This window comes from Burkholderia sp. S171, from assembly GCF_009766085.1.
Lineage (GTDB): Bacteria > Pseudomonadota > Gammaproteobacteria > Burkholderiales > Burkholderiaceae > Caballeronia.
On sequence record NZ_LMUF01000048.1, the window covers coordinates 1 to 56387 of the forward strand.

The 56387-nt window shown below is 60.3% G+C and carries 51 protein-coding genes and 1 pseudogene (1 of these 52 running past the window's edge); 23 read left to right on the plus strand and 29 right to left on the minus strand.

Going from position 1 to position 56387, the window contains the following annotated elements; all coding sequences use genetic code 11:
* Positions 1–234: 234 nt before the first annotated feature.
* Both proX (GSQ93_RS27410) and GSQ93_RS27415 read left to right on the plus strand, forming a co-directional pair.
* Positions 235–1281: a glycine betaine/L-proline ABC transporter substrate-binding protein ProX gene (proX, locus tag GSQ93_RS27410; protein ID WP_158938800.1), complete on the plus strand. Its 1047-nt coding sequence runs from the start codon at positions 235–237 to the stop codon at positions 1279–1281.
* 60 nt (positions 1282–1341) lie between these two features.
* Positions 1342–1491, plus strand: a pseudogene (locus GSQ93_RS27415) (rhodanese-like domain-containing protein); the annotation flags it as partial.
* Between the two features lie 51 nt (positions 1492–1542).
* Here GSQ93_RS27415 and GSQ93_RS27420 read toward each other — a convergent pair.
* Together GSQ93_RS27420 and GSQ93_RS27425 are read right to left on the minus strand one after the other, a co-directional pair.
* Positions 1543–2586, minus strand: a complete 1044-nt coding sequence (locus GSQ93_RS27420) for a rod shape-determining protein (protein WP_089164788.1) — start codon at positions 2584–2586, stop codon at positions 1543–1545.
* A gap of 179 nt (positions 2587–2765) precedes the next feature.
* A complete protein-coding gene (locus tag GSQ93_RS27425) occupies positions 2766–3578 on the minus strand; it encodes a hypothetical protein (protein WP_158938801.1) in 813 nt (270 codons plus the stop codon).
* A 350-nt stretch (positions 3579–3928) separates the two neighbouring features.
* On the opposite strand from GSQ93_RS27425, the gene proX (GSQ93_RS27430) reads away from it, so the two are divergent.
* The 3 genes from proX (GSQ93_RS27430) to GSQ93_RS27440 all read left to right on the plus strand — a co-directional run bounded on the left by proX (GSQ93_RS27430) (position 3929) and on the right by GSQ93_RS27440 (position 7772).
* Positions 3929–4966, plus strand: coding sequence for a glycine betaine/L-proline ABC transporter substrate-binding protein ProX (gene proX, locus GSQ93_RS27430; protein WP_158938802.1), 1038 nt, complete (start codon positions 3929–3931; stop codon positions 4964–4966).
* 109 nt (positions 4967–5075) lie between these two features.
* The gene (locus tag GSQ93_RS27435) at positions 5076–6260 is read left to right on the plus strand and encodes a M20 aminoacylase family protein (protein ID WP_158938803.1); all 1185 of its coding nucleotides are present in this window, start codon (positions 5076–5078) and stop codon (positions 6258–6260) included.
* A 387-nt stretch (positions 6261–6647) separates the two neighbouring features.
* On the plus strand, positions 6648–7772 hold the full coding sequence (locus GSQ93_RS27440) for a DUF3466 family protein (RefSeq protein WP_254074088.1): 1125 nt from the start codon (positions 6648–6650) through the stop codon (positions 7770–7772).
* Between the two features lie 160 nt (positions 7773–7932).
* Here the strand turns inward: GSQ93_RS27440 and GSQ93_RS27445 are convergent, their stop codons facing one another.
* Positions 7933–8832, minus strand: coding sequence for a DMT family transporter (locus tag GSQ93_RS27445; RefSeq protein WP_158938804.1), 900 nt, complete (start codon positions 8830–8832; stop codon positions 7933–7935).
* 166 nt (positions 8833–8998) lie between these two features.
* On the opposite strand from GSQ93_RS27445, the gene GSQ93_RS27450 reads away from it, so the two are divergent.
* Together GSQ93_RS27450 and GSQ93_RS27455 are read left to right on the plus strand one after the other, a co-directional pair.
* A complete protein-coding gene (locus tag GSQ93_RS27450; RefSeq protein ID WP_158938805.1) occupies positions 8999–9919 on the plus strand; it encodes a helix-turn-helix domain-containing protein in 921 nt (306 codons plus the stop codon).
* Between the two features lie 183 nt (positions 9920–10102).
* Positions 10103–10549 (plus strand): SRPBCC family protein, encoded by a 447-nt coding sequence (locus GSQ93_RS27455; RefSeq protein WP_158938806.1) that lies wholly within the window; start codon positions 10103–10105, stop codon positions 10547–10549.
* A 117-nt stretch (positions 10550–10666) separates the two neighbouring features.
* On the opposite strand, the gene GSQ93_RS27460 is transcribed toward GSQ93_RS27455, so the two are convergent.
* The 4 genes from GSQ93_RS27460 to GSQ93_RS27475 form a co-directional block, all read right to left on the minus strand.
* A complete protein-coding gene (locus GSQ93_RS27460; protein ID WP_158938807.1) occupies positions 10667–11170 on the minus strand; it encodes a cupin domain-containing protein in 504 nt (167 codons plus the stop codon).
* Positions 11171–11330: 160 nt separating this feature from the next.
* Positions 11331–11840 (minus strand): DUF1697 domain-containing protein, encoded by a 510-nt coding sequence (locus GSQ93_RS27465; RefSeq protein ID WP_158938808.1) that lies wholly within the window; start codon positions 11838–11840, stop codon positions 11331–11333.
* Between the two features lie 94 nt (positions 11841–11934).
* Positions 11935–13125 (minus strand): YbfB/YjiJ family MFS transporter, encoded by a 1191-nt coding sequence (locus tag GSQ93_RS27470; protein WP_158938809.1) that lies wholly within the window; start codon positions 13123–13125, stop codon positions 11935–11937.
* Positions 13122–14030, minus strand: a complete 909-nt coding sequence (locus tag GSQ93_RS27475) for a LysR family transcriptional regulator (RefSeq protein ID WP_158938810.1) — start codon at positions 14028–14030, stop codon at positions 13122–13124. Before GSQ93_RS27475 ends, GSQ93_RS27470 begins: the two co-directional genes overlap by 4 nt.
* Before the next feature lie 148 nt (positions 14031–14178).
* On the opposite strand from GSQ93_RS27475, the gene GSQ93_RS27480 reads away from it, so the two are divergent.
* Together GSQ93_RS27480 and GSQ93_RS27485 are read left to right on the plus strand one after the other, a co-directional pair.
* Entirely contained in the window at positions 14179–15438 is a 1260-nt protein-coding gene (locus GSQ93_RS27480; protein WP_158938811.1) for an MFS transporter, read from the plus strand.
* Positions 15417–15941 carry a PepSY domain-containing protein gene (locus GSQ93_RS27485; protein WP_254074089.1) on the plus strand — a complete coding sequence of 175 codons (525 nt, stop codon included), beginning with the start codon at positions 15417–15419 and terminating at the stop codon, positions 15939–15941. Before GSQ93_RS27480 ends, GSQ93_RS27485 begins: the two co-directional genes overlap by 22 nt.
* On the opposite strand, the gene GSQ93_RS27490 is transcribed toward GSQ93_RS27485, so the two are convergent.
* Positions 15836–16468: a LysE family translocator gene (locus tag GSQ93_RS27490; protein ID WP_158938812.1), complete on the minus strand. Its 633-nt coding sequence runs from the start codon at positions 16466–16468 to the stop codon at positions 15836–15838. The two genes, GSQ93_RS27485 and GSQ93_RS27490, sit on opposite strands and share 106 nt — an antisense overlap.
* Positions 16469–16619: 151 nt before the next feature.
* Entirely contained in the window at positions 16620–17552 is a 933-nt protein-coding gene (gene gcvA, locus GSQ93_RS27495; protein ID WP_158938813.1) for a transcriptional regulator GcvA, read from the minus strand.
* A gap of 175 nt (positions 17553–17727) precedes the next feature.
* Between gcvA and GSQ93_RS27500 the strand changes: the two genes are divergently transcribed.
* Entirely contained in the window at positions 17728–18501 is a 774-nt protein-coding gene (locus tag GSQ93_RS27500; RefSeq protein ID WP_158938814.1) for an SDR family NAD(P)-dependent oxidoreductase, read from the plus strand.
* Between the two features lie 109 nt (positions 18502–18610).
* On the opposite strand, the gene GSQ93_RS27505 is transcribed toward GSQ93_RS27500, so the two are convergent.
* The 9 genes from GSQ93_RS27505 to GSQ93_RS27545 all read right to left on the minus strand — a co-directional run bounded on the left by GSQ93_RS27505 (position 18611) and on the right by GSQ93_RS27545 (position 27236).
* Positions 18611–19450 carry a BtpA/SgcQ family protein gene (locus tag GSQ93_RS27505; protein WP_158938815.1) on the minus strand — a complete coding sequence of 280 codons (840 nt, stop codon included), beginning with the start codon at positions 19448–19450 and terminating at the stop codon, positions 18611–18613.
* Between the two features lie 11 nt (positions 19451–19461).
* Entirely contained in the window at positions 19462–20367 is a 906-nt protein-coding gene (locus tag GSQ93_RS27510; RefSeq protein WP_158938816.1) for a ribokinase, read from the minus strand.
* Positions 20360–21115: a glutamine amidotransferase gene (locus tag GSQ93_RS27515; protein ID WP_158938817.1), complete on the minus strand. Its 756-nt coding sequence runs from the start codon at positions 21113–21115 to the stop codon at positions 20360–20362. Before GSQ93_RS27515 ends, GSQ93_RS27510 begins: the two co-directional genes overlap by 8 nt.
* Positions 21116–21203: 88 nt before the next feature.
* Entirely contained in the window at positions 21204–22283 is a 1080-nt protein-coding gene (locus tag GSQ93_RS27520) for a phosphotriesterase (RefSeq protein ID WP_158938818.1), read from the minus strand.
* A gap of 3 nt (positions 22284–22286) precedes the next feature.
* Positions 22287–23291 carry an ABC transporter permease gene (locus tag GSQ93_RS27525; RefSeq protein WP_158938819.1) on the minus strand — a complete coding sequence of 335 codons (1005 nt, stop codon included), beginning with the start codon at positions 23289–23291 and terminating at the stop codon, positions 22287–22289.
* Between the two features lies 1 nt (position 23292).
* Positions 23293–24081 (minus strand): ATP-binding cassette domain-containing protein, encoded by a 789-nt coding sequence (locus GSQ93_RS27530; protein WP_158938820.1) that lies wholly within the window; start codon positions 24079–24081, stop codon positions 23293–23295.
* Positions 24082–24123: 42 nt separating this feature from the next.
* A complete protein-coding gene (locus GSQ93_RS27535) occupies positions 24124–25068 on the minus strand; it encodes a substrate-binding domain-containing protein (protein ID WP_158938821.1) in 945 nt (314 codons plus the stop codon).
* 213 nt (positions 25069–25281) lie between these two features.
* Positions 25282–26301, minus strand: coding sequence for a LacI family DNA-binding transcriptional regulator (locus GSQ93_RS27540; protein WP_158938822.1), 1020 nt, complete (start codon positions 26299–26301; stop codon positions 25282–25284).
* An 86-nt stretch (positions 26302–26387) separates the two neighbouring features.
* Positions 26388–27236: an IclR family transcriptional regulator gene (locus tag GSQ93_RS27545; RefSeq protein ID WP_158938823.1), complete on the minus strand. Its 849-nt coding sequence runs from the start codon at positions 27234–27236 to the stop codon at positions 26388–26390.
* 140 nt (positions 27237–27376) lie between these two features.
* Here GSQ93_RS27545 and GSQ93_RS27550 point away from each other — a divergent pair, with 140 nt between their 5' ends.
* The 3 genes from GSQ93_RS27550 (at position 27377) to GSQ93_RS27560 (ending at position 32303) form a co-directional block, all read left to right on the plus strand.
* Positions 27377–28606: an acyl-CoA dehydrogenase family protein gene (locus tag GSQ93_RS27550; protein WP_254074090.1), complete on the plus strand. Its 1230-nt coding sequence runs from the start codon at positions 27377–27379 to the stop codon at positions 28604–28606.
* Positions 28607–28614: 8 nt separating this feature from the next.
* The gene (locus GSQ93_RS27555; RefSeq protein WP_254074091.1) at positions 28615–30822 is read left to right on the plus strand and encodes an acetate--CoA ligase family protein; all 2208 of its coding nucleotides are present in this window, start codon (positions 28615–28617) and stop codon (positions 30820–30822) included.
* Positions 30823–30911: 89 nt separating this feature from the next.
* On the plus strand, positions 30912–32303 hold the full coding sequence (locus GSQ93_RS27560) for an MFS transporter (protein WP_158938825.1): 1392 nt from the start codon (positions 30912–30914) through the stop codon (positions 32301–32303).
* Between the two features lie 41 nt (positions 32304–32344).
* Here GSQ93_RS27560 and GSQ93_RS27565 read toward each other — a convergent pair whose 3' ends face one another.
* The 5 genes from GSQ93_RS27565 to GSQ93_RS27585 form a co-directional block, all read right to left on the minus strand.
* The gene (locus tag GSQ93_RS27565) at positions 32345–33838 is read right to left on the minus strand and encodes an efflux transporter outer membrane subunit (RefSeq protein WP_158939044.1); all 1494 of its coding nucleotides are present in this window, start codon (positions 33836–33838) and stop codon (positions 32345–32347) included.
* Between the two features lie 2 nt (positions 33839–33840).
* The gene (locus tag GSQ93_RS27570; RefSeq protein WP_158938826.1) at positions 33841–37188 is read right to left on the minus strand and encodes an efflux RND transporter permease subunit; all 3348 of its coding nucleotides are present in this window, start codon (positions 37186–37188) and stop codon (positions 33841–33843) included.
* Entirely contained in the window at positions 37185–40313 is a 3129-nt protein-coding gene (locus GSQ93_RS27575; protein WP_158938827.1) for an efflux RND transporter permease subunit, read from the minus strand. Before GSQ93_RS27575 ends, GSQ93_RS27570 begins: the two co-directional genes overlap by 4 nt.
* A 19-nt stretch (positions 40314–40332) precedes the next feature.
* Positions 40333–41610, minus strand: coding sequence for an efflux RND transporter periplasmic adaptor subunit (locus GSQ93_RS27580; RefSeq protein ID WP_158939045.1), 1278 nt, complete (start codon positions 41608–41610; stop codon positions 40333–40335).
* A gap of 698 nt (positions 41611–42308) precedes the next feature.
* The gene (locus GSQ93_RS27585; protein WP_158938828.1) at positions 42309–43331 is read right to left on the minus strand and encodes a LacI family DNA-binding transcriptional regulator; all 1023 of its coding nucleotides are present in this window, start codon (positions 43329–43331) and stop codon (positions 42309–42311) included.
* 202 nt (positions 43332–43533) lie between these two features.
* On the opposite strand from GSQ93_RS27585, the gene GSQ93_RS27590 reads away from it, so the two are divergent.
* From GSQ93_RS27590 to GSQ93_RS27610, 5 genes are all read left to right on the plus strand, one after another.
* Positions 43534–44673 (plus strand): ABC transporter ATP-binding protein, encoded by a 1140-nt coding sequence (locus tag GSQ93_RS27590; RefSeq protein ID WP_158938829.1) that lies wholly within the window; start codon positions 43534–43536, stop codon positions 44671–44673.
* A 119-nt stretch (positions 44674–44792) separates the two neighbouring features.
* Entirely contained in the window at positions 44793–46046 is a 1254-nt protein-coding gene (locus tag GSQ93_RS27595; RefSeq protein WP_158938830.1) for an ABC transporter substrate-binding protein, read from the plus strand.
* A gap of 73 nt (positions 46047–46119) precedes the next feature.
* Complete coding sequence (locus GSQ93_RS27600; protein ID WP_158938831.1) at positions 46120–47025, plus strand: carbohydrate ABC transporter permease; 906 nt, start codon at positions 46120–46122, stop codon at positions 47023–47025.
* Positions 47026–47044: 19 nt separating this feature from the next.
* On the plus strand, positions 47045–47896 hold the full coding sequence (locus GSQ93_RS27605; protein ID WP_158938832.1) for a carbohydrate ABC transporter permease: 852 nt from the start codon (positions 47045–47047) through the stop codon (positions 47894–47896).
* Between the two features lie 37 nt (positions 47897–47933).
* The gene (locus tag GSQ93_RS27610; protein ID WP_158938833.1) at positions 47934–49907 is read left to right on the plus strand and encodes a beta-galactosidase; all 1974 of its coding nucleotides are present in this window, start codon (positions 47934–47936) and stop codon (positions 49905–49907) included.
* A gap of 110 nt (positions 49908–50017) precedes the next feature.
* Here GSQ93_RS27610 and GSQ93_RS27615 read toward each other — a convergent pair whose 3' ends face one another.
* The 4 genes from GSQ93_RS27615 to GSQ93_RS27630 all read right to left on the minus strand — a co-directional run bounded on the left by GSQ93_RS27615 (position 50018) and on the right by GSQ93_RS27630 (position 52681).
* Positions 50018–50530 (minus strand): nuclear transport factor 2 family protein, encoded by a 513-nt coding sequence (locus tag GSQ93_RS27615; protein WP_158938834.1) that lies wholly within the window; start codon positions 50528–50530, stop codon positions 50018–50020.
* A 107-nt stretch (positions 50531–50637) separates the two neighbouring features.
* Positions 50638–51099, minus strand: a complete 462-nt coding sequence (locus GSQ93_RS27620) for a MarR family winged helix-turn-helix transcriptional regulator (RefSeq protein ID WP_158938835.1) — start codon at positions 51097–51099, stop codon at positions 50638–50640.
* A gap of 183 nt (positions 51100–51282) precedes the next feature.
* Positions 51283–52287: an aldo/keto reductase gene (locus tag GSQ93_RS27625; protein ID WP_158938836.1), complete on the minus strand. Its 1005-nt coding sequence runs from the start codon at positions 52285–52287 to the stop codon at positions 51283–51285.
* A 67-nt stretch (positions 52288–52354) separates the two neighbouring features.
* The gene (locus GSQ93_RS27630; RefSeq protein ID WP_158938837.1) at positions 52355–52681 is read right to left on the minus strand and encodes a carboxymuconolactone decarboxylase family protein; all 327 of its coding nucleotides are present in this window, start codon (positions 52679–52681) and stop codon (positions 52355–52357) included.
* Positions 52682–52970: 289 nt separating this feature from the next.
* Here GSQ93_RS27630 and GSQ93_RS27635 point away from each other — a divergent pair, with 289 nt between their 5' ends.
* From GSQ93_RS27635 to GSQ93_RS38340, 3 genes are read left to right on the plus strand one after another with little or no spacing between them, the layout of a single operon-like run.
* The gene (locus GSQ93_RS27635; protein WP_158938838.1) at positions 52971–53393 is read left to right on the plus strand and encodes a helix-turn-helix transcriptional regulator; all 423 of its coding nucleotides are present in this window, start codon (positions 52971–52973) and stop codon (positions 53391–53393) included.
* 5 nt (positions 53394–53398) lie between these two features.
* Positions 53399–53614, plus strand: coding sequence for an SRPBCC domain-containing protein (locus tag GSQ93_RS38335; protein WP_254074092.1), 216 nt, complete (start codon positions 53399–53401; stop codon positions 53612–53614).
* A gap of 22 nt (positions 53615–53636) precedes the next feature.
* Complete coding sequence (locus GSQ93_RS38340) at positions 53637–53732, plus strand: hypothetical protein (protein WP_254074106.1); 96 nt, start codon at positions 53637–53639, stop codon at positions 53730–53732.
* An 80-nt stretch (positions 53733–53812) separates the two neighbouring features.
* Here the strand turns inward: GSQ93_RS38340 and GSQ93_RS27645 are convergent, their stop codons facing one another.
* The gene (locus tag GSQ93_RS27645) at positions 53813–54151 is read right to left on the minus strand and encodes a hypothetical protein (RefSeq protein ID WP_254074093.1); all 339 of its coding nucleotides are present in this window, start codon (positions 54149–54151) and stop codon (positions 53813–53815) included.
* Positions 54152–54653: 502 nt separating this feature from the next.
* Between GSQ93_RS27645 and GSQ93_RS27650 the strand changes: the two genes are divergently transcribed.
* Complete coding sequence (locus GSQ93_RS27650; protein ID WP_254074107.1) at positions 54654–55055, plus strand: GFA family protein; 402 nt, start codon at positions 54654–54656, stop codon at positions 55053–55055.
* A gap of 286 nt (positions 55056–55341) precedes the next feature.
* Here GSQ93_RS27650 and GSQ93_RS27655 read toward each other — a convergent pair whose 3' ends face one another.
* On the minus strand, positions 55342–56010 hold the full coding sequence (locus GSQ93_RS27655; RefSeq protein WP_158938840.1) for a glutathione S-transferase family protein: 669 nt from the start codon (positions 56008–56010) through the stop codon (positions 55342–55344).
* A gap of 190 nt (positions 56011–56200) precedes the next feature.
* Here GSQ93_RS27655 and GSQ93_RS27660 point away from each other — a divergent pair, with 190 nt between their 5' ends.
* Positions 56201–56387, plus strand: the 5' end (the start) of a protein-coding gene (locus GSQ93_RS27660) for a TetR/AcrR family transcriptional regulator (RefSeq protein ID WP_158938841.1). It continues 380 nt past the right edge of the window; only the first 187 of its 567 coding nucleotides appear in the window; its start codon is at positions 56201–56203; the stop codon falls past the right edge of the window.

Sequence of the window (56387 nt, forward strand, 5' to 3'; positions counted from 1 at the left end):
CTCAGTCGAAAGGCGGAACTCGCAGCGCGCTGCTGCCGGTGCTGGCGAGGTTTATCAGGGGCGGGCGCATTCCCAGGGGTACGGCGGCAACGGCAGACTCGGCCCACGATGCTGAAAAAGCCTTGTGATGACGTGCCGGAAAATCAGTTGACTTGAGCTGACACAAATAAGCAAACCCAAAGCGCGTCAGGTTCGACAACCAGACGATAGATCGATCACGAAAGAGGAGCATTGATGAGAGCATTTGTCCGGGCAGTAAGCGCACTTGCTGCCGTCGCAGTTGTCGGCCTGACGTCGGCGAGCGTGGTTGCAGCCACGCAGGTTGCGTCAACACTACCCGGTGACGGCAAGACGATCCGCTACGCGCAGGGTGACAGCCTCGGCGGCAACTATGTCGCGGCGCAGATCGCGATGAAAGCGATGAAGGCGCTTGGCTACGACGTGAAATTGAGCACGATGAACACCACGTTGTTCTTCCAGGCTGCGGCCCAGGGCGACGAGGATATCGCAACCGATGTGAATTTCCCCCAGCGCGAACCAGGTTTTCGAACCGTTGAGAAACAGGCGGAAATAGTCGGCAGCGGCATGATTGTAGGCGGTGGCATCAACGGCTATGTCATCGACAAGAAGACTGCGCTTGCGTACAACATCACCAGTCTGGAGCAACTGAAGGATCCCAAGATAGCGGGGCTTTTCGGCAGCGACGGGCGTGCGGAACTGATCAGTTGCGACCCAGGTTGGAGTTGCGGCGACGTGGTGGATTACCAGCTGGATAAATTCGGCCTCAAGCAAACGGTCCATGCCGTGCGCGGCAAATACGAGGCATTGATGGTAGATGCGGTGACGCGCGTGAAGACTGGCAAACCGGCGTTGTTCTACGCATGGAGTCCGTCGTGGTCCATGAACGCGCTGGTTCCGGGAAAGGACGTGGTGTGGCTGCCTACGCCCGCGGATGCTCTGCCGCGCAACGTGCCTAACAAGGGCACGGCTCTCGTGAAAGGCGTGGAAGGCTGTGCTGGCGGCGCTGACCCGTGCCGCATGGCGATGTCGTCGTGGAATTTCAACTCCGTGGCGAACAAGGAGTTCATCGCCGCGAATCCCGCAATCAAGTTGCTGATCGAACAGATCAAATTTTCTGTCGCAACGTGGTCGCAGTGGGAATATGCGATTAGCAAGAACGGTGGTTCGTCCACGCAGATCACCAAGCTCGCCGACGATTGGCTTGCAAGCAACAAGCCGCAGTTTGAACAATGGGTGGCAACGGCAAGCAAGGCGCATTAGCGCGGTAGTTTCGATGCTATCGGGCGCGTCGTTCAGGCTACCCCGCGCAGATGGCGGAGCCCGATCGCGACTGTCTGCCGAGCCGGCGAACAGTCGGCAGGAGCCACGATCATGCTGCGACAGGGTGGATTCGAGCGGATTGCCAACCTTGCCGGCGGTATGCCCCGCTGGCGTGCAGACGGCCGTGTAGTCGAAAACGGCCGCATGTAATCGCTCGAAGGTCCACATGCGGCAACCGTACGAGCGACTGCGTCGTAGCCTTTAATCGTACGAAAAGACGCTGCCGAATTTGTCCATGCGTTCGAGCGCCATGCCCGAGCCGCGCACGACGCACGTCAGCGGGGCTTCAGCCACGAGCACCGGCAGGCCGGTTTCCTCGGCAAGCAGGCGGTCGAGATCTCGCAGTAATGCACCGCCGCCCGCGAGCATGATGCCGCGCTCGGCGATGTCGGCACCCAATTCAGGAGGCGTGTTTTCGAGTGCGATTTTCACCGCCGAAATGATCTGGTTCAGTGGATCGGAGAGCGCTTCGAGGATCTCATTGCTGGATACCGTGAAGCTACGCGGTATGCCTTCGGACATGTTGCGGCCCCTCACGTCCATTTCCCTGACTTCGGAGCCGGGGAAAGCGGAGCCTATCTCTTTCTTGATGGCTTCAGCGGTCTGCTCACCGATCAACATGCCGTAGTTACGACGAATATAGTTGACGATTGCATCGTCGAACTTGTCGCCGCCGACGCGCACGGAACCCTTGTACACGATGCCGCCGAGTGAAATGACACCTACCTCGGTCGTGCCGCCGCCGATGTCGACCACCATCGAGCCGGTTGCTTCAGACACGGGCAGACCGGCGCCGGTTGCGGCTGCCATGGGTTCTTCGATCAGGTAGACCTGCGACGCGCCGGCGCTATGCGCGGCTTCCTTGATCGCACGTCGTTCGACCTGAGTAGACCCGCAAGGCACGCAGACAACAATCCGCGGCGATGGCGCCAGCATGCGCGGTTCGTGCGCCATGCGGATAAAGTGCTTGATCATTTGCTCGGTAATGCTGAAGTCGGCAATTACACCGTCCTTCATCGGGCGGATGGCTTCAATGTTGCCCGGCACTTTGCCGAGCATCTGCTTGGCTTCCTTGCCCACCGCCAGAATCGTTTTTTTGCCATTCGGGCCGCCTTCCTGACGAATCGACACGACCGAGGGTTCGTCGAGGACGATACCCTTGCCACGCATATAGATCAGCGTATTTGAGGTGCCGAGATCAATCGCCAGGTCGTTGGAAAAATAACTGCGCAGAAAACCGAACATTCAAAATCCTGTGTTGCTTGACGGCAAGCGCTTGGCCCCGTCACGTGCGACCAAGCTGCGGTCGAGAATGGGGAAGAGTAACAGCTTCGGGGAAACGGAGCCGTAGCGCCGCCACGCGCAGTGCTCTCAGCGAGGACCTGCATGCCTGGAGATGACGGGCCGGACCCCGCCGACTCCGGTCAGGGCTTCGCGTTCTCCTGTTTGGATCCCGTCGTTCCCGTGACCGCGGCAAGGCGGCTTTGCGCCGCGATGAGCTGGTCATCCGTAGTCGCCACCAGCCACAGACGCGCGTGCTCCGCGATTCGGCGGTTGTGGTCTTTCAATGGGCCCATCGCCGAAGCCGCCTTCCATACAACCGGCCCGATTTTGCTTTTCCTGCCCGACACCGCGCCGACCAGCAGGCAGTAGGGTCCCAGTGGAAGCGACACAAACGGAAGTCCCGGACTGACCGCCACGCGCCAGTCGATGAAGGGCGCCTCGCTGATCAGCAGCGGCGTGGGCAAGCCGTAAAGCACACTGAAATCGTATAGCGCCAGTTGCTCGCGCATGCCGGTATAAATACGCCGGATGTCTTCTACAACGGCTGCGCGGATCTCGTCGTCGAACATGGCCTCCTGCGCATAGCGGGCCAATGCCTCGCGGGCCTCCCGTTGATAAGCACTGAACAGGCCGAGTTCCACGCAATCCTGCACGGCGCGCTGAACCTCCGCGACAGAGCCGGCTTCCTCGGGCGTGCCTAATTGCGCAGCCCGCAGAAACCGGGCAAGTCCCGCGTCCTGGATTGCAGGACCTTCTGCAGAACCATCGTCTTGAGCGTCCTTGTCGAGCGGCACGTAGATATACTTCTCGGCCGCGAAATGCGATTTTTTACCTTCATCAAACTTGATTTCGCCATCGACGTAGTCCAGATAGCGAGTCCCAATTCGACCATGCTCCCAAACCCAATTCTTAAGGAGCGGACGCAGGGGATGTAGTCGGTCGTGTTCGGCCATTGAAACCTCCAGGTGCCCCAGTATAGTTCCAAGTTGTCGATCATCCTGCGGAGGGTATTGCGGTCGATGCAACCGATGGGGCGGTCGTTTCCAATCGCGTCGGCTGCAGTACTGCCGGTTCGGAGGTGAACCGCGGCATGGGCCACCATCAATCCGTTTTGCCCCTTTGCCCCTTTGCCCCTTTGCCCCTGTTGGCCCCCGTGCTTCACTTGAACCGAAGAGGCGAGGGCGCCGTCTTTCCCTCTGTCCGTAGGAAGATCCAATATCGCGCGTGAACTAGCATGTGACCTGATCTGATTGCATCCGGATGCTGAAAAATTGCAACCCTACGCTAACGAGCAGGAACGCTAATGAAGACTTTCAAGTGGGCCGTCCGCGCGTCGGTTGTTACAGCGACATTTATTTTCTCCATAGCAAACATCTCGGCATTCGCCGATACGCTCCCAGGCTCCGGAAAGACGGTGCGCTACGTGCAGGCCGACAGTCTCGGCGCGAACTATGTCGCGGACCAGATCGTCGCGCGGGCAATGAAGGCGCTCGGTTATGACATCAAGCTCAGCACGATGAACATCACGCTGTTTTTTTCGGCGGTCGCACAGGGAGACGTCGATCTGTCGACCGACGTCAATTTGCCGCAACGTGAGCCGGAGTTCCGGTCCGTCGAAAAACAGGCGGAAATCATCGGCACCGGGTTCATTGCCGGGGGCGGTGTGAACGGCTACATGATCGACAGGAAAACGGCGCTTGCCCACAACATCACGAGCATTGAACAGATGAAGGACCCGAATATCGCCAGTCTGTTCGGCGAGGACGGAAAAGCGGAACTCATTAGTTGCGACCCCGGCTGGAGTTGCGCAGACGTCGTGAACTACCAGCTGAAAAAATTCGGACTCGCGCAAAATGTTCACGTGGTGAGCGGCAAGTACGAAGCGTTAATGATGGATGCCGTAGCGCGTATCAAGTCCGGCTCGCCAGCATTTTTCTACGCCTGGAGCCCGTCGTGGGTCACGAGCGGCCTGGTTCCGGGCAGGGACGTCGTATGGCTTCCTGTGCCCGCAGATGCATTGCCGCCCAAGATGCCCAACACCGGCTCGGCCCTTGTAAAGGGAGTTGTTGGTTGTGCCGGTGGCGCTGATCCGTGCCATATGGCCATGGCATCGTGGAATGCCGGATCGGTAGCGAACAGGGTGTTCATTTCCGAAAATCCGGGCATCAAGGCGTTGATCCAGCAGATCAAGTTTTCGCCTGCGGTCTGGGCGGACTGGGAGTTGGCGATCAGCAAGGAGCACAGTTCGACCGGGTTGTTTGGCCGGCTTGCCGATCAGTGGCTGGCAGCAAATGGATCGCAGTTCACCCAGTGGGTTGCCACGGCTCGCGCCGCACATTGAGCGGCCAATTCCGTGCTGTGGGTTTTATCCGCTTGCGTGACCCTGTGAACTACGGTGAACCAACGCCTTTTCGATCAACCCCAACCAACACAATACCGAGGAAGAATCCATGACAGACGTGCTAGCTCGCATTCTCGATACAAGCGATGAAATTGTCGCCCTGCGCCATCGTATTCATGCTCATCCGGAACTTTCGCTCGAGGAGCATGAGACCAGCAATCTTGTCGCGGAACGTCTGCATGCATGGGGTTACGAGGTGCATCGAGGCCTCGCGAAAACGGGCGTGGTCGGCACGTTGAAAGTGGGGACCGGCACCGGTCGCCTCGGCTTGCGTGCAGACATGGACGCGTTGCCGATCCAGGAGTCGACAGGCCTGTCCTATGCCAGCCAGCGCAAGGGCGTGATGCACGCTTGCGGCCACGACGGTCATACCGCCATTTTGCTCGCCGCTGCGCGTTATCTGTCGGAAACACGGCATTTTTCCGGTACGTTGAACCTGATCTTTCAACCCGCCGAAGAACGGTATTGCGGCGCGAAAATCATGGTCGACGAGGGCCTGTTCGATAAATTCCCTTGCGACATGGTCTTTGGTTTGCATAACCGGCCCGGTGAGGCAGTCGGGAAGTTTGGCTTCCTGCCGGGATGCTTCATGGCGTCGTCCGATACCGTATACATCAGCATCTACGGCAAGGGAGGTCATGGCGCACGACCGCATTTGGCCGCGGATCCGATTGTCGCTGCGGCTCACGTCGTGATCGCGCTGCAAACGATCGTCTCGCGCAATACCGACCCGCTCGATACCGCGGTGATCACCGTTGGCGAGATTCACGGTGGAACCGTCTCCAATGTCATTCCGGAGGTCGTGACACTGACGCTTTCAGTTCGCGCGTTGCGGCCCGACATGCAGCGATTTTTGCACGACCGCATTATAGAAGTCGCAGAGTCGCAGGCGGCCACGTTGGGCTGTACGGCAAAGGTTGATTATCAGTGGGGATGTCCGGCGGTCGTCAACGACCCGGCTGCCACCGAGTTCGCCCGCCAGGTCGCGCACGACTGGTTAGGGGAGGAGGGGCTGATAGCCGACATGCGTCCCACGGCCGGGGCGGAGGATTTCTCGTTCATGCTGCAGGCTGTTCCCGGCAGCTACTTCATTGTGGGCAATGGAACCGGCCCCGCGCATAACAGCGGCGATTGCATGCTGCACAATCCGGGCTACGACTTCAACGATGAATGTTTGCCGATCGCCGCGACGTATTGGGTGAAACTCGCCGAGCGATTCTTGGCGGCGCGGTGATGGCTCTACGGTTCTCGACGTTAAAGGTCCAGTGAGCCGAGCGCTCGAACCCGGGTTATGGATTAATCCACCATCAAGCAAATTCGAGTCATCACGATTTTGCGATGTCATTAATCCGCGCCATCATTTAATAAGTTGAAAAAAACATTCCTTAGACTAAACTGATCGATAACTTCTATCTGCACACAATTCCCAATCCCAGAAGGGGAGCGGCTTATGGGCGATTTTGTTATCGATCACGGTGGTCCATGGTGCGCGCTATATGCGCTGTCCGACGTAGGCGAGTGCAAACACCGGGCTTGTCGCTACGCCGCCTGTTGGATAGTCATATAGCAATTCCCTCGGCTGGATTGACGTCCCGCCCTGTCCACGATTTTCACGTAGTTCTTGTCAAAGCGCATTCGGCACGCCTGTGGTCAGGTCTCCGATTGCGGTCCAGGTCGTGTCTCAGGAAAAGGGATCATCATGAAATCTACCTATAAGCTAATTAGCAATACGAATTATGTTCAACGCGTCCTGCTTGTTTTCACGCTACTCGCGGTTGCCGCATTGCAGCCCGCCGCAGCGGAAAGTCTCGTCATCAAGAATCTTGGTACGCTGCCCGGGGGAAACAGCAGTCAGGCTGTCGGGATTAATGAGCGCGGCCAAGTGGTCGGCTACTCGTTCGACGCGCGCGGGGATCAGCACGCTACGCTGTTTGAAAACGGAGTGCTGACCGACCTGCACACGCTCCCCGGTGGCGATACCGTTTCCGCCGCTTACTCGATCAACAATCGCGGCCAGGCAGCCGGTTACTCGTTCAACTCGAGCGGGTACCCACGCGCTACCCTGTTTGAAAAGGGGCAAGTGGTCGACCTGGGGACGCTTCCCGGAGGCGACAACAGTGCCGCCAACGCAATCAATGAGCGCGGCCAGGTGGTGGGCTGGTCGTTCAACGCCAGCCGGGCATCGCAAGCCTTTCTATATGAAAACGGGGTGATGACCAGCCTCGGCACGCTTCCCGGTGGCGCTTACAGCTTCGCTCTCGCTATCAATGAGCGCGGACAGGTGGTCGGCTGGTCCACTGAAAGCGACAACAATGAATACGCTTTTCTATTTGAAAAAGGGGTGATGACCAGCTTGGGTACGCTTCCCGGCGGCAACACCAGTATTGCTTACGCGATCAACAATCGCGGCCAGATAGTCGGCTCGTCGACTGTCGCAAACGGGGATCAGCACGCCTTTCTGTTTGAAAAAGGGGTAATGATCGACCTGGGTACACTCCCCGGTGGCAATAAGAGTGCGGCCTACGGGATCAACGAGCGCGGCCAGGTGGTCGGCTCGTCGAACACCGCAAGCGGGTGGCAGCAGCATGCCTTTTTGTTTGAAAAAGGGGTGATGACCGACTTGGGCACGCTCCCCGGTGACGACCAGAGTATCGCTCAGGGGATCAACAATCGCGGCCAGGTCGCGGGCTACTCCGCGCCGGATTCCTCCGTGTGGCACGCCGTCCTGTGGACACGCGAAAGATGACCGCCGATCTCTAGCTCTAGCGGTCGCCAAAAATGGTTGGATTGCGGGACCCGCCATAGCGCGTGGTTTCGCAGCGCTTTTGCGCCCTGCACCCATCGTGTCGTGCGCTAAACGCGGGCCGATGCTTCTGGCTGCGGCTTTGTACCATCGGTCGAGAAGATCATGAATGCTGCACCCGGCGCGCAAAGATGCGCCGTGTCAAATCGAATGCCACCAGATTACCGGCCACCACCAGCACGAGCCCGACCACGGCCAATGGGGTCCATTGGTAGCCTTCGAACACGGTCGATGCCGCCAGCGCCACGATCGGAAACAGCACGGTGCTGTAGGCAGCCCGTTCCGGCCCTATGCGCCCGACCAGCATCAGATACGCCGTGAAGCCGATCACCGAGCCGAACACGGCCAGATAGGCGAGCGCGCCCAGATAACGCGCGTCCGGCTCGATAGCGAAGGAAAAGCCCGTCAGCGCGCTCCCTATTGTCAATACGCTGGCGCCGATCAGCATTGCCCAGCTATTGGTGGCGAACGGGTGCAGACCCATCGATTGCATCCGGCTCGACAGCAGATTGCCGACGGAGAAGCAGAAGGTGCCGAGAAACGCGATCGCGAGGCCGAACCACACAGCGTGGTCGCCGAGATGTCCGGGCATCTGCTGAACGAACAGGCAGACAATGCCGACCAGGCCCAGCGCCGCGCCGGCAATGGCCGTGGCTTGCAAGGGGCGGCCCATGAACAGCCGTCCGTTGATCGAGTTCAAAAGCGGTGCGGTCGAAAACACGACTGCGACCAGTCCGCTCGGCACGACCTGTTCGGCGTAGTAAAAGCATAGAAAATTGACGCAAAACAGCGCCAGTCCCTGTGCGGCCAGATAGCGCCATGCGGCGCGCGGCGGCCAGATCGGACGGCGCATCAGGCGCAGCAGCGCGAACAGCAGCAGCGCGGCGATCCAGAACCGCCACGCAATCGATACCGGCGGAGGCACCGATCCGAGCTGCCATTTGATCGCAATCCAGGTGGTGCCCCAGATCAGGACGGTGACGGCATAGAGCAACATATTCATGGCGCGGCCTGCAGCATAAGAAACGGGAATCCAACTATGCTGCAGCAGGGACTGCCGCACTTGTCCAGGATTGCGCACTTCTTGGTGGCGTCGGACCGTGGCTCATAACGCCGCATATACTGACGGCTGACGGTTACCCTGTGATCAGATACATCCCGCTCGTCCCATGAACGCCAAACCGCCTGCCACTGCGATGGATTCCACCGAAACGCCGTTCGGCCTTCATTCGGTCTGTCACACGCTGCGCAGCGCCAACGCGAATCTGGAACGGTTTGCGTGGCTGGGCGATCAACTGGCCATCGCGGTGTGGACACGCGACACGGAGGAAGCCGAGACCGTCTATGACCGGCCCGGTCACCACACGCTCTCGTGTTATCTGGACGGTGGCTATCGCACTGAACGTCAGAAAATGCCGGGTCGATATGGCGCGCCAGCGCGTCTATGCGCGCTGCCGGGCGACCATGAATCGCGCTGGTGGGTCCGTGGTCACATGCATTTCATGCATCTGTACTTCCTGCCCGAACACTTCACGCAACGTGCCGTGCAGGAGCTCGATCGCGAGCCACGCGAACTGACGCTCGCGGATCGCACCTATTTCGAAGACGCTCGTATTGCGAGCCTCTGTCAAACGCTCGCCAATGAAAACTGGCAGGACCCCGACGGCCTGCTGCGTACCAACGAAACCGCGCATCAGGTGTTGAGCCTGCTGCTGCGCGCACAAGGCGTGCGCCGGACGGATACATCGATGAAGGGCGGTTTATCGGTTGCGACCCGGCGGCGCCTGCGGGAGTACATCGACACCCATCTTGGGCAAACGCTCACACTCGGCGAACTGGCCGGCGTTGCCGCGCTATCGGAGTTTCACCTCGCACGGATGTTCCGCACGTCGTTCGGACTGCCGCCCGCTGCGTGGATCGCGCAACAGCGGCTCGACCGCGCACGCAGGCTGCTGCGCACCACGGCGCTGCCGCTCGCGCAGGTCGCCGAACAATGCGGCTATGCGAACGCCAGCCATTTCAGCCACCGTTTTCGCGAAAGCGCCGGTGTCGCACCGACTGCATTCCGGCAGGCTGTTGGCGCCTGGTAGCTGACAGCGGGAGCGCATCCGACGAAGACTCTAATGGCAGTCACCCGCACTTGAAGGAAGCTTCAGTAGCGGGTGAAACGGATCGGCGTCTACGGGTTTTTACTGATCTCAATTCATGTCGATACCAGCGTCGCCGAATCGTCGTGAGGTAGGTTCAACTTCTCAACTGAAAGGCGATCACACATGACTACCGGAACCGTCCGTCTTCATCGCGTCTTGCGCGCTCCCCCCGAACGGATCTATCGAGCCTTCCTCGAACCCGATGCAATGGCGAAGTGGCTCCCTCCCTACGGGTTCACGTGTCAGGTCCACCACATGGATGCCCGTGTTGGTGGCACACACAAGATGTCCTTCCGTAACTTCAGTACCGGCCACAGCCAATCGTTCGGTGGCGAGTACGTCGAACTGGTGCCGTTCGAGAAGATCCGCTACTCGGACCGATTCGATAACCCGAACCTGCCCGGCCAGATGGACGTCACCATTTCATTGCGGCAGGTGTCCTGTGGAACCGAGCTCACCGTCGTGCAGGAAGGCATACCCGAGGTCATTCCTGTCGAGATGTGCTACCTCGGCTGGCAGGAGTCGCTGGTTCAGTTGGGCAAGCTGGTCGAGATTGAAATTCCCGACTGACTACGCCGGCATGGACGTGCACGCTGTTGTTCGCGGCTGTCCGCCGTCCGCTTTGTGCTGAGGAGCAACTGAACAGCGAAGATTCCTCATGCAGTGAGGCGTGAGCGCACTGCGGGCCTAGGGTTCGTCCTCCCAGTAATCGAGGGAGTTAGCTTTTCGCTGAATAACGCGCAGGGGTACTTCCTTCTTGCCGCGAACGATCGCCTGGTACTTCCCTGAGTCCGGGTATTCGACGACCTCGGGGTCGTGCCGTGTGCCGATCGAAAGGTATTTGAGCGACGCTTCCGATGAGTTAATGATCTGATGCGGATACTCCGGGCCCGGCGGAATGAAAATGACATCGCCGGCTTTGATTGGAATCAGTTCATCCGCAACACGAAGCGTTCCATTCCCTTCGAGGATGACGAACATTTCCTCTTGCGCATGGTGAAAGTGATACGGACATGAGCGTTTTCCCGCAGCGACAATATCAATCGATGCACCGAGGTGTTTCGCGGCGGTATCCGTTGCAAGCCGCGCGCTGAGCGTCTCGTATAGAGGCAAACGAACTTCGGCGGTTTTCTCAACGTCGTTAAAATTTCGTACGAGCTTTTTAGCAAGTTCATCGGCCTTGGCGCTCATGCACTCTCCTTATCGACGATGATCGTATTAGTTCGGATACCAAATCAAGCGTTATTGTTGGGCTGGTGCTGTGTCAAGACGCTGCTGTGCTGTCCGGCAATGCATCTGGCGTGTCGTTCATGATTTTCGATCCTGTTTTTTTGCCTTCGCCTGACGCTGATTACGCTGCCGTCCACTCGGTGAGCTTGGCCACGGTATTCATGTTGCGAGCGGTCCCCGTTCCGGCGGCCGGGATTTTCAGTTTTGAACGCGCTATTCCGTCCTCGTAGTGCACGTAAATCTCACGCGTCCCGAGTGCTATTTCTTCGGTTTGCTGGCCGGTTACACTATCCAGCGCATCAGCGGGAGGCGGTGCATCGAGAAATATTGCGACGGTTTGATTCTGCGCCGCTGAACCGAAGGGATTGTTGGCAAGAACCGCCGCCAACTCAGCGCCTGTCCGGATCAGAGCCCCTACCGGTTTTCCCGCATAGGTCTCAAGGCAACGCTCCAGTTTCGCTTTCACGGCTGCTTCCGAAAGCTTGCTTTCGAACACAACATTGCCGCTGGCGATATACGTGCGCACGTTGGAAAAACCGACGGAGACGCACATCGCGCGAAGTTCGGACATGGGGAGCTTGCCGGTGCCGCCAACATTCACGGCCTGCAAGAGAGCGGCGTAAGTAGTCATCCGGGTATTCTATTGCGATTTTTGTCTGCATGGCTACTTGCCATCGGTCGATTAAACCGGATCTCGCGTAGCGGCGTTGGTCGACTTCTCCCGCTCACGATGCCGTTTGCCGTTCGCCAGACGTGCCCACACGGATGCAAAACAGGCCCGCAGCGGCCAGTGCTGCCGCAGCCGTCACCAACGACCCTGAGAACGAATGGTGCGGTGCGTACATCGCATTGGCGACAAGCGGTCCCACGATCTGTCCGATGCCAAAGCATGCGGTCATCACGGCGAGAATGCTGACGCGCATCGTGTGTGCGACCCGACGGGCTGCGAGCATCGCAATAGTCGTGGTGCCCATGAATGTACCGCCTACGATCAATGCGCTGCCGAGGTACCCGGCAGGGTTCGGCGCCACCACTGGCAAGATCACGCCGATCGCTTGCAGTGCGAGGTTCAGGAACAACGCGCGTCGTGTACCAAGGCGCATATGGAGTGCGTGCCAGATGAAGCACGACGGAGCCGCGCCCAGGCCAAAGAGCGCCCAGACCTGGATGGGATCGATTGAACCAATTGCGTTCCTGACGAAGAAGGGCAGATAGGTCGCGGTGATGATGTAGCCGAAGCCCGCCAGTCCGTAGAGCGCGATCAGCCGTCCTGCACCGAGCGCAGGGAAGGACTCGTGTCCGTGCAAGGTTGCACGCTGACCGGGGGAGTCAACCAGGCGTGCATCGAGAGCGAGACTCGGCAGCGCAATTGCACCGAGGATCAACGCGCCTGCTGCCAAGACCCACCAGAGCCCGGCACTATGCAAGTCGAACGCACGTCCCGCGATCAGCATCTCCGACGACAGCACAATGCCCAAGCCCACCCCCGCATACAGCATGGGCGCGCCGCTCGTGTGGCCACGATGTTGCAGCAGCCAGAGCGAAGCCGCCACCATGGTGACCGCGCTGACGGCGCCTGTGATGCCACGCATGGCAATAATCAGCCACGGCGCATTCAATGCGGCGGTCACCCCGAGACATACCACGATGCCCGCGAGCGCCAGCATGCACAGCCTGCGCGAGTGTCGCGGATGCACGGCGGCAGTCAGCAGAGCCCCAGCCAGATAACCCGCATAGTTGGCCGAAGCGGCGAGCGTGCCCTGGTGCACGGTCAGCACGGCATCACTGACCATGACCGGGTAGATGCCGGTGAACGCAAAGCGTCCGAACCCCATTCCCACCGCCATGACAAGAGCGGCGATCAGTGCCGCGGTGCCTTGACGTGCTGTCAACGAAGCGTGCCGAATCGTGCTCATGATGATCTCCTCTTTGCTGCGAGTTGCTTCGACACGAATGGCGTGAGCGCTTCGCGCAGCGCGTTGAATGCCGCCGTCTCGTATCCGTTTCGATGGATGAGCCACGTATCCACCTTTGCCACGACATGAATGCGGAACGCCGGTGGTTCGCGCAACAGATCAAGCACGCTGCGCGGCACGAGGGATACGCAGCCGCCCGCCGCAACACACGCAAGCATGCTGTGGTACGACCCGACCTCCTGGATGTCGAGTAGTGAGCTATCCTGACCGAACCATTCCTCGGCAAGCACGCGATAACTGCAGCCCTGTGCGAACGCGGCAAGCGAACGCACGGCGATATCCGCACCCTTGCGGACGGCGGCGTGTCCGGGCGGCAGCACGAGCAGGATTTCCTCGCGAAAGACCGGCTCGCCGTGGAGCCCGGCTGCTTCAAGATCCACCACCGACGCCATCTCGCCGCATGGCGGCAACGCCGCAAACGCGCAATCGAGCAGGCCGCTGCGAACCTGTTCGATCAATTGTCGCGAGGGGGCTGTCGAAATCCTGAGCTGGACGTCGGGGTACTGCACGTGAAGGGCTGAAAGCGGTCCCGGAAGACGAGCCGCGGCCGTGCTTTCCATGCTGCCAATTCTCAGCGTGCCCGAGGGCGCTTGCGGGCTCAGCGCTTGTCGCGCTTCGTCAGCCAGCGCGAGCATGCGGTTGGCGTAACCGAGAAAACGGTCGCCTTCCGTGCTTAACGTAAGACGATTACCGTCGCGCCGAAACAGTGCCACGCCCAGTTCCTCCTCGAGCTGCTGGATGCGCGTGGTCACGTTCGACTGCACGCGGCCGAGCCGCTTGGCCGCCCGGGTCACGCTGAGTTCGGCAGCGACGACGCGAAAAATCTCTAGACTGGTGTGGTCCATAAAAATCTCAATTAGAGAACGATGTAAACATCATATTCCCAAATTGAGATAATATGCAAGCAGTCTACTTCTTTGGCGATGGTGACCCGGATCGACGCCCATGCGCCCGGCCATCGCTCAACGCCTGATAGAACGATTCGAGGCTTTCATGACTCCGCAAGCAAGCAGTTCCCTGATGCCGCCGGACGGCCCTGTGCAAAGGCTGAGCTATGCCGAACGCAACGCGCCGTACTGGCGGCGCAACCTTTTTGTCTGCGTATTCGGGTCGTTTACAACGCTGCTCAGTCTCAGCATGTTGCTGCCGTTTCTGCCTCTGTATGTGCAGCAGTTGGGCGTGAGTTCTCCGGCGGCGGTCGTGCAGTGGTCGGGCGTCGCATTCGGTGCAACGTTCTTCGGCACCGCGATTACCGCGCCACTTTGGGGACGCCTCGCGGACCGTTATGGCCGCAAGCCCATGCTGATCCGTGCGGCGGTCGGCATGGCCATCGTGATGTCGTTGATCGGGCTCGCGCATAACCTGACCGAGCTGGTCGTACTGCGGCTGATCGCGGGGTTGATCGGCGGTTATGCGTCCGCGTCGATCGTCATGGTCGGCACGCAGGCGCCACGCGAGCGTGCAGGGTGGGCGTTAGGCGTGCTGTCGACGGGTGCGCTCGCGGGCAATCTCGTGGGACCGCTGGTCGGCGGTTTCCTGCCAACATACGTCGGTATCCGCGGCACATTCTTCGTAGGCGGCGCGATCATCGCCGTGGCTGCGCTGCTGACAATTCTGGTTGTGCGTGAAGACTTTGATCGCGCGACCGATGTGAAAAAGCGGAGTGATGCCGGCGCGGCTTTGCCTCCCACAATCAATCGCACGGTGATCGTCGCGCTGCTGGTGACGGCAATGATGGTGCTGCTCGCCAACATGTCGATCGAGCCGATCATCACCGTTTATATCGGGCAACTCGGCGTGCCGGGAGACCATGTCGCGCGCATGGCCGGGATCGTGATGGCGGCGTCGGCATTCGGCAGCATGTTGACAGCTGCACGTTTTGGCGCGCTAGCAGATCGCATCGGCAGCGCGAAGGTCATCATCGGGTGTCTGGTGGCGACAAGCGTGGTACTGGTGCCGCAGGCGTTTGTTCATCAATGGTGGCAGTTGGCCATTCTTCGCGGTTTGATGGGCATGACGCTCGCGGGGCTGCTTCCATCGATTGCGAAGGAGATCCGGCACGCGGTCTCAGACCACAATTCCGGCAAGACACTGGGCTATCTGCAGTCGGCGCAGTTCAGCGGGCAGGTGATAGGCCCGTTGATCGGCGGGCAAATCGGCGCGCACGTCGGCTTGCGTGCGGTGTTCTTCGTGACGGCGTCCTTGTTGCTCGTCTGTGCTGGATTGAATCGATGGGCGAGGACCAGGACGTGAGGTGTGACACGGGCAAGGCGCTGCTCGCGTTCGTCGCGCTGTTCTACCTGTTGCTGCTCGCGTCGGGCCTCGTGCTGTGGTGGCCGCGCTCCGGGCGTCCGCACTGGCGTGTTGAGCTGCGGAAGGGGACATCCCGCGCGCTGTACGATCTGCATCGCGTTGGTGGCGCGACGATCGGCCCGTTATTGCGATGTCGGTGGCGACCGGCGCCTATACAAGGCGGTTTTGTCATCCGCGAGTGGCCGCTTTCACCAAAAATTCGAGTAACGTCTCATGGCCGGTTGATCGAACGACTCGCACTCGACGCCACTATTTTCCCGCCTTCGTCATTTTGGACTGACGATGGAGAAGACCACTTCCGTGCTCCCAACGTTTTTGATTGCGTTGCATCGGATCGTCAAGCTTGCTTCGCGGTTAAAAGCTTGATACCCAAACCGACGAAGACCAGGCCACTGCAACGCTTGAGCGCTTCAATCCAGCGGTTTGTACCAAGCCCGCTATGAATCCTGCGAACGCCGAACGAGTAAATGGTGTGCACCATCGCCACGATGCAAGCAACAGTCAGGTACATCACGATGAACTGCGCCGGCAGCGGCTGATCATGCACGATAAATTGCGGCATGAAAGCAGAAAGAAATATCAACGTCTTGGGATTGCTTCCCGAAACCATTAACGCTTCCCGAAAAATTTTCCGCTTGTCGAGAGAGTGCGCGGGCAGGGCGTTGTCGGATGCTGCTGCCTTGGGCTTCCGGCTTCTCAATTGCTTCACACCCAGGAGCATAAGATAAGCCGCTCCCAAGACCTTCATGGCGAGAAACAACGGCGGCATGGCTGCGAGGACCGCGCCCACCCCCAATGCCACAAGCATCACCACGACTAACTGAGCCAACAGATTCCCGGCGATGGTCGCAGCCGTGCCACGGCTGCCGAATCGCACGGTATTGCGAATGACGAGCAGGACGTTGGGTCCGGGAGAAATCGTGGTGATCAGATACGCTGTCGCGAAGAGAAACCAAGTGTGAAAGGACATTCGCAAGCTCGCTGGATCGTGTCAGATTGGGGACAACCGTAGACGAATGATGCCATCGATTAAAAGGTGGCATCAAGGGCGAACGGGACTTGAAAGGGGCATTGAACCGATGTGCGAGAACGCCACGCTCGAGACGCCGAGCACACTGAGCTTATTTCTCAATGCTTTCCCGCGTGATCATCGATTCGGACTGCAGCCAATCGCGAAACGCTGACAGACGCGGCAGTACCGCGCACTCAGGCCGATAGACCACGTAATACGCAAGCTGCGACGGACACGATGTGCGGCTGAATAGCCGCACGAGGCGTCCGGCCGCCAGGTCGTCGTGCACCATGACACTCCGTCCAAGGGCAATGCCGTGTCCGTCAATTGCAGCTTGCACTACGGCCGCTGAGTTATTAATGCGAAGTCCGCGATTCGACGCGACGTCATTAATACCCGCCGTATCGAGCCAGGTGCGCCAGGTTGGGAAACCGGAGCTGCTTTCCATTGAAAGGTCGTGGATCAGCGTGCGTCCCTTGAGTCCGGACAGCGTCCGAAGTCCACCATTCTTTCGCCGGAACTCGGGTGAGCAGACGGGATAGATTTCTTCATCAAACAGTTTCTCGGCGGTGAGCCCCGGCCACGAACCCGCCCCATATCGAACGCCAACATCTATACCGTGAGCCGTGAAATCTAGCAACTTGAGGCTTGTGTCAAGGCGCAGGTCGGTCTCTGGATGAGCCTGCTGGAAGCGATCGATCCGCGGAAGTAGCCACTTTGCGGCGAACGCGGGGCTCGTTGTCACGGTCAGCACACCGTTCGTCGACGCTTCCTGCAGGCGTGCTAGCCCGAGGGTCAGCCGGTCAAAGCCGGCGCGGATATCCGGTAGTGCGCGTTGCGCGATATCGGTCGGGACGAGCCGGATAACGCCGCTGGCGCTGCGGTGAAAGAGGGGAACCCCCAGCCACTCTTCGAGACCACGGACCAGTTGCCCCACAGCGGCCGACGTGACGTGCAGCTCCGTTGCCGCAGCCGAGAAGCTCTGATGCCGCGCGCTCGCTTCGAATGCCCGAAGCGCGTTCAGGTGAACAGGATATTTCATAGGGAACAAAGATTTTCTTTAACGTACGGAAAGATTAACTGATTTGTCGGGACGACGCGACGTTCCTACACTGGCTCTATGTGTTGAAGGGGTTCTAATTGCTGCAAAGGAATGCCTGAAACGCCCGGCGCGAGCAAATTCGCGGAAAGAATCATTGAAAAAACAGGTGACGGTTATGAATAGTTTTTATTTAAAGGTCGCCATTGTGACCGGTGGTGGTTCGGGCATTGGTAAAGAAGTGGCGAAGCGGCTTGTTGCTGAGGGCGCATCGGTCGTCATTGGCGGGCGTGACACGTTAAAGCTTGAGCAGGCAGCGAAGGACATCGACCCGAGCGGCGCGAAGGTGCGTTACCACGCCGGAGACATCGCTCTGCCTGCAACGGCTGCCGCGTTGGTCGATCTGGCGACGCAGGCGTTCGGTGGTGTCGATATCCTGATCAATAACGCAGGCGTGTTTCGCCCCAAGGCGTTTCTGGAAGTCGATGAGAAGGAGTACGACTGGTTCATCGACACCATCCTGAAGGGCAAATTCTTCATGGCCCAGGCTGCGGCGCGTGCGATGAAGCTGCGGGGTGGCGGCGCGATTGTGCAGACAGGCTCGCTATGGGCACTTCAGGCGATTGGCGCGACGCCGTCAGCCGCATACTCCGCTGCGAACGCGGGCGTGCATGCGCTGACCCGCAATCTCGCGATCGAACTCGCCCCGTTGAATATCCGGATCAATACGGTTGCGCCTGCGGTGGTTGAAACGCCGGTCTACAACACGTTCATGACCGACGACCAAGTGAAGGAAACGCTGCCGTCGTTCAACGCTTTTCATCCGCTCGGCCGCAACGGTCAGCCTGCCGATGTTGCGTCGGCCATGCTCTTTCTTGCATCCGCCGAGGCCTCGTGGATTACCGGCACGGTGCTGCCAGTCGATGGCGGCGTGACGGCTGGCCGAATCTGAGGGGAGAGGCGAAGATCATGAAGGATTGGGATGGTTTGCCCATTTCCATTTTGTCCGCTTAATCGGTTATCGCTTGCGCCGGTGAACGGCACGAGCGAAAACCAATTCCCTACCGCGCTGCCAGCATGAAACTGCGGACCTTGTTTTCATCGACGGGATTCCACCACACGCCCCCGACCTTCAAAGAACTCGCCACAATCACACCGTCAACTACCGACAGGATCTCCGCGATGTTTCGCTCCGTGCAACCGCTGCCAACGAGCAGCGGCAATGTCGTCGCATTCCTGATTTGCCGCAGATAGTCGGTACTGGCAGCATCGCCGGTGCGTTGGCCCGTTGCGATGATCGCGTCGGCATCGAAGAACTCCACGTCGCGCACAAGCTCTTCGAGCGAACGATCCGACACGATCGCATGCGCACCGTGCTTGACGTGGGCATCGGCGAAAACGCGGATACCGTCGGCGCGCAGTTTTGCCCGATAGCGCAACGCGATCGCCGCTGCGCCTTCTATCAGTCCCTCATTCGCGACATACGCATTCGCCCACTGATTCACTCGCACGAACGCCGCGCCGCTTGCGGCCGCGATCGCAAGCGCGGGAAGCGCCGCGTTCGCAAGCACGTTAATACCGATTGGCAAACCGGTTTCCCTGGCAATTCGATCGGCGGCAACCGACATGAATGCTGAGGTCTCCGGACCAATATCGTCCGGCTTCGAAAACGGTACGTCGCCGTGATTCTCGACGATCAGTCCATCGACACCGCCTTTCGCGTAGGCCACTGCATCGGCGAGTGCGGCGCTGTAAATAGCCTCGCTCGAAGCCCCTTGATAACGCGGCGAACCCGGAAACGCCGGGCAGTGGATCACACCGATCACAACGCCACGCGGGCGTCCAAAAATCTGCTCGACGCAATCGGTGCGTCCGCGCCCCACGCCAGATGAAGTTTCCATATCGATTGAATTCAGGTTAGAGAGTTGAATAGCCCGCGCAACTCGGCGCGGCTCGGAAAGGCGGCCTGCGTACCGCTTCTTGCGACGGCAAACGCGGCGGCGGTTTGCGCCCGCTGCAAGGAAACCGTCATGGGGAGATGCTGCGCAAGCGCCGCGAGGAGAGACCCGCAGAACGCGTCGCCGGCACCCACGGTGTCAATGGCATTAGCTCGCGTTGCCGGTATCAGCGCTGTGCGACCCGGGCGGCACCAGAGGACGCCCTCGGAACCCAGCGTGACGATGACCTCGCCTGCGCCCGATTCCCCCAGCGAACGCGCGGCGTCTTCGGGGTTTTCGAGCTGGGTCAGCGCAGCGGCCTCCACGCGATTGACCACGAGAATGTCGACGTGGTTCAGCAACGGGCGGCAATCGAAACAAACTGGTCCGGGATTGAACAGGGTATGGCGCTCGCCGGCGTGCGCATGCCGTAAGAGCTCGGCTGTGATGGCTTCGCTCAGATTGCCTTGCAGGGCAATCCAGTCGCCGCTGCGGGTTGCATCGAGTACCGCGCCGGGCGACGGCACATAGCGAGCCGCTGCGTCGTTGCGCGTCACGATCGTATTCTCGCCTCGCTGGTCGACCGTAACAATTGACATATCCGTCATGCACGGCAAGCGGGCGATATGACGGGTATCGATACCTTCTTCCACGAGCCTGGCCAAAAACCGGTCACCTTCGGCGTCGTGGCCGAGCGCAGCAAACAACTGCACCTGGGCGCCCGCGCGTTGCGCCATCACCGCCTGATTCGCGCCCTTGCCGCCGAAGTCGTGCAGCGTATTGACAGCGAGCGAAGTCTCACCGGCAAGCGGCAAGTGATCGACCCGAAACACCAGGTCGATCGCTGCATTGCCGATAACGCAAACGCCCGCTTCATTCATCGGAGGTCAACCAGTCAAGACAGTTGGTCCATAACCGCGCGTTGCCTTCCCAGGCGGAGAACTCCGGCGGCAGCCAGTGACTCGACATATCGCTGGTCCACGCGAGCGTGCGTCCGCGGCCGTGCGTACCCGCGACTAATAGCGGATGGCCAGTCTCGGGAACCGTCGCGATCAGTGTTGCACCCGCTTTCAACTGCACTTCGTTATAGCCCAGCAAGTGAGGCCAGGGCGTTCCAAGCCCTTCGACAATTGGGTGCGAAGCGACCACGTTCGCGACGAACCCTTCCGGCACTTCAACACGATCGTCGTAAGGCAGACAGGTGACCGGCAACACGTCCTCGACCGGTGTATTGCGAAACCGCGCACTGCCGTTGATGCCCTGAAAGCTCAGGTAACCGCCGATCATCATCAGCCCACGTCCGGCCTCGACGTACTCCCGCAACAGCTTGAGACGGTTCGGCGTGCGCTGGCTCTTGACCCACGTGTCAGGATGCAGCAACAACGTATTCGCGCCGATGTCCGAGAGAATGATCGCGTCATAAGCGAGCAATCCGTCAAGCGTGGAGGGGAAGGCTTCCTGCGCTTCGTGGCTCGGCATATGCGTGATCGCATAGGTGCTGTCCTTGAAGATATCCAGGAAGATCGTCGCGCCGTTTTGATAGGTCACGGTTGGAAACTGGTCGAAGCCCTTGATGTGCGTCGACATGCTCGTCCAGCTCTCTCCGGCGAGCAAAACAGATTTGGTCATGCATGTGCTCCTTAAGCGCGCGGCGGGCCGTGTCGGCGGCACGCAGCGCAAGGTGGAACCGGTTCACATCGTCTGGTGCGAACACCCGTCATTTGCCCGAGAAAACTCGCGCCGGGTTCGCAATCATCATTGTTTCAATCTGCTCGTTCGTCACGCCATGACGCCGCAGACGAGGCACGAAATACTTGAGGATGTAGCCGTAACCGTGGCCGCCAAAACGCGTCAGCATGATCTTCATGAACACGTCCTGCGACATGAGGATCCTGTCAATAAATCCGGCGTCGATCAGCGCCTTGATCGCGCGGGCGTTCTCTTCATCAGACGGTGATTGTGCGTTTTCGTCGGCGTAGAAATACTCCATGCCGATCATGTCGTACTCGAGCCAGGCGCCGCGTCTGGCGAGCGAGTGCTGGTACTCCACATCCATGTGGCTCGGGTTCATGTGACACAGCACCGTGTGATTCAGGTCGGCGCCTTCTTCCGCCACAATGTCGAGCACGCGATGCCCGTGCCGTACCCAGCCGGGCAGATGCACTGAAAGTGGCACATGCGTCGCCGCACTTGCGCGCGCGGCCGCGCGCAGCGACTTTTCCTCGTTGGCCGTGAAAGCTGCCGAGACGCCTATCTCGCCGATCATTCCGGCGACCACGTCGGGTTTTTCAGCCGCGCCGCCAACGTCGGCAATCAGTTGAGCCGCCAGTTCGTCGATCGACTTGTGTTTCACGTAATCCGGATGCGACGGTTCGAGATAAAACCCCGTCGACATCACAATGTTCAAGCCGGTACGCCGTGAGATCCGTTGCAGCGCGGCAGGGTCTCGTCCAATGCCGAGATTGGTCGGATCGACCACCGTATTACCGCCCAGTTCGCGAAAGCGCATCAGTTCTTCAACGGCTACGTCGGCATCGAACAACTGGCAGTTATCGCGGTTCATCAGCGGATTCATCCGCAGCGCACCCAGAATGCCGATATGAACCTTTTGCTCGCCGATAAACCGGTCGCTGCAGCAACTGGGTGGCACCCATTTTCCGGATGCATCCAGCAGGACATGCTCGTGCATCAGCGTTACGCCCATCTGCGCGACGGGGAGCGGTCCGAGGACGGTCATCACGTGGCCGCTTCCTACGCCTATTGGCAGCGGTGAGTCGCGGCGAAAGATCGAACTCATCGCTTAGCCTTTCTTGCGCCGTTGCGGCGAGAAGATGCGCGTATTGAGCCATATCGCAAGCAGCATGATCGCGCCCTGGATGATCTGCGTATAAAACGGTGAAACGTTGATCAGGATCAGCCCGTTGCCGAGCACGGCGATAGTCAGCGCACCCAGCACGGTGCCGAGAATGGTTCCTCTGCCACCGAACAGATCAGTACTGCCGAGAACGACCGCAGCGATCACGGCGAGTTCAAACCCCACCCCTTGATTCGACGACCCGCTGCCGAGCCGCGCCGTCGTGATAAGTCCGGCGAGACCCGCTGCCGCGCCGCTGAGGATATAGACCTTCAGCGTGACGGCGCGAACGCTGACACCCGCGCGCCGCACGCCTTCCGAGTTGGTACCAATGCCCGTCACATAGCGCCCGAACCGCGTATGCCGGAGCGTGACCCATCCGGCGAGCAGCGTGAAGATCGCGATGACCGCGGGCGTTGGCACGCCGAGCAAACGGCCGCGACCCAGCTCGACGAACCATCCGTCATTTTCGATCGGCACAGAAAAACCCTGCGTGATCAGCAACGCGATACCGCGCACGACCGACAATGTCCCCAAGGTCACGATGAACGCCGGCATTCCTGCAAACGCGATGAAGTAGCCGTTGATCGCACCGATCAGGGCGCCAAGTGAGAGGCCGCCCAGCAGCACGACGATACCCGGTGCGCCGGCTCGCAACGCGATGGCCGAGACCGCACCCACGAGCGCGAGCGTAGAGCCGATCGACAGGTCGATACCGCCGGTTGTGATGACGAGCGTCATGGTCGTGGCGACGATCAGCAGCGGCGCGCTTTGACGGAGCACGTTGAGCAGATTACCGGCGGTGAGAAAAGTGTGCGTCGTGAGCGTAAAGGCGAGGGCGCAGACAATGAAGAATGCCGCGATGCTCGCTACCCCTGCATTGCGACCGAGCAAGTGTCTGAGCGGCAGGCGTGGCGCCTTGGACTTGTTGTCGTGCATGGCGAGTTCCATGTCAATTCTCCGCAAGTGCACGTGCTGAGCGCGCGCTGAACTTATGGCCCACGATCAGATCGACGATCTCCTCCAGATTCGTCTCGCCGATCTTCCGGTCCGCGACGTTCTGCCCTTCGTACATCACGCTGATACGGTCGCACACGAGAAACAGGTCCTGCAGGCGGTGGCTGATGAGGATCACGCTGACACCGCGCTCGCTGATCGTGCGCACGAGTTCCAGTACCGCTTCGACTTCGGCCACGGCCAGCGCGGCCGTGGGTTCATCCATGATCAGCACTTTCGGATCGAACGATACCGCCCGCGAAATCGCGATGGCCTGACGCTGACCGCCCGACAGGTTTTCCACGTCCAGCTTCGTGCTCGGAATACGGATGCCGAGGTTGTTCAGCATCTCGCGAGCGTCGTGATGCATCTTGCGATGATCGAGCACCGGCACACCGCAGATGCGGCGCATGGGCTCGCGGCCAAGGAACAGGTTACCGGCCACATCGACGGTATTGCACAGCGACAAATCCTGATAAACCATTTCGATGTGATGCGCGCGAGCATCGCCCGGGTCGGAGAAACTGACCCGCTGGCCGTCGATTTCAATGCTGCCGGTGTCCGGTATCACCGCACCCGACAGCACCTTCGAAACGGTCGACTTGCCCGCGCCGTTGTCGCCAACGAGCCCGAGCACTTCGCCTGGCATGACGTGCAGGTCGACGCCGCGCAGCGACTGCACGGCGCCATAACTCTTGGTGATGTTTTCCATGCGCACGCGCGGCGTTGCAGCATCGGTTTGCATAACGTTCTCCGAGGAAGGCCGAAGCGGGCTCAGTTAAAGGGCTTACTTGAAGATGGCCCGGTATTTACCAACGTTCGCCTTGGTCACGATCGTCACCGGCACCGAGATGTTTTTCGGGACCGGCTGCTTGCTGATGAGCTTCATCGCGGCATTCAGGGCGGCATGGCCTTCGCCTTCCGGGTCCTGTTGAACCACTGCTGTCACGAAGCCGGCATCAATGCCCTTGATGGCCTGCGCGCTCAAGTCCCAGCCGACAATCTTCACCCGGCCAGTGGCGTCCTGCGCCGAGGTTGCCGCAACCAGACCGATCAATGCAGGCTCACCGGTTGCATAGACGATCTGCAGATTCGGATTCGCGGAAATCAGGTTTTCAGCGGCAGTTTGCGCTTGATCCTGGACATTTTGTCCATCGACGGTAGAGACAATTTTCGCGCCCGGCACCGTCGCGATGCCCGCCTTGAACCCATCGAGGCGCACGTTCTGGATAAACGAATTCAGCGCACCCACCACGCCAATGTTCGCGTTGCCGCCAAGATTTGTCTTGATGTAATTCGCCGTGTATTTGCCGATGTCTTCGCCGACTTTCTTGTTGTCCACGCCGACTTGCACCGCGTTGTCACCGTCGACAATCGCGTCGATGGTCACTACCGGAATGCCGGCTTTCTTGGCTTCTGTAATGGCGGGCTTGATGCCGTTCACGTCGATGGCGACCACGAGAATGGCATCGACTTTTTGCTGGATATAGGTTTCGATCGCGTTGTTCTGCGCGCTCGGGTCGTTGTTCGAGTTGAAGATCTCCAACTCGACGCCGGCCGCTTTTGCGGCTGCCTGGGCGCCCTGGTCCATCTGCGTGAAGAACAGCGCCTCCTGGTTGATCTGCACCATGGCGATCTTCTTGCCTGCCGCCACTGCGCTGCCTGCAATGGAAAGCAAGGCAGCGCTCAACAAGACGGCCGTCATGCGGCGGAAATTCACTTCTGCGCTCATTGGAATCCCTTTCCTGGTTGATCCGGACGTGGTTCGCGCGCTTCATGAGCGCCCCCGCGGCCGATGATTAAAGAAGGACTTCGTGGGCGCAACCGACATTGCGCCGCCCGCTTGTAAACCGGTTTATAAAAATTAATCCGCGAGTATTGGGCTGTCAATCTTTTCAAAAAAGATAAGGGTAAATACGGAGGGAGAATGGCGGAGAAGCGGCTGCTAAACGGAGCGCGGCGGTCCGACTGACGCGCGTTCGATCAACTCGACCGGCAGGCGGCGCACGGTGGGCGAAGCGGTGGGGTGTCCGGTCAGCATCGCGACCAGCAGGGCGACGCTGGTCCGGCCAAGCTCGGCGGCTGACTGGCGCACGGTGGTGATGGGGGGCATCAGGAGGCTGGCGAATTCCATGTCGTCGAAGCCGACGATCGACATGTAGCCGGGCACGTCCAGCGCGCGCTCGCGCAGTGTATCGAGCAGGCCGACCGCGATGTAGTCGCTGGTCGCGAACAGGGCGGTGGGTGGTTGCGCGCACGCGATCAGGTCGGCGCCCACGGCACGTCCGAAGCGGCGGTCGTAGGAGCCGTATCGGACAAGGTCGGCATCGAAGGGGACTTGTGCTTCGGCCAGTGCTCGCCGGTAGCCTTCCAGCCGTTCCTGCACGGTGAACAGCGTTTCGGGGCCGGTCACGTGCGCGATCCGCCGATGCCCCGCGTCAAGCAGATGGCGCGTCGCCAGATAGCTCCCTTCCACGTTGTCGACGAACACCTTGGGCACGTCGGTACCCGGCACGTCCTCGTCGACCAGCACGATGTTGGCGCGCTCGCCGATCAGATTGCGCAGCGAGCCGTCGTCCGGGCGATTGGTCGCGAAGATCAGGCCGTCGAGATGGCGGGTATCGAGCCAGCGCAGATAAAGCGTTTCACGTTCAAGTTTGTTGCGCGTGATGCAGAGCGCGAGGCCATAGCCGCTTTCGGAGGCGGCTTCCTCCACGGCATCGGCGAGCTCCGCGAAGAACGGATTGGCGACTTCGGGCATGGCCAAGCCGATAGTCTCGCTGCTACCGAGACTCAGGCGCCGGGCCAGACTGTTCTGGCGGTAGTTGAGCGCGACAACCGCGTCGTCCACGCGCTTGGCCGTTTCCGGCGGCAGCGCGAGGCTGCCGTTCAGGTAACGCGAAACGGTTGCCTTCGATACATCCGCCAGTTCGGCGACATCGCGAATCGTGGGTACTTTTGCCACTTGTGGGGTCCCCGCTGGAGTGGAGCGTAGTGTAACGCGGGGGATTTTTTCGCAGATGGGGGCAGGCTTTGTGGGGGGCTTTGGGCCTAAAAAATCCCCATCGCTCCCTCGACGCTGCGAACCATCGACAACAATCGCGGCCCGACATCGCGTTCCAACTGTCCGTCCTTGAGCAGATAAGAAGGCACGCCGCAGTTGAACACGAGGATCTCGCCGTCGGCCGATGGTCTCATTGGCACCGCCACAGCGTGCACTTCACGTCTCAGATCACCATACGACACGCAAAAGCCGCGCTCATGAAAATAGTCGATGCTCTGCAGCACGCGTTTCCCAAAGGTGTTCCATTCGTCGGGCGTCTTGACCGAGATCTCATTCAATAGCGCCTCGCGCCGATCACCCGGCAGCGCCGCGAGAAGGGCGCGGCCCATGGCGGTGCGAACAATCGGATAGCTCAAGCCGATGTCCGCAGGCAAGCCGAGCGGCGTGCTGCTGCGGCTACTTTCCAGATACACCACGTTCAGCCGGTCGCGCATGCCAAGCGATACCGACCCCCGGATGTGGTCCGCCAGCTCCTTCATTGAAGGTCGCGCGATCTGCCGCACGGCGAGACTCGCGAGCAGCGGATAACCGAGTGACAGCACGGCCGACCCGAGCTGGAACTTGTTGTTCATCCGGTTCACGCGCAGGTAGCCGAGTCTCGTCAGCGTGTAGGTGAATCGGGAGATCGTGGCCTTGCTCATGCCGGTGCGTGCGGCAAGTTCAGCGTTGCCAAGCTGCGAATCGCGCGGCGTAAAGGTATGCAGTATGTCGAGGCCGCGCGCGAGCGTAGTAGCAAATTGCCGATCGCCGTCGAATTCATCGGGCGTGTAGCGGGCCTTCGAATCCAGATAGTCGCTCGCGATCGTTGTCGTCTCCGGCGTGTTATTGCGGTCCATGGCGTCTCCTCCAATTACGCCATTTTGCTCCCCGTGTTCCGCATATCCAAACTCTGTTCAGCATAGTCGAACACTTGGCGCCTTTTTGTTCGGAAAGTTCGATAGTGAAGTCATAAGCCGAACACATGACGGAGACAGCAATGAGCAGACAAATTCCTGAATTCGATGCTGAATTCGATGCCGATTTCGATTTACTCGCCGATGTAACGCGTTTCGTGCGCGAAGAGGCGATTCCACGCGAGAACGAGATTGAGCAGGCGGATCAGGTCCCGGCGGATCTCGTCGAGCGGATGCGCGGACTCGGCTACTTTGGCTGGAGCATCCCGCGCGATTTCGGCGGCGCGGGCCTTTCCACCGAACAACTTGTTCGCGGCGCGTTTGAGCTTTCACAAGCGTCGGTGGCGTTTCGAGCGCGTGTCGGAACGAACACGGGCATTGGCTCCGAGGCGCTCGTCGCGGACGGGACTGACGACCAGAAGCATCGCTACCTGCCGCTCCTCGCATCGGGCGTGATGACCGGCGCGTTCGCTCTGACCGAGCCGGATGCCGGGTCCGACGCGACCGCGCTACAGACCACCGCCCGGCGCGACGGCGACCACTATGTGCTCGACGGCAGCAAGTGCTTCATCACCAACGCGCCCATTGCCGACCTCTTCACGGTCATGGCCCGCACCGATCCGTCCATACCCGGGGCGGGCGGCATCTCCGCGTTCCTGGTCGAGCGCGGCACGCCCGGCCTCTCGACGAGCGAGCCGTATCAGAAGATGGGGCAGGCGGGTTCTCCCGTCGGCGATGTGCATTTCAACGCGTGCCGGGTGCCGGCGGCGAACCTGATCGGTGGAAAGGAAGGGCAGGGATTTCGCACGACGATGAAGGTGCTGAACAAGCAGCGCATCCACCTCGCCGCGCTATGCACGGGTCCCGCAATCCGCATGCTCGACGAAGCGGTGGCTTATACATCCACTCGTGAGCAGTTCGGCAAACCAGTCTCGGACTTCCAGCTTGTGCAGGCGCTGATCGCCGAGTGCCAGACGGAGATCTACGCCGCCCGCTCGATGATTCTCGACACCGCGCGCAAACGCGATGCCGGCGAGGACGTCGCGCTGGAGGCATCGATGTGCAAGATGTTCGCCTCCGAGATGTGCGGGCGCGTCGCGGACCGGGCCGTGCAGATGCTCGGCGGACGCGGCTATCTCGCAGGCAATGCAGTGGAACGGTTCTATCGCGATGTCCGCGCATTTCGCATCTACGAAGGCACCACGCAGATCCATCAGTTGAACATCGCGAAGATTACGTTGCGGCGCGCGGCAGAAGCGAGAGAGGCACGGGCTAAGGACAGCGTCGGCACGACCGCTGCGTGTGCCGCATGAGCGCCGCCATGAAGTCGTCACGCACGCTCGACATCGACCGGTTGGTCAGTCCGCGTTCGATCGCGATCATGGGTGCGTCGAACGATCCTAAATCGATCAGCGGCCAGCCGATGCGCTTTCTCATGCAGCACGGCTATCAAGGCGCGCTGTATCCGGTGAACCCAAAATACGCTGAAATTGCAGGGGTCGCATGCTACGCAAGCATTGAAAGCCTGCCCACGATTCCCGATCTCGCGCTGATCCTCGTCGCCGCGCGGCGCGTGCCGGATATGTTGCGCCAGTGCGGCGAGAAGGGCATCCGCTACGCGATTGTCTACAGCTCGGGTTTCGCCGAAGCGGGAGAAGCGGGAGCTGCGCTGCAACGTGAATGCACGGCGATTGCGAGTGCTTTTGGCCTTCGCATCATCGGACCGAATTGTCAGGGTCTCGTCAGCACGGACACGGGCGTCTACGCGGGCTTCGGTGCGCCGTTTGGCGTTAATTATCGGCCAGGCGGCCTCTCGCTGATCTCTCAGAGCGGCGGCTTTGGCTGCGCGCTGTTACTCATGGCCGACGAACTCGGCATCGGCTTGCGTCATTTCATTACGACTGGCAACGAAGCCGACGTGAGCTTGCTCGACCTCGTCGATGCCTGTATCGACGACCCGCAGACGTCGCTAATTGCTACGTACATCGAAGGATTGAAGGATGCGCGTCGGCTTGTCGAAGTCGCAACCCGCGCGCTCGATGCTGGTAAGCCACTTTTAGCGTGGAAGGTCGGCAATACCGCAGACGGCGCCAAGGCGGCCGCTTCGCACACCGCGAATCTTGGTGGCGCTTCTACGTTGTATCGGACGGCGTTCCGCCAGACCGGTGTGATCGAAGTGACCGATGTGGCTGATCTCGGCGACTACGCGAAGGCGTTCGAGGCGAAGCGCTTGCCGGACGGCAACCGGATCGCGGTCGTGACCCTCTCGGGCGGCGCCGGCATCCTGATCACCGATGCATGCAGCGAACGTGGCATGACGCTTCCGCCGTTGTCGCCGCAGACGCTGGCTGCGCTTGAACCCATCGTGCCGTCGTTCGCGTCGTTGAATAATCCCGTTGACCTGACCGCCGGCATCCTCGCCGAGCCTAAAATATTTGCCGATGCGTTGCAGATCATCGCCGACGATCCCGGCATCGACTCGATCGCGATCATGGCAGCGGCTGCGAGCGGCGAAGTCGCGCTTGCGATGGCCGAGGCGATCGCGCGAGTCTATCGCGCGACCGGCAAGCCGATGATGCTTGCCTGGAACGCGCGCCGCAACATGGCGAGCGAAGCGTACGACGTGATCGAGCAGAGTGGCGTGCCGCTCTATGCAACGCCCGTGCGCTGCGGGCGCGCGTTCGCGGTGCTGTCGAACTACGCGCAGGCACGTCGCGTGCGGGAGGCGACACGCCTCGCGCCGGCGCCTTTGCGTCGTCATGTCAGGGAAGCACACGCGTTGCTCGCTGAGAGCACGGGCGACCTGACGGAGCACGCGGCGCAGGCGCTGCTCGGGCACTACGGCATCGGTACACCCAAAGGCTCACTCGCGCGCAATCGCGATGAAGCACAGTCAATCGCGCGCTCTATCGGCTTTCCGCTCGTCATCAAGGTCCAGTCGCCGGACATCCCGCACAAGACCGAAGCGGGCGCGGTGCGCGTTGGCATCCGCGACGACGCGATGCTTGCAGACGCATTCGATGAAATCGTCGCGAACGCACGGCGCCACGTTCCCGGCGCGCGAATCGACGGCGTGCTCGTGCAGGAAGAGATTCGCGATGCGGTGGAGATGATCGTCGGCATCGACAATGATCCGTCGTTCGGGCCCGCCGTGATGTGCGGACTCGGCGGAATCTACGCCGAGGTGCTGAAGGACGTGGCGTGGCGCCTCGCGCCGGTTTCGCACGCCGACGCGCATGCAATGATCCGCGAACTCCGTGCCTACGCAATCCTTGCGGGCGCGCGCGGCAAGCCACCGGGCGATATCGACGCACTGGCGGACGCGATTGTTGCAATGTCCACGATGGCGCTCGACCTCGCTCAGGGGCTGAAGGAGTTCGACATCAATCCGTTATTCGTTCTGCCTGCGGGCAAGGGCGTGCGCGCAGGCGATGCGCTCGCGCGCCGCCTGCCGCAACGGCCGCGCGAGGCGGCTGTGGATCAGGCTCAGGAAAGCGCGCATTGCGCCCAGGCTGTCGTCGACGGATAGTGTCACTAAACTTGCCCGGCCGCTTTGAAACCCGGCGTCGAAGGCCCATTGCGACGCCCACGTCAGTTCGCATTCTTCGCGAGACCCTCATGCACAGCCATCCGCAATCCGGCGCGACCACCTCGGGCGACACCACGCCCGACGAAGCCGAGCGCACTTATCGCAAGGTGTTTTTCCGGCTGATTCCGCTGCTGTTTCTCTGCTACGTGATCAGCTATATCGACCGTGTGAACATCAGTTTCGCCAAGCTGCAGTTCATGCACGACCTCGGTTTTTCCGAGGCGACGTACGGCCTGGGCGCCGGCCTGTTCTTTATCGGCTACGTGCTTTTTGAAGTGCCGAGCAATCTGTGGATGCAACGCGTCGGCGCGCGCCGCACGCTCTTGCGCATCATGTTTGCGTGGGGACTTGCATCAAGCCTGATGATGTTCGTTCGCACACCGACGCAGTTCTACGCCATGCGGTTTCTGCTGGGTGTCACCGAAGCGGGCTTTTTCCCCGGGATTATCTATTATCTGAGCTGCTGGTTTCCAGGCGCCCGGCGCGCACGCGTGACCGCATTCCTGATGATGGCGACCGCTGTGGCGGGGATTGTCGGTGGCCCGATGTCAGGGTTCATCATGACGCGGCTAGCCGGCGTCGGTGGTTTGCCCGGCTGGCAGTGGCTCTTCCTGCTGGAAGGCGTGCCCGCTGTCACGCTCGGCATCTTCGCTTTCTTCTACCTCGGCGATTCGCCCGCGGAGGTTCGCTGGCTTAGCGACGGCGAGAAGGCGTTGATATCGCGTGAACTCCTTGCCGACGAACAGTCGAAGCACTCCGGCCATCTGGAAGGACTGCGTGGCGCGCTCGCGAATCCGCGCGTCTATCTTGCGGCGATCGTCTACTTCGCCGTGATGATGCCGTTCAATGCGATCGGCTTCTGGGCGCCGACCATTATTCGTGATCTGGGCGTGGCTAACGTGCTCGATGTGGGCTTGCTGTCGGCGCTCGTGTTCATCGCGGCGGCGATCGGGACATACGTTGTGGGGGCGAGTTCCGACCGGATGATGGAGCGCCGCTGGCATGTGGCGGGCAGCGCAGCGGTGACGGCGCTCGCCTTCGCGTTGCTGCCTGCAGCGGGCCATAGCGTCGCGATCGGTGTCGGTCTGCTTGCACTGGCGGCCGCGGCATCGTACGGCTGTTTCGTCGTGTTCTGGACGATACCCCAGACGTTCCTGCCGCGCTCGTCGGCGGCGGGCGGCATTGCGATGATCACGAGTCTCGGCGGTACGGGCGGCTTCGTGAGCCCGGCATTCGTGGGCTGGACCAAGATGCATACGGGAAGCGCGGAGGTCGGGCTGATCGGGCTTGCCGTTGTATTGATGGCGGGCGTCGTGTTGATGCTGATTGTCTTCCCCGCCTCGGGAAGCAAGCCCGCGACAGGGCAGGCCCCAAGCAGCAAAGCGCCGGCGCAACCGGGCCTTGGACATACGCATCGGTAGATGCCATTCCCGATGGACCCTGCGAGGCCCATCCCCAAACGTTACTGACTGACCTGAGCCGCACTCGCAGGACTCGCGGCAGTCGCCGCTTCCACCGGATGCCGCGGATCGTGCAGCGCGCTGTCCGACCAGCCGCCGCCCAGGTCGCCGATCAGCGACGCGGCGTCGAGCAGCCGGGACTCTTGCACGTTCAACGCGGTTTGCTGGGTGTTCAACTGGCTCGCCTGGGCCGTCGCTACGGTGGTGTAGTCGACGGTGCCGGCTTGATATTCGTTGAGGGCAATCTCGGCGCCGCGCGTTGCATCGCGCACCGCGGAATCCAGCGTGTCCGACTGCTCAGCCAAAATACGCAAGCCGGACAGGTCATTCTCGACATCTTCGAACGCCGTCAGCACCGTGCCGCGATAATTGGCGACGGCTCCCTGGTAGGCCGCCTTGGCGGCCGCGACTTCGCCGCTGCGTTCGCCGCCGTCGAAGATCGTTTCGGTGGCGCTGCCGCCCAGCGACCAGACATAGTTGGCCACATGCAGCAAGCCGCCCAACGGCGATTGCGTGAAGCCGTCCAGCGCGGACAGCGACACCGTTGGGTAGTAGGCCGCGACCGCGACTCCGATCGCAGCATTCTCGGACGCCATCTGGCGTTCGGCCGTCGAGATATCGGGCCGGCGTTGCAGCAGGGTTGAAGGAACGCCAACCGGAATCGCCGGCAAAGTCGGCATTGTGGTGCTGTGCGGGATGACCAGGTCCTCGGGGTTCTTGCCGACCAGCACCGCAATCGCATGCTCGTATTGAGCGCGTGCGACGCCGAGCGCAATCAGGCTCGACTGCGTATTAGCGAGCTGGGTGCGCGCGGAGATCACGTCGGAAGGAGCGATGGTGCCGTACTTGTCCTGGTCGGCCACTACGCTCAGAAAGTGCTGGTACGCCTTGACCGTTTGCTGCAGCAAGTCGATATCGGCGTCGCTGGTACGCAGCTGGATCACGGCGGTGGCGAGCGCAATCTGTTCGGAAAGCGTAGCATTCGCGAGCGTTGCTTCGCTGGCCTGCGCGGTGGCGGCATTCTGTTCGATCGTGCGGCGCACCGAGCCCCACAGGTCAGGTGCCCAACTGACATTGCCTTCGAGCGAGCCGGAGTTATTTACCCTCTGGATGTTGCCGAAGCTGCTGCTGGTGCTCGTCGAGCCGGTGGCGCTGCGTTGCCGGGTGCCCGAGCCTGTTACGCCTATCGTTGGAAACAGGCCGGAGCGTGCAACCTTCACCTCGGCGAGCGCCTCCTGGTAGTTGGCATAATCCTGCGCCACGGTCTGGTTGGAGACCACTACTTGTGGTTCGAGCTCGTCAAGCAGCGGATCGTTGAAGCCGGTCCACCACGCGCCCTTGGGTCCGCTGGCGTTTGGCTCGGCCTGGGTCCAGCCGGGTAGTTCGCGGAAGGTTGCGGGGACGCTGACCTGCGGCCGGTGATAGTCCGGCCCGACCATGCAGCCGCCGAGCAGGAGGGCCGCTGCGGCGGCCAGGGGTTTGGAGGAAATCTTCATCTTCATGCCTTTGTATCCGTTTGCCCCGATTGCTCCGGCGGCCCCATTTGATCCGCTTGCCGGTTCCATGGCAGTCCGGAAGACCACTTGACGAGCTTGAAGCGCAACCGGTCCAGGTACAGGTAGATCACCGGTGTGGTGTACAGCGTAAAGACCTGGCTCAGGATCAGGCCGCCCATCACGGTAATACCGAGCGGCTGGCGCAACGACGCACCCTGGCCGATACCAATCGCGAGCGGCACCGCGCCGAGCACGGCGGCGAACGTGGTCATCATGATCGGCCGCAGACGCACGACGGCGGCGGCATGAATCGCCTCCTTGGCCGGCATGCCTTCCTTGCGTTGCAACTGGATCGCCACGTCCACCATCATGATCCCGTTCTTCTTGACAATACCGATCAGCAAGATGATGCCGATCAGCGCGATCACCGAGAACGGCGTGCCGAAAATCAGCAGCGCGAGGGTAGCGCCGATACCGGCCGAGGGCAGCGTCGACAGGATCGTGAGCGGGTGAATCGAGCTTTCATAGAGTACGCCGAGCACGATGTAGACCACGCCGAGCGCCGCGAGGATCAGCAACGGGATAGTGCCCGTCGACTGCGCGTAGGCTTGCGCCGCCCCCGCGAACGCACCATGGATGCTGGCCGGCATGCCGATCTCGCGCTCCGCGTTCTCGATCGCCACCTGGGCCGTGCTCAGGGACCCGTTCGGCGGCAGGTTGAACGAGATCGTCGCGGCGACCAGTCCGTTCTGATGGTTCACCTGGGTCGACGTATGGTTGCTGGTGTAGCTGACGAGCGCCGGCAGCGGCACCATTGTCTCGGCCGAGGTGCTGTCCGCGCTGCCGCTTGAACTGCCGCCCTTGCTGTTGGAGATGCTGTTGTTGGTTGCGTTGGCTTGCGCGTTCGAGTTCAATGAGTTGGTACTCGATGAGGCACTCGACGCCGCGCTGACTGCGGCCGCAGCGGTTATGCCCTTGACTGTCGCGCCCGGCATTTGCGTCTGCTGCGAACCGGTCGGATTGCCCGCCGCCGTGCTCATGAAAATCTGGTTGAGCGTCTGCGGATATTGCCAGTACTCCGGCGCCACTTCCATCACCACGAAGTACTGGTTAAGCGGGTTGTAGATGGTCGATACCGTTCTCTGGCCGAACGCGTCATACAGCACGTTGTCAATCTGGTTCGGCGCAAAGCCGTACCTAGCCGCCGTCGCGCGGTTGAAATTGACGTAGGTCTGCAGACCGTTTTGCTGCAGGTCCGAGTTCACGTCGAGCACCTCGCCGCGCTGCTTGCTGAGCGCGGTCACGAGCTTGGGCGTCCACGCGAACAGCGCGGCGGAATCTTCGCTTGTCAGCGTGTACTGGTATTCAGCGGCCGATTGCCGTCCGCCGATCCGAAGATCCTGCTGCGCCTGCACGAACAGCCGCGCGCCCGAGACCTGGTTCAGCTTGGGCCGCAAGCGGTTGACCACTTCGGTCGCCGTTGCATGTCGCTGGGCCAGCGGCTTGAGTTCAATGAAGACGTTCGCGGTGTTCAACGCGCGGCCGCCCGTAAAACCCGCCACTGACTGAACCGCCGGGTCCTTCTGAACGATCGACTGCAACTGGGCGAGTTTCTTTTCCATCGCCGGGAAGGAAATGCTCTGGTCGGCAATGATCTGCCCGATCAGAATGCCGGTGTCCTGCTCCGGGAAAAAAGTGGCCGGCAGCAGTTTGAGCAGGAAGAAGTTCGCGACCAGCAGGCCGATCAACAACAGGATCACCAGCAGCGAATGGTCCAGCACGGCGGTGAGCGAACGCGAGTAGCCGTTCTTGAAACGCTCGAATTGCGCTTCGACCCAGGTCGCCCAGCGGGCTCTCGAATGTCCGGCGTGCTCGCGGCTCAGCACGTAAGCGCACATGGCCGGCGTGACCGTCAGCGAGATCACGAGCGAGATCAGGATCGCAATGGAAAGCGTCACTGCGAACTCGTGGAACAGCAGGCCGACGATGCCCGGCATCAGGAGAATGGGCAGGAACACTGCGATCAGCGAGAGGCTCATCGAGATCACCGTGAAGCCCACTTCGCCGCTGCCCTTTAGCGCAGCTTCTTTCGGACTCAGACCCAATTCCAGGTGGCGCGTGATGTTTTCCAGCACCACCACTGCATCGTCCACTACGAAGCCGGTGCCGATAGTAAGCGCCATCAGCGAGAGGTTGTCGATGCTGTAGCCGAGCAGGTACATCGGCCCGAAGGTGCCCACGATTGATAGCGGCAACGCCACCGCCGGGACCAGCGTGGCACGCGGCGACTGCAGAAAGACAAATACCACGCCGACCACCAGCAGCACGGCAATAAACAGCGTGCGCTCGGTATCGGCCACCGACGCCCGCACCGATTCCGAGCGGTCGATCGCGACGTTGACATGGACGCTGTGCGGCAGCGTTGCCTCGATCGCGGGCAGGACGTTCCTGATCTGTCTGACCGTACTGACAATGTTACTGCCGGGCATTGGGTAGACGATCACCAGCACGGCCGACTTGCCGTTATAGAGCCCGGCATTACGGATGTTTTCGTTGGAGTCCCTGACCTGCGCGACATCGCGCAGCAGCACGGGCGCACCATTGCGATAGGCGACGACCAGGTCGCGGTAAGGCGCCGCCTTGTTGATCTGGTCGTTGGACAAGACTACATAGCGCTGGTCCCCCTGGTCGAGGTGGCCCTTCGCACTGTTGGCATTGGCCGCGCTGATGGCCGCGCGCACGTCCTCAAGGCCTAGCCCGTAGCTGTTCAGTTTGCCCGGCTGCAACTCCACACGCACCGAGGGCAACGCGCCACCGCCCAGCGTGATCTGGCCCACGCCGTTGACCTGCGACAGTTGCTGCTGGATCACGGAATCCGCGGAGTCGTAAAGCTGCGCCTTGGTGAGCGTGTCCGAGGTCAGCGAGAGCACCATGATCGGCGAATCCGCCGGGTTGTACTGGCGATAGCTCGGATTGCTGCGCAAGGTGGTCGGCAAGTCTGCACGCGCTGCCTGGATGGCCGCCTCGACGTCGCGGGCCGCGCCATTGATGTCGCGGTTCAACCCGAACTCGACCACGATCATCGAGGAGCCCACGTAGCTGATCGAGGTCAGCTCTTCCACATTGGCAATCGCGCCGAGCCGCCGTTCAAGCGGCTCCGCCACGGTGGACGCCATGATGTCCGGGCTCGCGCCCGCCATGTTGGCCTGCACCACGATCACCGGGAAGGCAATGTTCGGCAGCGGCGCAACAGGGAGCTGGAAATAGGCCAGGGCGCCCGCAATCAGGATCGCGACCGCGAGAAGGGTGGTCGCGACCGGGCGCCGGATGAATAACGCCGATATGTTCACGGCGCACCCTCCTCCGGAACAGCAGGCGTTTCAGGCTTGTTCCGATTACGCCAGCGCCGCGTGCGTTCCGCCATCCGGTCGAAGAACAGATAGATGACCGGGGTGGTGAAGAGCGTGAGAATCTGGCTCAAGGTCAAGCCGCCTATGATCGCCAGACCCAGCGGGCGGCGCAACTCCGACCCCGTGCCGCTGCCGAGCAACATGGGCAGGGCGCCGAGCATGGCCGCGAGCGTCGTCATCAGGATCGGCCTGAAGCGCAGCAGCGACGCCTCGAAGATCGCCTCGCGTGCGGGCTTGCCGTGGTTGCGTTCGGCATCGAGCGCGAAGTCCACCATCATGATGGCGTTCTTCTTCACGATACCAATCAGCAGCACGATGCCGATGATCCCGATCACGTCCAGGTCGCTGCCAGCGATCATCAGCGAGAGCAGTGCGCCGATCCCCGCCGAGGGCAGCGTCGAAAGAATCGTCACCGGATGGATGAAGCTCTCATACAGCACGCCCAGCACGATATACACCGCCACCAGCGCAGCGATCAGCAGGTACACCTCACTCGACAACGAATCCTGGAACGCCTGCGCCGCGCCCTGTAGCGAGGAGGTGATCGACGGCGGCAGACTGACCGCCTGTTCGGCTTCGTGAATGCGCGCGACCGCCGTGCTCAACGACGCATCCTTCGCGAGGTTGAACGAGATGGTGACGGCCGGGAATTGCGCCAGATGGCTGATCACAAGCGGCGATTTGACGATCTGGATCTTGGCGATCCCGGAGAGCGGCACCTGACCGGTACTGCTCGTCTGGCTCGGCAGATAGATATTGCCGATCGACTCCACGTTGGGCAGCGACTCGGGCTTGGCGACGAGGATCACCCGGTACTGGTCCGACTGCTGGAAGATGGTCGAGACAATCCGCTGGCCCAGCGCGTCGTAGAGCGCGTTGTCGACAGTGGCCGGGGTGATGCCGAAACGCGCGGCCAGTTGCCGGTTGACTTCAACATTCACGCTCAAGCCGTCGGAGTTCATATCGCTTTGGACATCGGCGAGCGAAGGAATCGCTTTCAGGCGTGCAATCAGTTCCGGAACGTACTTCTGGAACGCCTGCTGGTTCGGTCCGCGCAGCACGAAGCTGTACTGGTTCGGCGAGACCGTGGTGTCGAGCGTCAGGTCCTGCTCCGGCTGCATATAGAGCTTGATTCCCGATACATTCGCAACTTCGTCCTGCAGGCGCCGTGCGATCTCCTGCGCGGTGTCCGAGCGCTTGTCGTGGTCGCGCAGGTTGATCAGGAAGCGGCCGTTGTTCAGCGTCGAGTTGGTACCGTCGATCCCCACGTAGGAGGTGAGCGAGACGACATCGGGATCTTTCAGGATCGCATCGGCGAGCGCCCGCTGGCGCGTCACCATCGCCTTGTATGAGACCGAGTTGTCGGCCACGCTGATCCCTTCGATCACGCCCACGTCCTGCACCGGGAACAGCCCCTTCGGGATCACGATGTACAGGACGGCGGTCAGCACGACGGTGCCTATAGCCACCATCAGGGTCAGGATCTGGTGATCCAGCACCCAGCGCAAGCCCCGTTCGTAGGCGGCGAGCGTCTTGTCGAAGAGGCCTTCGCTGATGCGCTCGAAGCGGCTCGGATGGCGGTCGACCTGAGCTTTCAAGAGCCGTGCGCAGAGCATGGGCACCACGGTCAACGAGACCACCGCAGACAGCACGATAGTGACCGCGAGCGTCACCGCGAATTCGCTGAACAGACGCCCGATCACGCCGCCCATGAAGAGCAGCGGGATCAGCACCGCAATCAGCGAGATGGTCAGCGAAAGAATGGTGAAGCCGATCTGCCCGGCACCTTCAAGCGCGGCTTCGAGCGGCGTCTTGCCTTCCTCCAGATATCGCACGATGTTCTCGATCATCACGATCGAGTCGTCGACCACGAAGCCGGTCGCAATGATCAAGGCCATCAGCGAGAGATTATCGATGGAGTAGTTCAACTGGTACATCACGGCCAGCGTGCCGATCAGCGACACCGGCACCGAGATGCTCGGAATGATCGTGGCCGGCACGTTGCGCAGGAACACGAAGATCACCGCGACCACCAGCACGATCGCCAGCCCGAGTTCGAGCGCCGCGTCGGAGACCGACGAGCGGATCACGCCCGTGCTGTCCGAGACCACGGTGACCTTCATGCCGGCCGGCAACGTGGATTCGAGCTGCGGCAACTGCTTCATGATCTGGTTGACGGTCGCGATCACGTTCGCGCCCGGCTGGCGCTGGACGTTCAGCACGATCGCGGGCGTGCCGTTGTACCAGGCGCCGCGCTCGACGTCCTGAGGCGCCGAGGTCACGTTGGCGACGTCGCGCATGAACACAGGCGCGCCGTTCTGGTAGGCGATGACCGTGTTCAGGTAGTCCTTCGGATCGCTGATCTGGTCGTTGCCGTTGATCGTGTAATCAAGGTCGGGACCGTCGAAGTTGCCCTTGGGCTGGCTGACGTTGACGTAGCTGAGCAACGTGCGCAGATCGTCGATATTCAGGCCATAGGCCGCCAGCTTGTGCGGGTCCGCTTCTACACGGATGGCGGGGACATTGCCCCCGCTGGTGGTGACCACACCCACGCCCGACACTTCCGAAATCTTCGTGCCGAGGCGGTTATTGGCGGCGTCTTCCAGTTGCGTGAGCGACATGGAAGTGGACGTGACCGCCAGCGTCAGGATCGGCTGGTCCGCCGGATTCACCTTCGCATAGGTTGGCGGTCCAGGCAGACCGGTCGGCAGAAAGCTGTTGGCTGCGTTGATGGCCTGCTGGACATTCTGCTGGGCGATGTCGAGGTTCAGCGACAGGTCGAACTGCAACGTAATGACCGACGCGCCGTCCGAACTGTACGAGGTCATCTGCTGCAAGCCGGGAATCTCGCCCAGTTGCACTTCGAGCGGCGCGGTCACCGTGGTGGCCATCACGTCCGGGCTCGCACCCGGATAGAAGGTCTGCACCTGGATGGTCGGATAGTCGACGTTAGGCAGCGAGGAAACCGGCAAGACGCGCACGGCGATAAGGCCCACTAATACGAGGGCGATCATCAGCAGCAGCGTGGCTACCGGTCTAAGAATAAACAGGCGGGAGATATTCATCGGCGCGTGAGCTCGGCTTCTACGAGGCTGCGTCGGCAGCGGCTGCAGCCGTGTCCGAGGCGCCGCCGCGGGCGTGCTTGTGCTGAGCCTGAGCGCCGCTCGCCGCGCCTGCTCCGGATGCCGGCGCTTCAGCGGCAGCGCCGCCCGATGCGGGCCGCGCTGCTGCCGCCTGGATCTTCGCGCCGTCGCTCAAGCGGTCGGTGCCGTCGGTCACGACCGTGTTGCCCGCAGCAAGCCCGGACGTAATGACCGTGTTCTTGCCGTCGCTCGGGCCGAGCGTGACCTTGTGCACGGATACGGTGTTATTCGCATTCACCAGGTAGACATAGTCGCCCGGCGCGCCAGTTTGCACTGCTGGCGTAGGCACCAGCACGGCATTTTGCAGCGTATCTACAAGCAGCTTGACGTTCACGAACTCACTCGGGAACAGCGCCTCGTCGTCATTGGGGAACGTCGCCCGAAGGGTCACTGTGCCCGTGCTCGTCGCCATCTGGTTGCTGACTGCGTAGAGCGTGCCGGTAGCGATCTCCTTCGAGTTGTCGCTGCTGTACGCGGTGACCGGCAGGCTCGCGCCCCCGTGCATGCGCTGCAGCACGCTCGCGAGCGAGTCTTGCGGCACCGTGAATTGAACAGTGGTCGGCTTCATGGTGGTGATGACCACGATACCCGGCGAAGACGAAGCGGTCACGTAGTTGCCGGGATCGACGAGACGCAGGCCGACGCGACCGGAAACCGGCGCGGTGATGCGGCAATAAGCCAGGTCGAGGTCGAATTGTGCAATGTTGGCCAGGTCGACCTTCACCGCGGCCTCGTCTTGCTGCACCAGGAATTGCTGGTCGGCGAAGGTCTGTTCGGCAATGGACTTGCGCTCGTTCAACTGCGTGAAGCGGACGAGGTCGGCGCGCGCCTGCGCAAGCGCAGCCCGGTCCTTGGCGAGAGTGGCCTCGGCCTGCTGCTTGTCGATTTCATACTGGCGCGGATCGATCTGGGCAAGGAATTGCCCCTTCTGCACGTCCTGGCCTTCCTTATAGCCGACCGACGTCAGGTATCCGCTCAGTTGCGGCAGCACGGTCACGGTGGCAGTGGGCGTCACGGTGCCCAGTTCACTCAGGATTTCCGGCATTGAGCCGAGCGTCGCGGTAGCGACCGTCACGACTTGCGGCGGGGTCGCGCGCTGCGGTTTCTTGGCCCGCAGCACATGCACGACCACGACCGCTATCAGCGCCAGCACCACCAACAACAGCACGATAGGCCAGCGCTTCGAGCGCTTTACCTGCGTGGAACCGGTGTCGCTCATACCACTCATACCTACGCCCTCCGAAAACAAACCCTGCCGTGGATAACCGGGTGGCTCAATGAAGAACCGGCCCGGCGAGTGCCGCATGTTTCGCATGTCTCTTGTCCCCGGCTAAGCCGGGGTATGACGGAAGCTCCGTCACGGTCCGCAAAAAGCTCGCTGCATCAGCCGGGCATTCCTGCATGTTTCCGCGTGTTTATTCGTTAGCGAAGCGCTTGGGCAAAACCCGGCGACTTCTCCTATGCACATGCCTCTGAATTCGCGTTGTGGCGGATCTTAAGGTCTCGCAAGGTCTTGCTCACCCATAAGCGGACACGGCGTGGCATCGAAAGTATTGCGTCCCTTGAGATCGAACGAGTAAATACAAGTTCATCGGACAGGATGCAATGACGTTCAGCCACGAACGAATAAGACCGTATCGCAGTGTAGCGAACCGGACGCTGATTATTGAACGGACGTGTGGGGCGAAGCATTCCGAACCATTACGATAGGAGCGTGCGTAACATCGCGTAATACGACGGTGGACTTTCTTAAGAAAGTACCGCAAATATCATCGATATGGGGTGCTATCGGTTATTGTCAGATTGTAGAAAGCTAAAAGAAAGATATGAGTGTTGCGCGAGTTGAGTATTACAAATAGCTTGTGTATTCCTAACTAAATGGCATGTGATGCGCTATTGGTTTCGTCTGTTAATGCTTCAGGTTGATCCCGCTCGCCGTGGTCCCGTCGATGCGCGCACAACAAGCTTCGGCGGTGGCGCGATGACCATCGACGGTTCCATCTCGGGCACTTGAATAAGCTGGATCAGCCGATCGACAGACAACTCCGCAATGGCCGCGGTCTGGATCGCGACCGTCGTCAAAGCGGGATGCACCTGATGCGCGAGCTGGATGTCCGTGATGCCGATCACGGACACGTCATCAGGCACCTTGCGGCCAAGCGTGATCAACGCTTGCGCCGCACCAATCGCCAACAGATCGTTCGTCGCGAAAATGGCGGTGAGGTGCGGCCGGTTCGCCATCAACTGCATGCAGGCGGCATACCCTGCGTCGATCGAATCGCGGATCTGCAGCACGGCCGCGGCGTCAGCTTCAATCCCTGCTTCGCGCATGGCGGCGCGAAACCCGTTGGAACGGGCATCCTGCAAACCGCCGCAACCATCGCCGATCAGCAGGCCGATCTCGCGGTGGCCGAGTTCTAGCAAATGCCCGGCGGCCAGCGCGCCCGCCTGGGCAAAATCCACGGCTATGCAGGGCAGGGCCGGCGGCGTCTCGGGATGCTCCCACATGGCCAGCAGAATAGGCGCGCTATGCATGGCAGACGCGCACAGGTCGTTGATGGCAATGTCCGTGTTCATCACGAGTACACCGTCCGCCAGCGTTCCCGCGATCTGATTCAGATACGCGCGGCCGATTTCGGCGTCGTCGTCGGTATTGCACACCATCAGGAAGTGGCCTGCCTTGCGAGCTGCACGCTCGGCTGCCAGCACGAATTCAGGGTAGAACGGGTTCGAGATATTGGAGAGCATCAAGGCCAAGGTCGATGAGCGCCCTTCAGCCAACGCACGCGCGTTCAGGTTGGGCCGATAACCAAGGTCATCGATAGCTTTCAGCACGCGGTCGGCCGTTTCCGGGCGGACTTTTTCGGGGTTGCGCAGCACGTTGGATACGGTCGCTGCGGTGACATGCGCGCGCTTTGCAACTTCGGACAGAGTGACCATTTTTCTAGTTATCCCACATTCAGGGAATGCGATTCAAATGTTGCAAGCGATTGGCGACGTTGATAACTTCTGGAAAACACAACGGAGACACCCATCATGACTTCTTCTATCCTACCCGAATTTAAGCGGTTAAATACACGCTGCGCACGGACGTGCCGTTTATTTTACGCAAAAATTTAAGCGGTTAAATCCGGGAGATGACATGGCGGCAATTCGTCTTGTAGACGTACAGAAGTCATACGGTGACCACGCGCCAGTGATCCGGCGCGTGAACCTGGATATTGCGCAACATGAGTTCTGCGTGTTCCTGGGGCCATCGGGTTGCGGCAAGTCCACGCTGTTGAGAATGATCGCGGGACTTGAAGACCTGAGCGAAGGCGAACTGCATATTGGCGGGCGTCTCGTGAACGATGTGCCTGCTGCGGCACGCGGCGTCGCCATGGTGTTCCAGAGCTACGCGTTGTTTCCGCACATGACCGTGTTTAACAACATGGCATTCGGCCTGAAACTCGCGAAGCAGCCCAAGGACGTGATCGAGCGGAAGGTGCGTGAAGCCGCGCGCATCCTGCAACTGGACGACTACCTCGACAGGTTTCCCAAAGCACTTTCCGGTGGCCAACGGCAGCGTGTCGCGATTGGCCGGGCCATCGTGCGTGAGCCCGGCGTGTTCCTGTTTGATGAACCGCTGTCGAATCTCGATGCTGCGCTGCGCGGCCAGACCCGCGTGGAGATTGCCCGTCTGCACCAGCGCTTTGCAAACGCGAGCGTGGTCTATGTGACCCACGACCAGGTTGAAGCAATGACGCTCGCCGACAGGATCGTGCTGCTGCACGCAGGCGCGGACGCGGAGCGCTTCGGCAGCGTCGCGCAGACCGGTGCGCCGCTCGAGTTGTATCACCATCCGAAGTCGCGCTTCGTGGCGGGTTTCATCGGTTCACCGAGAATGAATTTTATCGATGCCGTGGTCGAGTCGGTCGGCCAAGGCAGCGTGACGGTCACGCTGGCGCAAAGCGGCGAACGGCTGGTGGCCCATGTCGAGGGCCAGCGTCTGCAGCGCGGCCAGCCGGTCACGCTCGGCGTGCGCCCTGAACACCTGCGGCTCGATGGCAGCGAGCAGTCCATTCAGTGCGTCACGGTGCTGTCGGAGGAACTCGGCGAGCACAGCTACGTTCACGCGGATCACGCGAGCGGCACGCTCGTCGCGAAGGCACCCGGCGATACATCCATCAGTCCAGGCGAGCGCATTCGCATTCATGTTCCTGCTTCAGCGTGCCACCTGTTCGACGCCGATGGGCTTGCGCTTCGGCGCAGCATGTTCGAGCCCGAACGCGCCGCGGCTTAAAACACAAACAGCACAAACAGCACAAACGCTTAGCTTCAACATCCCAATCCGCCACAGAGCGGGTTACATCGTCTGGCAGTGAATTGCTGCCAGCCAACAAGGTAGTCAAGGAGACAAAGATGATTGTTCATCGCCTTCGCAGTCTGGCTCATGCATCGGCGGCGGTCGCGCTGGTGGCAGGCGTGCTCTGCTGCACCGTGGCCGACGCCGCCACGCTGACCGTCAACGTATCGGCGCGCGGTAACCAGCGCTCGACCTGGCAGGACGCATTCGATAAATTCAAAAAAGCTAATCCCGATGTCGACCTCAAGGTGACCTATATCACCGAAGAGGCGTACAAGGTCCAGATGGGCGGCTGGCTTGCCACCGATCCGCCAGACGTAGTCTCGTGGCACGACGGTGAGCGCATGGCGTATTACGCACAACGCGGCCTGCTGGAAGACCTGTCGCCGGACTGGAGCAAGAACGGCTGGTCGCAGCAATATGCTTCGGTAAAAGAAGCATCTACGTACAAAGGTAAGCAATACGCGGCGCCGCTTGGCTACGATGCTTACGGCTTCTTCTATCGGAAGGATCTGTTCGAGAAAGCGGGCATCAAGGGCGAGCCGAAAACCTGGGATGAATTTTTAGACGCCTGCAAGAAGCTGAAGGCAAGCGGCGTTGCGCCGATCGCCGTTGCCGCCCGCGATAGCTGGACGCTTGCTGCATGGTTCGACTATCTGGACCTGCGTATTAACGGCAACGCGTTTCATCAGCAATTGATGGCAGGCGAAATTCCGTACACCGATGCACGCGTGAAGAAGGTTTATATCGCGTGGAAAACGCTGATCGATGATCACTACTTCATCGATAATGCGTTGTCCTACGATCTCGATTCCATCGCGCCTTTCCTCGCGAACGGCAAGGCGTCGATGATGCTCATGGGCACGTTCTTCTCGGCGAGCATTCCGGCTTCCATTCTTCCGCAAACGGGCTTCTTCCGTTTCCCGGTGATCGACGCGAACGTACCGACGGCCGAAGACGGGCCGGTCAACGTCCTGCTGATTCCAGCGAAGGCAAAGAACAAGGCCGATGCCCGCAAGCTGCTGGCCTTCATGGAGACGCCGCAGATCAACGCCGATCTCGCGAAGGGATGGGGGCAACTGCCGTCGAACAGCCAGTCTGCTGAACCTGAAGACGAGATTTCGAAGGTCGGTTTCCAGACCCTCGCGAATACGAAGGGCGGCATTGCGCAGTTCTACGACCGCGACATGACGAAGGAAATGGCCGACGAAGGGATGAAGGCGATGCAGCAGTTCTATAGCGATCCGTCGCAACTCGACGCCGTGCTCGTTCGCCTCGAAGCGACTCGCAAGCGTATCTATAAGAAGTAAGCCCGTAGCGTCAGCGGTTGCACGGTGTTATCGACCGCTGACGCTCGCATTCGATTCCCGACGAGGCCCGATCATGTCTGATTCCGTAGCGCGCCGCCTACCCGCGGCTCGGCGCCGGCACGTCTCTACTACACGCCGTCATCAGCACCGCGCCGCATTTTTCTTCCTGCTGCCGGGTTGCGCGTTGTTCTGCCTGTGCGTGGTCTATCCGATTATCAGCAGCATTTCTCTCAGCTTTTATAACTGGGACGGAATGACGCCGAAGACATTCGCCGGCTTCGATAACTATATCGAACTGTTCCACTCGGACACTTTCTACACGGCGCTCAAGAACAACCTGATCTGGCTCGCGTTCTTCCTGCTGGCGCCGCCGCTCGGCTTGCTGTTCGCGTTGTATCTGAACCAGCACATCCGAGGCATGCGCATGGTGAAGTCGCTGTTCTTCGCGCCGTTCGTGCTGTCAGGCGTGGTGGTCGGTCTCGTGTTCAGCTGGTTTTATGACCCGGGCTTTGGTTTGCTAAGGCTGATTGTTGGTCACGGTATTCCCGTACTCGGCGATCCGCACACGGTGACGCTCGGCATCATCTTTGCCGCGCTGTGGCCGCAGACGCCATTCTGCATGGTGCTGTACCTCACCGGGCTGACGGCCATCAATCCGGAAGTGGTCGAGGCGGCGCGCATGGAAGGCGCGAAGGGCGTGGCGCTGCTATGGCACGTGATCCTTCCGCAATTGCGGCCCGCGACCTTCATGGCCGTGGTGCTTACCGTGATCGGCGCGCTGCGCAGCTTCGACCTGATCGCGGTGATGAGCGGGGGCGGCCCTTTCGACAGTTCAACGGTGCTCGCCTATTACATGTACGACCAGGCGATCAAGTATTACCGCGAAGGGTATTCCGCGGCGATTGCAGTCGTGCTGTTCGCCATCATGCTCGTCTATATCGTGTTCCATCTGCGCCGCATGCTGCGCGAAGAACGCTGATTTCCAGGAGTCACGTGTCATGTATCCACTTCCCGTCGAACGCTGGAAACCGCTTAATAGAAGGCTTTACAAAGCCTCGCTCCCGCTTGCGCTGCTCATATGGCTGTTACCGATGCTGGCCGTGCTCGTCACCTCCATACGTTCATCGGACGAACTGGCGCAAGGCGATTATTGGGGCTGGCCGAAGCATTTTGCGCTGATCGAAAACTATGGCACGGCGCTCACGCAAACGCCGATGCTGCATTACTTCGCCAATAGCGTGCTGATCACAGTGCCGTCGGTGATTGGCGCGATCGTACTGGCGTCCATGGCGGGTTTTGCTTTGGCAACCTACAAGTTCCCAGGTAACACCGCCGTGCTGTTTGCTTTTGTCGCGGGCAACTTCGTACCCATCCAGATCCTGATGATCCCGGTACGCGACATGGCGCTGAAAGTAGGGCTGTTCAACACCGTGTGGGCGCTGGTGATTTTTCATGTGTCGTTTCAAACCGGTTTTTGCACGCTGTTTCTGCGCAACTTCATCAAGCAGTTGCCGTTCGAGTTGATCGAGGCGGCACGCGTGGAAGGGGCGAGCGAATGGACGATCTACCTGCGCATTGTGCTGCCGCTGATTCGGCCTGCGCTCGCCGCGCTCGGCATTCTCGTGTTCACGTTTGTCTGGAACGACTACTTCTGGGCGCTATGCCTCACGCAAGGCGATGAGGCCGCGCCGATCACCGTAGGCGTCGCTGCGCTCAAGGGGCAATGGACGACTGCGTGGAACCTCGTCGCCGCCGGTTCGGTGCTGGCCGCGTTGCCTTCCGTGCTGATGTTCTTCGCGATGCAAAAGCATTTCGTCGCCGGCCTGACTTTTGGTGCAAGCAAGGGTTGAACGCTTGTTTGCCATCATCCATTAAAGAGACTTTCTCATGCAACTTGGTGTGTGTTATTACCCGGAACAATGGCCCCGTTCGATGTGGGCCGACGATGCAAATCGTATGGCTGAACTCGGCATCACGCATGTGCGGATCGCGGAATTCGCGTGGAGCCGGATGGAACCTCGCGCCGGCGAATTCGTCTGGGAATGGCTTGACGAAGCTATCGAGACGCTGGCGGCTGCGGGGCTGAAACTCGTGCTCGGCACACCGACCGCGTCGCCGCCGAAATGGTTGATCGACGCGTATCCGGAGGTGTTGCCGGTGCGTGCGGATGGCGTGCGCTGGAACTTCGGCTCGCGTCGCCATTATGATATTTCCAGCGAAATCTATCGGCGGGAGTGCGTGCGTTTTGTCACTGCGATGGCGGAGCGTTACGGGCGGCATGCATCTATAGTCGCTTGGCAGACCGATAACGAACTCGGCTGTCACGACACCGTACCGAGTTATTCCACCGCCGCGCTGAAGCGCTTTCAGACGTGGTTGCAGCTTCGCTATGAGAGCGTTAATGCGCTGAACGAAGCGTGGGGCAATGTTTTCTGGAGCATGGAGTATTCGTCTTTCGATGCAATCGGTTTGCCGAACCTGACACCGACCGACGCGAATCCAATCCATCTGCTCGACTTCCGCCGCTTCATGTCCGACGAGGTAGCGGGCTTTCATCGCGAGCAGATCGAGGTGCTGCGGCAGCATGCGCCCAATGCCGACCTGCTGCATAACTTCATGGGCTTTTTCACGACCTTCGATCACTACCGCTTCGCTGAAGATAACGCGATCGATGTGGCCGCGTGGGACAGCTATCCGATCGCACGCACCGAGTCGATCGCACTGCCGGAGGAGCAGAAAGCGCGATACGCACGGACCGCGCATCCCGATGTATCCGCGTTCGATCACGATCGTTATCGGGCGATAGGTGGTGGACGTTTCTGGGTGATGGAGCAGCAGGCGGGACCTGTGAATTGGGCGGCGTGGAATCCGGTGCCGGCTAAAGGCATGGTCAGGCTTTGGGCTTATGAGGCGTTCGCGCACGGGGCGGAACTGGTGTCGTATTTCCGCTGGCGCCAGTGTCCGTTTGCGCAGGAACAGATGCACTCCGGTCTCAATCTGCCGAACAACGAACTGTCGCCCGGCGGTCTGGAAGTGCAGCAAGCGGCCCGCGAGATTGCGGCATCGGCGGCGCTATCGGGACTCGGCGCGCCAACGCGTGCTGCCGCCGCGATTGTGTTCGACTACGAGACGCAATGGATGTTCGAGATTCAGCGTCACGGCAAGACCTTCGACTACCAGATGTTGGTGTTCGACTACTACGAGGCACTGCGTGAACTTGGGCTGGACGTCGATATTGTTTCGAGCAAAGCTGATCTGTCGCTATACCGGCTAGTGGTCGTTCCAAGCATTGCCGTTATCGACGAAACTTTCGCCGGCCAAATCGAAAAGAGTGCTGCGCAATGGGTATTCGGTCCGAGAAGCGGCTCGAAGACGACCGCATTCGCGATTCCGTCCAGCTTGCCGCCCGGCGCATTGCAAAAAGTATTGCCGATGCAAGTGCTGGAAGTCGAGACGCTGCGCCCGACGCTCACGCCCGCGCTTTCTTTCGGTGACACGCAAGGGGTTGCAACGCATTGGCGGGAGCATGTGCGGGCCAATGGCGACACGCGTATCGATGCGCAATTCGAGGACACATGGCCAGCCGTGCTGAGCCACGGAAGGGTTCGATATGTGGCGGCTTGGCTGTCGCACGGATTGCATCGCGCGGTGCTGGAGCAGGCGGCGAGAGAAGCCGGCATTGAGACCCAACTGCTGGCCGAGGGTTTGCGCGTTCGTCGTCGAGGCGATCTGACCTTCGCGTTCAACTTCGGCGAGCAGCAAGTGCAGGCTCCAGCATCGGTCAATGCGACGTTTGTGCTCGGGCAGCGGCAGCTTGCAACCGGCGATGTCTGCGCGTGGAGGGACCCGCATACCGATTAAGCCGGCACCAATCGGCCGACGTCGCTGAACCCGTTCCGAAAGGACGGGCGCAGCGATGTCCGCAGGGCCGCTGTCGTCATAGCGGAAGGCTTCAGGTCAAAAAACGGCGTTCACTTCGGCTGTGCAGCCTGAGGCACGATCGCCGCAATGCGCCAGCCTTCGGCTGTCCGCACAGCAACCTCATACACGAGGTAGGGGGCGGGCTTGGCCGCCACGTCCAAGGGGCCGCCCGTGATCTGCGTCTCCGCATACAGCTGGGCAACATCCGCGGTCAGCGGGATGATCTTTATGCTATCGACGTCCGGATCGAACTTCCACACGCCTTTGAATGTTTCCTTGAAGTGCGCGAGGAGTTCCGGCTTTCCCCAGAACCGGTACGGGCGAGCGATCAACACGACGGGGTCGGGCTGACCCGCCGGCGCCGATGCGAATACGCTTTCGAACGCCACTATGTCGTGGGCAGTGGCGGCCGCCGCCTGACGCAGGAAAACGTCCTTGACCTCTTGCCTGTCCTTGTCAGTGAATTCATGCGGCGCAGCAGCGTGGGCCGATAGATGGGCAGCGCCAAGGATCACGGTGGCGATGAATGAAGCGAGGGTTTTCCGATTGCGCTGTATGTTCATGGAAATAGCCTTATATGCCCGTATCAGGAATTTTTTTGCAGCGAGAGAGCGGGATTTTCTCGCTGCATGCCATGGGGTGAGGGTGTCAGATACTACGCTTGTAAAAATCAGGAAGTGGCTTCTTCGGGGTCGAGTTCGAGATGCGTGACTCGAGCCATCATTCGCCGCATTGCCAACGCGTCTTGCTTGCCGAATTCCTTTTCAAAGCTTGCTTGCGCCTTGAGCCATGAGGGTTTGCTCCGCGCCTCGATATTCAAGCCCACGCTGGACAAGACCACTTCGCGCTCGCGGCGGTCTTCGCGACCAATTTGAATGATGACCAGTCCGTCGCGTTCCAGCGGACGCAGGTTGTGCCCCATGGTTGCGCGATCCATCGACAACAGGTCTGCAAGCGCGGCCATGGTAGTAGGCCCTCGGCTGGCAAGCAGGTTCAGGATGGCGTATTGCGTGGCACGCAAACCGGTGTCTGCCATGCAGGCATCGTAGAAACGGGTGAGGCGCCGCGCGGCTTTGCGCAGAGCCGTGTTGTTACAGATGCCCGGGTTGATTGGCAAGCGAGATGTAGTCATGTTGGATCAAACGACAGGAATATTTGTCGGCATTATTATGGGCATATAAGACTATTGTCAAGCGGATCGGCGCGGGCGGGTTGGTGGTGACTTTGCCTGCATAGGCTGCGTTGCCGGTTACGACAGCTTGCCGCAAGGGGATGCAAGCTGGCGTAGGAAGCTCAAGCGAATTAGGCCATTACTTCAAACGACTCGTCGACCTTCGATCGGGTATCCGGGATCGGTGTAGCCAGGTGTCGACGCATGTCCCGGTGCAACGAGGCTATCGACAAGCTTTTCGTCCTCGGGTCCGAGTTGCAGTTTAAGTGCTTCCACGTAGCTGTCCCACTGCGCTTCGGTGCGCGGACCCGCGATGGCGCTGCTGACAATGCGGTTCTTGAGTACCCATGCAAGAGCGAAAGCAATGGAAGTCGTTCCACGCTTCGCCGCATGATCGGCGATAGTCTGTGCGATCTTGAGCGATTCCGGGCGCCACTCGGTCTGCTGGATTCGCTTGTCGCCGCGGCCTGCGCGCGAGTCGGCCGGCGGCGGGGCATCCACCGCATATTTGCCGCTAAGGACGCCACGCGCGAGCGGGCTGTACGGGACCACACCGAGACCGTAGTGAGCCGCCGCCGGCAGTTGTTCAACTTCCGCAGTGCGGTCGACAATGTTATAGAGCGGTTCGCTCGCGACGGGTCGGTCAATTCCCATCTGGTCGGCAAGACGCGCGATTTCGGCAATGCGCCAGCCACGGAAATTGGACAAGCCGAAGTAACGAATCTTTCCCTGGCGGATCAGATCGCCAATCGCGCGCACGCCTTCTTCCAGCGGTGCGTCAACGAGCGCCCGGTGAAAGTAGAGGATGTCGATGTAGTCCGTGTCCAGACGCTTCAGGCTCGCTTCAACAGACTGGATGATCCACTTGCGCGACTGCCCCTGTTCGTTGGGACCTTGCGTGGTCGGATAGCCGAACTTGGTAGCGACCACCCAGTTGTCCCGACGATCGGCGATAGCTCGTCCAACGATTTCTTCCGAACGGCCCGCGTGATAAACGTCAGCGGTATCGATGAAATTAACGCCTTGATCGAACGCCTTGGCGACGATGCGCTTTGACGTTGCCTCGTCAGTTTCGCCGCCGAACATCATCGCGCCCAGACACAAGGGCGAGACCTTGAGGGCGCTGCGGCCCAGGTACCGATAGTCCATTCTGTATGCTCCATTCAGGCCAAGCCTGCTAAGAAAGAAAGCGTAACGAAATGCTTGATTCGAGCGGTTAAGCCGCGCGACTATCGAAGACCTGCCTTGCAATCGTCAGCGCGGTCATTGCCGTCGGCCAGCCCGAGTAGAAAGCAAGGTGAGTGATCAGCTCGATCATTTCGTCGCGAGTCACTCCGTTGTCCAACGCTCGGCCGATGTGAAACGGAAGCTCGTTGGTGCAATAGAGAGCGACGAGGCTGGCGACCGTGATCAGGCTACGATCACGCGGAGAAAGGCCTGGGCGCTCCCAGACGTCACCGAACAAGACCTTGTCGGAATAATCCGCGAGTGCAGGCGCTAGGTCGCCGAACGCCTTGCGTGCAGCGGTGGGTTCATTGGTCATCGTTCATCTCCGACTCTATGCATGGGCCACGGTTTATCGTACGGGCACTTCTCGCCTATGCCGGTTCGATTGCCTGCAGCGCTAAATTTACCGGCTGTGCCGCCATGTGACTAGACGGTGGAATCGGCAAGCTCATATGAGCGAGATTCATGAATGGCTCGTGGAAGATTTGAACCACGCGATCGACGCTGACCCCCCTCTGTTTGAAGCCACCGCAACTGCCTCCACGACCCGAAAAAACCTTCGGGAGCGGCTTTACATCGCGCCGTGAATCTCTATAGGCAACTTCATGGTTAAGTTTCAGGAAAACCCATGGGACCGCACTTTCGCCGCGTTGGCCGACCCAACGCGCCGTGCGCTCCTTGCACGTCTGTCCGCGAGTGCAGACCTGTCCGTCAGCGAACTCGCGCAGCCGTTCGCGATGTCGTTGCCGGCCGTGATGAAGCATCTGGATGTGTTGTCGGACGCCGGTCTGATCACGCGCGCCAAGACGGGCCGCACGGTCGCTTGCCGTCTCGCCGCCGGACCGATGGAGGAAGCAATGGAATGGCTCAACCGCTACCAGCGCTTCTGGACCGATACCCTTGATCGCCTTGCTGCCTTTGTGGAGGAAGACCCGTGTCCGCCCAACCCAGTCTCACGCTCCAGCGCCGCATCAACGCAAAGCCCGCCAAAATCTTCGCCGCCTGGACGGAGCCGTCGCAAATCGTAAAGTGGATGCATCCCCACAATAACGACGTGATTCACGCGGAGATGGACCTGCGAGTCGGCGGACGCTTCCGGATCATCATGCGCACGCCTGAGGGCGAGGAGCACGACGTCAGCGGCGTCTTCCAGGAGGTCGTTCCAGACGAAAAACTCGTCTACACATGGGCGTGGCGCAGCACACCGGAGCGGGAATCACATCACGTTCACGCTGCGCGGCGAGGATGACGGCGAGCGTACGTTACTCGCGCTGAAACATGAGCAGTTCGCGGATGAAGCGGCACGCAAAGATCACGAGGGTGGCTGGAACCATGTCCTCGATGAACTTTCACGGCAGTTTGGCTGATCACTTCAGGACAGGAGGATGCAAACATGAAATTGATGGAGGCGGACGAACCGGCATGAGGGAAGGGTTGGCGACCCGAACTATTCCGCATCCAGCCAGGAATCGAGACCCACGCGGAAAGCGACGGCCGCAATCACCGGAACGGTCAGCATCATGACGATGCCGAAGTTTTCGATCATGTCGCCGTACATGATCGGCTTGTACAGAACAATGCCCGAGACAATAACGAAGGCGATAAAACCGACGATCACCATCAGAATGCTGCGGAGCGCACGGGACGGTTGCCAGCGCCTCGGTTTGCGCGGGGCGACGCTGATCCGCTCCGGGTTCGACGGGGTGTCGGGTTCAGATTTCTGTTTATTTTCTGGCATGGCGCAGCGAGGTGAGGGGCTGCCGAATGCGTAAAAGACGAGCGGCATCCGGGGTTTTCTTTTTGACACGCGTCGGGTAGTGCCAATCGTAAGAAAGCGATGAGCAAGCCGACATGCAACGATTGTGTCACAGGCAGAGCGCCCTGAGCAGAACGCCTCTGGCTCATGCTGGCGAAATGCAACTGCATGCCACCGGCGAAGGTCGATGTCGATCTAATCGCGGGAATCGACCGGCGCTTTCATTCTCCATTCGAACGTCGCTCCTCGCCGGTCCGAGTTCCCGTAACTCCAGCCTGACGTTCCTCACGTTATGCGCCTTGACCGGGATCTTTCGTTACTGCACGACCGTGCGCTGCTCGGCGGTGGCTAAAAGATGCTGGCGCAGCCACTGGTGTGCCGGATCGGTGAGCTCTCTATATCATTGCGAAAAGGCTCTAAAATGACTGGTGGCGCTAACGTTCTCGAGTGTGAGCGAAAAAAGTTAGTGCCATTCAACCAATCAGAATTCGATATCCCGTTCCTTAGCGCGACTTCTTTCATAGAGACAAACGTGAATTCGTTGCTTGCAGGCAGATGCCTTTGCGGCGCAGTCCATTACGCAGTGAAAGATGAGTTCGTCTATGCATTGAACTGTCATTGTTCAAACTGCCGGCGCGCGACGGGCTCAGCGTTCAAGCCGTTCGCGGGGATAGAGCGCAACAAGTTGAGCATCACGAAAGGGCAATGCGACCTGCTGATCTTCGGTGACGAGAACGCAGCCCACGATGTCCATTGCAAGGCTTGTGGGAGCCTTATGTTTTCGGTGGTTCGTGAGGGTGAGTTCGTTCACGTCACGTTAGGCACGCTCAGTGACACGCCGGCTATTCGCCCAACCGCGCACATTTTTGTTGGGTCCAAAGCGCCGTGGTATTTCATCACGGACCAGTTACCGCAGCATGATGAATTTGGCTAGCGCGGCCAAGTCTATAGTCGAGGCTGCCCGGTTCCTTGACTCTCGCTACGCCCGTTATTGCAACAGATCATCGTGCGCGCCGATGCCAGCGGAAAGCCGATCCAGTTGCGTGTTCTTCGCGTAAACCCAGCACGTCTTTTTATGAACGACATGGATTCATAGTGACGCACTCGACCCGCGAACGACATTTCATGTCTCGTTCTACCGTGGTTTCGTAAGACGGTGAGGGGCGCCGGGGAACGAGCGTGATAGCAACGCCCCGGGTACGCAAGGGGGATTGCCTGTGTCAGGCCGGCAGTTCCATCACTTGCCCGCTTCGATTCTTCACACTCGGCCTCTCCGATATCTTCGCCTGCCACGCAGACAACGCCGAACAATCGTCTGGAATCGCAACGCCCGCGGCGCCGGCGTGCATGAGCGCGGCATAGGCGGTGATATCAGCCATCGAGAAATCATCGCCAGCCACGTAGGGGTGTGCGTTAAGAACCTCGTTGAAGTACTTCATGCCGCGTACGAACTTGTCGAGGTGCCGCTCGCCCCATTCCTTCCTGTGCGCCCATTCGGGGCTCTTGTAGGCTTCCAGGCGAGCGCCCAGTCCAGGCGTTGCGTGGTGGAAATAAATGCCAATGGCATCAATGAGCTGATCGTCAGCCCGTTTCTGCATCATGTGGATGACGGCCTTTTCCTTCGGTGTCTTGCCGGTGAGCGTGGGCTTTCCATCCAGGTTGTCGAGATATTCGGTAATCGCGACACTTTCGGAGATGAACGTGCCATCGTCGAGTTCGAGAACCGGGACAGTTCCCGCCGGATTGATGGCGAGAAATGCGCTCTGCTTGTGCTCGGCCGCAAACAGATCCACCTTCACAAATTCGACTTGGGAATCCAGTCCTTTCTCAGCGAGGACAATGCGAATGCGAGCCGGATTCGGGAAGCCAGGCGTGTCGTAGATTTTCATGATCGTTTCCTTTGGGTTATCTATCGATAGGTTAAGCGTGAAGCGAAGCATGGAGCGCGAAGATCGCGATGTCAATACCTATCTACCGATAAGTTAAGTCGAACGATTGTGCTTATCTATCGGTAGAGATATAATTGAAGTAACTTCTTTCCTGTCAACAACACGCTTTTGGTATTCCAAGGCTTCCCTGATGACCACCACAGACACCAAAGAACGAATCATGAGTGTGGCGAAACTCATGGTGCAGGCGCACGGCTACAACGCACTCAGCTTTCGTGAAATCGGAAAGGAGGTGGGTGTGTCCAGCGCGAGCATCCACCACCACTTTCCCACCAAGGGCGATCTTGGCGCCGCCCTGGCGCAACGCTACACAGAAG

Excerpts from the sequence above, each read along its gene's own strand:
- GSQ93_RS27545 (WP_158938823.1), bottom strand. The coding sequence starts at position 27,236 with ATGGACCGCAATAACACGCCGGAGACGACAACGATCGCGAGCGACTAT.
- GSQ93_RS27445 (WP_158938804.1), bottom strand. The coding sequence starts at position 8,832 with ATGAATATGTTGCTCTATGCCGTCACCGTCCTGATCTGGGGCACCACC.
- GSQ93_RS27505 (WP_158938815.1), bottom strand. The coding sequence starts at position 19,450 with ATGGAAACTTCATCTGGCGTGGGGCGCGGACGCACCGATTGCGTCGAG.
- GSQ93_RS27600 (WP_158938831.1), top strand. The coding sequence starts at position 46,120 with ATGTCTGATTCCGTAGCGCGCCGCCTACCCGCGGCTCGGCGCCGGCAC.
- GSQ93_RS27510 (WP_158938816.1), bottom strand. The coding sequence starts at position 20,367 with ATGAATGAAGCGGGCGTTTGCGTTATCGGCAATGCAGCGATCGACCTG.
- GSQ93_RS27470 (WP_158938809.1), bottom strand. The coding sequence starts at position 13,125 with ATGAGCACGATTCGGCACGCTTCGTTGACAGCACGTCAAGGCACCGCG.
- GSQ93_RS27620 (WP_158938835.1), bottom strand. The coding sequence starts at position 51,099 with ATGACTACATCTCGCTTGCCAATCAACCCGGGCATCTGTAACAACACG.
- GSQ93_RS27425 (WP_158938801.1), bottom strand. The coding sequence starts at position 3,578 with ATGGCCGAACACGACCGACTACATCCCCTGCGTCCGCTCCTTAAGAAT.
- GSQ93_RS27590 (WP_158938829.1), top strand. The coding sequence starts at position 43,534 with ATGGCGGCAATTCGTCTTGTAGACGTACAGAAGTCATACGGTGACCAC.
- GSQ93_RS27420 (WP_089164788.1), bottom strand. The coding sequence starts at position 2,586 with ATGTTCGGTTTTCTGCGCAGTTATTTTTCCAACGACCTGGCGATTGAT.
- GSQ93_RS27625 (WP_158938836.1), bottom strand. The coding sequence starts at position 52,287 with ATGGACTATCGGTACCTGGGCCGCAGCGCCCTCAAGGTCTCGCCCTTG.
- GSQ93_RS27490 (WP_158938812.1), bottom strand. The coding sequence starts at position 16,468 with ATGTCCTTTCACACTTGGTTTCTCTTCGCGACAGCGTATCTGATCACC.
- GSQ93_RS27595 (WP_158938830.1), top strand. The coding sequence starts at position 44,793 with ATGATTGTTCATCGCCTTCGCAGTCTGGCTCATGCATCGGCGGCGGTC.
- GSQ93_RS27500 (WP_158938814.1), top strand. The coding sequence starts at position 17,728 with ATGAATAGTTTTTATTTAAAGGTCGCCATTGTGACCGGTGGTGGTTCG.
- GSQ93_RS27585 (WP_158938828.1), bottom strand. The coding sequence starts at position 43,331 with ATGGTCACTCTGTCCGAAGTTGCAAAGCGCGCGCATGTCACCGCAGCG.
- GSQ93_RS27580 (WP_158939045.1), bottom strand. The coding sequence starts at position 41,610 with ATGAGCGACACCGGTTCCACGCAGGTAAAGCGCTCGAAGCGCTGGCCT.
- proX (WP_158938800.1), top strand. The coding sequence starts at position 235 with ATGAGAGCATTTGTCCGGGCAGTAAGCGCACTTGCTGCCGTCGCAGTT.
- GSQ93_RS27465 (WP_158938808.1), bottom strand. The coding sequence starts at position 11,840 with ATGACTACTTACGCCGCTCTCTTGCAGGCCGTGAATGTTGGCGGCACC.
- GSQ93_RS27555 (WP_254074091.1), top strand. The coding sequence starts at position 28,615 with ATGAAGTCGTCACGCACGCTCGACATCGACCGGTTGGTCAGTCCGCGT.
- GSQ93_RS27460 (WP_158938807.1), bottom strand. The coding sequence starts at position 11,170 with ATGAGCGCCAAGGCCGATGAACTTGCTAAAAAGCTCGTACGAAATTTT.
- GSQ93_RS27605 (WP_158938832.1), top strand. The coding sequence starts at position 47,045 with ATGTATCCACTTCCCGTCGAACGCTGGAAACCGCTTAATAGAAGGCTT.
- GSQ93_RS27455 (WP_158938806.1), top strand. The coding sequence starts at position 10,103 with ATGACTACCGGAACCGTCCGTCTTCATCGCGTCTTGCGCGCTCCCCCC.
- gcvA (WP_158938813.1), bottom strand. The coding sequence starts at position 17,552 with ATGAAATATCCTGTTCACCTGAACGCGCTTCGGGCATTCGAAGCGAGC.
- GSQ93_RS27435 (WP_158938803.1), top strand. The coding sequence starts at position 5,076 with ATGACAGACGTGCTAGCTCGCATTCTCGATACAAGCGATGAAATTGTC.
- GSQ93_RS27655 (WP_158938840.1), bottom strand. The coding sequence starts at position 56,010 with ATGAAAATCTACGACACGCCTGGCTTCCCGAATCCGGCTCGCATTCGC.
- GSQ93_RS27475 (WP_158938810.1), bottom strand. The coding sequence starts at position 14,030 with ATGGACCACACCAGTCTAGAGATTTTTCGCGTCGTCGCTGCCGAACTC.
- GSQ93_RS27615 (WP_158938834.1), bottom strand. The coding sequence starts at position 50,530 with ATGAACATACAGCGCAATCGGAAAACCCTCGCTTCATTCATCGCCACC.
- GSQ93_RS27610 (WP_158938833.1), top strand. The coding sequence starts at position 47,934 with ATGCAACTTGGTGTGTGTTATTACCCGGAACAATGGCCCCGTTCGATG.
- GSQ93_RS27575 (WP_158938827.1), bottom strand. The coding sequence starts at position 40,313 with ATGAATATCTCCCGCCTGTTTATTCTTAGACCGGTAGCCACGCTGCTG.
- GSQ93_RS27630 (WP_158938837.1), bottom strand. The coding sequence starts at position 52,681 with ATGACCAATGAACCCACCGCTGCACGCAAGGCGTTCGGCGACCTAGCG.
- GSQ93_RS27635 (WP_158938838.1), top strand. The coding sequence starts at position 52,971 with ATGGTTAAGTTTCAGGAAAACCCATGGGACCGCACTTTCGCCGCGTTG.
- GSQ93_RS27520 (WP_158938818.1), bottom strand. The coding sequence starts at position 22,283 with ATGAGTTCGATCTTTCGCCGCGACTCACCGCTGCCAATAGGCGTAGGA.
- GSQ93_RS27645 (WP_254074093.1), bottom strand. The coding sequence starts at position 54,151 with ATGCCGCTCGTCTTTTACGCATTCGGCAGCCCCTCACCTCGCTGCGCC.
- GSQ93_RS27525 (WP_158938819.1), bottom strand. The coding sequence starts at position 23,291 with ATGGAACTCGCCATGCACGACAACAAGTCCAAGGCGCCACGCCTGCCG.
- GSQ93_RS27560 (WP_158938825.1), top strand. The coding sequence starts at position 30,912 with ATGCACAGCCATCCGCAATCCGGCGCGACCACCTCGGGCGACACCACG.
- proX (WP_158938802.1), top strand. The coding sequence starts at position 3,929 with ATGAAGACTTTCAAGTGGGCCGTCCGCGCGTCGGTTGTTACAGCGACA.
- GSQ93_RS27535 (WP_158938821.1), bottom strand. The coding sequence starts at position 25,068 with ATGAGCGCAGAAGTGAATTTCCGCCGCATGACGGCCGTCTTGTTGAGC.
- GSQ93_RS27530 (WP_158938820.1), bottom strand. The coding sequence starts at position 24,081 with ATGCAAACCGATGCTGCAACGCCGCGCGTGCGCATGGAAAACATCACC.
- GSQ93_RS27450 (WP_158938805.1), top strand. The coding sequence starts at position 8,999 with ATGAACGCCAAACCGCCTGCCACTGCGATGGATTCCACCGAAACGCCG.
- GSQ93_RS27515 (WP_158938817.1), bottom strand. The coding sequence starts at position 21,115 with ATGACCAAATCTGTTTTGCTCGCCGGAGAGAGCTGGACGAGCATGTCG.
- GSQ93_RS27565 (WP_158939044.1), bottom strand. The coding sequence starts at position 33,838 with ATGAAGATTTCCTCCAAACCCCTGGCCGCCGCAGCGGCCCTCCTGCTC.
- GSQ93_RS38335 (WP_254074092.1), top strand. The coding sequence starts at position 53,399 with ATGCATCCCCACAATAACGACGTGATTCACGCGGAGATGGACCTGCGA.
- GSQ93_RS27485 (WP_254074089.1), top strand. The coding sequence starts at position 15,417 with ATGGGCGAGGACCAGGACGTGAGGTGTGACACGGGCAAGGCGCTGCTC.
- GSQ93_RS27480 (WP_158938811.1), top strand. The coding sequence starts at position 14,179 with ATGACTCCGCAAGCAAGCAGTTCCCTGATGCCGCCGGACGGCCCTGTG.
- GSQ93_RS27550 (WP_254074090.1), top strand. The coding sequence starts at position 27,377 with ATGAGCAGACAAATTCCTGAATTCGATGCTGAATTCGATGCCGATTTC.